Source organism: Stenotrophomonas sp. YJH_SMC_82 (genome assembly GCF_059368875.1).
The window spans coordinates 1-40,757 of record NZ_JCAFSE010000007.1; the positions used below are offsets into that span (position 1 = coordinate 1).

Here is a 40,757-nt window from a genome sequence, read left to right on the forward strand (position 1 = left end):
CGCAGCCGCATCAAGGACACCGACTTCGCCAAGGAAACCGCCGAACTGACCCGCACCCAGATCCTGCAGCAGGCCGGTACGGCCATGCTGGCCCAGGCCAACCAGGTGCCGCAGGGCGTGCTCAGCCTGCTGCGCTGATCCACGGCAAGAAGGCGCCGCTACCGTCGGATCGAACCGACGGTAGCGGCAACCGGGAAGCCACGATGCACGAAGGCGCGGGCCATGCCCGGCCCGGGATCACTCCCGAACCGGCTTGGCATCGCCCGCTCCTGCGGACCTCTCTTTCAGCGCTGTACCTTTGACTGTACGTACCGGGCGGCTTCGTCTCCCCCCGATTGTCAGTAGCCTGATCCCTCCCCTGCATTGGGGGAGGGCTTTTTGCAGACTCCCGGCAGCCCGCGGTGAACCTACCCGCACCCTGCCCCAGCCCTCCTGCAACCCGCGTGCCAGAACCCGCGCCAGGCGATTGGCACGGCACGTGCATCGACGAAGTCCTCAAGACCCAGCGGCGCAGGCCGCTATTTTCGTTGACGACGGGCCACCGCACGACGGCCGGGCCCGGATACCAGGAGAAACGACGTGGCAGACTTTGGATACGGTGGCATTGGCTCGGGACTGGATATTTCCAGCATCGTCAACCAGCTGGTCGCAGCTGACCGCAAGCCCGCCGACAATGCGCTGAACCTGCAGCAGTCCAAGGCCAAGATGCAGTTGTCGTCGATCGGCACCATCACCTCTGCCTTCGACAAGCTGAAGACGGCGCTGACCGCACTGAAGGCCACCACGGCGTTCGACACGCGCACGGTGACCGCCAGCAAGGGCGGCGACAAGGGCACCGACGAGATCCTGACGGCGTCGGTCGCGCTGTATGACGTTGGCACCACCAAGGCTGCGGCCTCCAACGGCACGCACGTGGTCAATGTCACCTCGCTGGCGACAGCGCACAAACTGATCGCCGATACCTCGGTACCCAAGACCGACACGTTTGCTGCCGGAACCTTGACGCTGACCGTTGGCGTGGGCGACAAGGCCAAGACCATGAACGTGGAGGTGGAGGACGGCGACACGCTGACCACCATCCGCAACAAGATCGATGCGGCCGGCCGCAAGGAAGGCGTGCAGGCCACCCTGATCAGCTCCGGCGACAACCAGTACCTGTCGATCGCCCAGGAGAAGACCGGTGCCGCCAACGCGATCAAGCTCGAATACGCCGGCAGCGACGCCAAACTGGGCGGCCTGGTCAACAGCCTCAAGCAGAACACCGCCGCCGCCGACGCCGAGCTGACCATCGATGGTGTGAAGGTCGTCAGCGCCAGCAACACCGTGGCCGATGCGGTTCCGGGCCTGACCCTGAACCTGAAGATGCCGGGCACCAGCACGGTGACCATCAGCACGGACACTGCGGCAGCCACCAAGGTGATGCAGGAGTTCGTCACCGCCTACAACGCTGCACTGGCGGCGATCAACACCGAAACCAAGTACGACGCCAAGACCAAGGAAGCCTCCACGCTGACCGGCGATGCGCAGATGCGCGGCGCCACCAGCCAGCTGCGCTCGGTGATGTCGAGCGTGCTCAAGGACCTGGCCGGTGACAAGCTCGATGCCAAGGCGATCGGCCTGGATACCCGTGGCTATCCCAATGCCGACGGCACGCTGATCCTGGACACCACCAAGTTCGCCGCCGCACTGGCCAGCCAGCCGGAGAAGATGCGCCAGGCGATCACCGGTGATACCGGCGGTGCCGGCAAGCTGTACACGCTGGTCGACGGCTATGTCAGCACCACGGTCGGCAAGGAAGGCGCCTTCGTTGCCCGCACCAAGGGCCTGAACACCACGCTGGACAACATCGACAAGCGCCGCAAGGACCTCGACACGCGCATGAAGAGCGTGGAAGAGCGCTACAAGAAGCAGTTCCTGGCGCTGGACAGCCTGATGGGCAAGCTGCAGCAGAGCAACACCGCGCTGCAGCAGCAGCTGGCCCAGTTGAACCGCTGACGGACATGCACGGCACTCAAGTTTGCCGCGCAATGCACCGATAACGGACGCAACAGCAATCATCGCCGCGCCGTCGGCACCGGTCCCCGCGATCACCCGACGGCACCCCGCGCAAGGAGAATCACGAATGTACGGTTCCAGCCGTCAATATGCCGAGCAGTACCGCCAGGTGGGGGTGACCAGTGCGGTCGCCGATGCCGATCCACACAAGCTGGTGGCGATGCTGCTGGCCGGCGCGCTGGAGCGCGTGCGCCGCGCCCTGGCCAGCCTTGAACGCGGTGACCAGGCCGGCAAGGGCAAGGCGATCGGCGAAGTCTGCGCGATCGTCGGCCACCTCAACGGCTCGCTGGACCATGAGGCCGGTGGCGAGATCGCCGGAAATCTGTCTGCGCTGTACGACTACGTGCTGCAGCGCCTGACCGAGGCCAACCTGCACAACGACCGTGCCGCGCTGGATGAATCGCTGCAGCTGCTGGGCGAGATCGACAGCGCCTGGAACGCGATCCCGCACGAACAGCGCCGCCCGGCCGCGGTGGCGCCATGAGCCTGCAGGAACTGCATGCGCAGCTGGATGCCTTCGAGAGAGCCTTGGGCGAAGACTCCCTCGACCAGGCCGACAGCCTGCTCGACGGCCACGACAGCACCCTGCACGCCCTGCTCAGCCAGCCGCTGACCGCTGCGGACCACGCGCCGCTGAGCGCCCTGTTCGAGCGCCATCAGAGTCTGCTCGGCCTGCTGCGCCAGCGCCGTGATGCCGTGGCCGCACTGATGAACGACGGCCAGCGCTCCCTTCGCGCGGCGCATGCCTATCTGCAGGCAGAATCGCTGGCATGACCTCGCTGCCGACCACCTCGCTGCATCACCCGGCCGAAAGCGAGCTGTTCGACGAGACGCTCAGCTGCGAACTGGCCCTGCCGGCCGAGTTCCAGGCGGGCAGCGCGGCCGGCCGCACCAGCAGCGCCGAAGGCCTGCTGCGCAGCCTGGCACTGGTCGAGGACAGCCGCGGCGACGAGCACGACGAACGCAACGAAGCCAGCCTGCAGCTGCAGCGCCTGGAAGCCAAGCTGGACCTGGCGATGGTGCTGCTCGGCCGGCTGGTGCGCCAGCAGGGCCAGGAGCTGACCCTGCGACCGGTGCGCTGGTCGCGCCGTGGCATCCGCCTGCAGCTGGGCCCGCGCAGTGGCGCAAGCCCCGGCCAGGCCGGCGTGGTGCGCCTGCAGCCCAGCGACTGGCTGCCCGACCACATCGACCTGCCGGTGGAGGTCGTCGCAGAAGCCGCCGACGGTAGCGGCGGGCACTTCCTGTGGCTGCGCTTCCAGCGTTTGGGTGATGGCCTGGAGATGGCGATGGAGCGGCACCTGTTCCGCCTGCACCGCCGCCAGGTGGCCGAGGCACGCCGCGCACGCTGAAACCCGCCCCCTTGGCGCTGTACGGCCGACCCTTGGCGCGCCCGTTCAGCTAAGTTAAGGTGGATGCCCCTACACGGATCTGCTGCGTGCCTGTGCGAGTTCTCATCGTCGACGATCACACCCTTGTCCGCGCCGGCCTGGCGCGGCTGCTGCAGGGGTTTGCCGACGTGCAGCTCGTGGCCGAGGCCAGCAACGCCGAACAGGCACTGCAACTGTCCCTGCAGCACGCACCGGATGTGGTGCTGATGGACCTCTCGCTGCCGGGCCGCACCGGCCTGGAAGCGCTCAGCGACATCCGCCTGCGTGCCCCCGGTACCCGGGTGGTGATGATGACCATGCACGACGATGCCGCCCACGTGCGCGATGCACTGGATCGTGGCGCGGTCGGGTTCGTGGTGAAGGACGCCGCACCGCAGGAGCTGGAACTGGCACTGCGGGCCGCGCACGCCGGCCAGGTGTTCCTGAGCCCGCAGATCTCGGCCAAGATGCTGGCGCCGATGCTGGGCCGCGAGAAACCCACCGGCATCGCCGCACTCTCACCACGGCAGCGTGAGATCCTGCGCCGCATCGGCAAGGGCGAGAGCAACAAGGAAATCGCCGCCGATCTCGGCATCAGCGTCAAGACGGTGGAGACCCACCGCGCGCGGATGATGGAATCGCTGGGCTGCCGCCGCGCCAATGACCTGCTGCTGCTGGCCGCACGCCATCAGCACGAGCTCGAGTAGGCGCCGGTATCGGGGTCAGATCCCTTTCCCGCGGAAACGGATCTGACCCCGCGACACCCTGCGTTGGCGACGACATCCCGTCACCCCGACATTCCCTGACAGGAATCCGTGCCCCGACCGCCGCGCGCCCAGCGGCTTCGCCACCACAAATCAATGACTTGGCGACGCATTTCGTCAATTTCCCGCGTCGGTGTAGGGAATTCCCCTACACCCTGTCGGGAGTTCCACGAAATGCATCAGGAACCCCCCGATTCCGCCCCCGCCGGATCAAAAGCAAGATGCGTTCCACAAGGCGCCGGGGAGCGGTGCCGGGGAACCACGATGAAGGCTGCACTCTCGACCCAGCTGGGCCAGCAACTCCACCTCACCCCGCAACTGCTGCAGTCGATCCGGCTGCTGCAGCTCGATGGCCTGCACCTGGAGCAGGAAATCCAGCGCCTGCTGGACTCCAACCCGCTGCTGGAGATCGAGGAGGCCGAAGCGCCCGCTGCTGAAGCCACCGAAGCGAGTGCCACCACCCTCGACACCGCCGCCTTCGACGAGCTGCCCGAGCCGTCGATGTGGGATGTGGCCGGTGCCAATTGGCAGGACGGTGATGACGACCGCATGGCACGCATCGCCGCCGGCGAGTCGACCGACCCGCAGCTGCGCGTGCTGCAGCGCCTGTCGCTGGACATGGACGACCATCAGCTGGCGGTGGCCGCGTTCTGGCTGGACCACTGCGATGAGGCAGGCTACCTGCAGGCGCCGCTGGCACAGCTGCAGCTGCTGGCCAGTGCCCAGTTCGACATCGCTGCCGACGGGGTGGAAGCCATCCGCCAGCAGCTGCTGCACGGCGAGCCCGCAGGCATGGCCGCCCAGGACCTGCGCGAAGGCCTGCAGGCGCAACTGCGCAGCCTGCACGGCGTCGTGCCGGCCCGCCACCTGGCCGCCCGTATTCTCGATGGCGCGCTCGAAGCGCTGGCCGCGCACGACTACCCCGCCCTCGCCCGCCTGCACGATGCCGAGATCGACGACGTCCGCGAGGCCGTGCGCCTGATCCTCTCGCTGCAGCCGCGCCCGGGCGACAGCCTGCTGCCCGAACGCAACGCGGTGGTGGTGCCGGACGTCGTCGCCTGGCACGCCGACGGGCAGTGGAAGGTCGCCCTGAACCCGGCCACCAGCCGTCGCGTGTCGATCAACAGCCAGTACGAACAGGTGCTGGCCGAAACCAGCGACGCCGCCCCGGCGCTGCGCGAGATGCTGCAGGAGGCGCGCTGGTTCAGCCGTGGCCTGTCGATGCGCTACGACACCCTGCTGCGCACCGCGCGGGTGATCGTCGAGCGCCAGGCCGCCTTCCTGGTCCGTGGCGAAGAGGCCATGGCGCCGTTGACCCTGAAGGAAGTGGCCGAGGAGATCGGCATGCACGAGTCCACCGTCTCGCGCATCACCACCGGCAAGTTCCTGCAGACCCCGCGCGGCACCTTCGAACTGAAGCACTTCTTCGCCGTGCGCCTGGAAGGCGCCAGCGTCTCCGGCCAGGCGGTGAAGGCCATGGTCCGCCGCCTGATCGACGCCGAACCGGCCGGCCGCCCGCTGGCCGATGAGGCCATTGCCGGCCTGCTGTCACGCCAGGGGGTGAACATTGCCCGCCGAACCGTCGCAAAATACCGAGAACAACTGGATATCGCCCCGGCCCGCGAACGGCGCCGGCTCAGCGCCAGGCAACCCCAGCTGGCCCGGGTGGGCTGAAAAGGATGTTGGACATGAACAAGCTCACGGTCCTGCTGGTCGATGACCACGAGGGCTTCATCAACGCGGCGATGCGCCATTTCCGCAAGATCGACTGGCTGCAGATCGTCGGCAGTGCCGGCAACGGCCTGGAAGCGATCGAGCGCTCGGAAACGCTGCGCCCGCAGGTGGTGCTGATGGACCTGGCGATGCCGGAAATGGGCGGCCTGCAGGCCACCCGCCTGATCAAGTCGCAGGACGATGCACCGTACATCGTGATCGCCAGCCACTTCGACGACGCCGAGCACCGCGAACACGCGCTGCGCGCCGGCGCCGACAACTTTGTCAGCAAGCTGTCCTACATCCAGGAAGTCATGCCGATCCTGGAAGGCCTCAGGGAGGAACAGTCGTGAGCGAATCGCGCATCCTGGTGCTGGACAACGACGCCGTGCGCGCAGAGCGCACCGTTGCCCTGCTGGAATTCATGGACTTCAACCCGCGCTGGGTGTCCGACGCAGCCGACTTCGACCTGGGCCGCCAGCGCCAGAACGACTGGATGGCGGTGATCGTCGGCAGCCTGGACGACAGCGCTGCCAGTACCGCGCTGTACCACTGGCTGGGCGGCAGCAGCCTGCCGCCGCCGGTGCTGCTGGCCGACGGTGATGCCGCTGCGTTTGCCCAGCAGCACGGCCTGCACGAAGCCAACATCTGGCCGCTGGAAACGCCGCTGCGCCATGCGCAGATGGAGGCCCTGCTGCGCCGTGCCAGCCTCAAGCGCCTGGACGCCGAGCACCAGGCCGGTGCCGCGCAGGACCAGGGCCCGACCGGCAACGGCCCGGCGGTGACCGCGCTGCGCACCATGATCGAACAGGTGGCCGCGTTCGATACCACCGTGCTGGTGCTGGGTGAATCCGGTACCGGCAAGGAAGTGGTGTCACGCGCGATCCACCAGCGCTCGCCGCGCCGCGATGGCCCGTTCGTGGCAATCAACTGCGGCGCCATTCCGGCCGACCTGCTGGAAAGCGAACTGTTCGGCCACGAGAAGGGCGCCTTCACCGGCGCACTGACCGCGCGCAAGGGCCGGTTTGAAATGGCCGAGGGCGGCACCCTGCTGCTCGACGAAATCGGCGACATGAGCCTGCCGATGCAGGTGAAGCTGCTGCGCGTGCTGCAGGAACGCAGTTTCGAGCGCGTTGGCGGCAACCAGACCATCCGCTGCAACGTGCGCGTGGTGGCCGCGACCCACCGCGACCTGGAGACCCGCATCGCCGAGGGCAAGTTCCGCGAGGACCTGTTCTACCGCCTCAACGTGTTCCCGATCGACGTGCCCGCGCTGCGCGAACGGCGCGAAGACCTGCCGGCGCTGGTGGAAACCATCGCCGCGCAGCTGGCCCGCACCGGCCGTGGCGAAGTGCGCTTCACCCCGGAAGCCCTGCAGGCCCTGGCCGGCTACGAGTGGCCGGGCAACGTGCGCGAGCTGACCAACCTGGTCGAGCGCCTGGCGGTGCTGCATCCGGGCGGCTCGGTGCGCGTGCAGGACCTGCCGGCCCGCTATCGTGGCGATGCCGCGCTGGCAGCGGTGGCCGCAGCGGTACCTGCAGCGCCGGTTGCCAGCGAAGAACGCCTGGACCTGCGCAGCTTCTCGTTCCACACGCCCGGCAGCGGCAACCAGCCGGCGCTGGAGCACGGCATCGCCGTCAATCGCGCAGCCGCCCCGGCGGCACTGCCCGACGACGGTCTGGACCTGCGCAACCACATGGCCAACATCGAACTGGGGCTGATCAACGAAGCACTGGAACGCACCCAGGGCGTGGTCGCCCACGCCGCCCAGCTGCTTGGCCTGCGCCGCACCACCCTGGTGGAAAAGCTGCGCAAGTACGGCATCGAGCGCGAGCAGGCCGAACTGGCCGGCTGAAGCGCGCGACCCGCATGAAGGGGGCACGAACGCCTGGGCTTGCCCGGGCGTTGGTGTTTCTGGCGCCCGGGGTCAGATCCCTTTCCTGCGGAAAGGGATCTGACCCCATTGCATTTGCACGTTTTCCTAGAGACAACGGAATCGCAGTGCGGAGCATGGCAGGGACATCCCAAGGAGGTCCCACCATGCATCACCTGATCCTGCTCGCCGTCCTGCTCTCCCCGGCCCTGGCCACCGCGGCCAACTGCACCCTGCCCGCCGCGCTCGACCAACGCCGGTTCACCAACCTCAGCGACCCGTTGTACGCGCCGGACAACCCCAACGCCGGACGCATGGTGCAGCTCAGCTTTGCTGGCAGCCAGTACGTGCTGGACATCCTCGGCACCGACCGCCGCATCGGCGGCAGCTACCGCTACCAGCGCCTGGCCCCGCATATCGCCGAAATCCAGATGACCGAGGCCCACCCGGCCGGCCCCGCCCACCACACCCTGCTGCTGACCTGCCAGAGCGACCGCCAGGGCCGTTTCATCTACACCCAGCATGACGGCCCCATCGCCCCGCGCCAGCGCCAGAATTCCGGCCGATGGACCCTGCAGCCATAGGCCAGAAAACCGACGCCGGTTAAATGGCGCCGCCAATGGGGTCAGAGCCCGTGCCGACCAACGGTCGGCACCCACCATCAGCAGCAAGTTCCAACAGATCGCGGCCACCTGTCGAAGGCGGGGTGGGTCCGGTTGCGGGGGCGTGAGCGCCATGGATGGCGCGACCGAGCCTCCATGGACGGATTTACGGCGTCCCCCGTAACCGGACCCACCCCGCCATCCCTCAGTAGACCCGCTTCTGCTGTTGCTCCGGCTCCGGCTCCGGCTTCGGCCGTTGCCGTTGAGGTTGCCGGCCAGCGGCCGGCACTACCGCGGGGCGCGGGGTGCAACCCCGCACGCACACCCAACCTCCTCACTTCACTGAATCGAAAACCGGTTTCGGCACGGCACTTGCACTGGCTCCAGCAGACAACCCCATCCCTGTTTCTGGAACCGTTGCAGATGTCCCACTCCGTCACTTCGATCCTTTCGCAGATCCGCTCCTATCAGACCCAGATGGGACAGCCGGCGCTCAACCCGCTGGGCGAAACGCCGCGCAGCAATGCCCTGCCGGGCACGGTGCTGGATGCGCCGCAGGTGCAGCCGGCCAGCTTCACCGAAACCCTGCGTGGTGCGATTGCCGGCGTCAACGATGCGCAACAGAAATCCGGCGCCCTCGCCAAGGCCTTCGAGATGGGCGACCCCAGCGCCGACCTGGCCAAGGTGATGGTCGCCTCGCAGCAGTCCCAGATCGCCTTCCGCGCCACCGTGGAAGTCCGCAACCGTCTCGTCCAGGCCTACCAGGACGTGATGAACATGCCGCTGTAAGGAACGTTGACGCATGGCACTGACGCTCTCCAAGGACAGCCTGAACGCCGAGAAGGCCGGGCAATGGTTCGACCGCCTGCAGAGTCTGCAGATCACCCGTCGGCTGGGCCTGATGGCGATGATCGCGGTGGCGGTGGCGGCAGGCCTGTCCGTGTTCTTCTGGTCACAGAAGCCGGGCATGGTCCCGCTGTACACCGGCCTGGACCAGAAGGCGACCGCTGAAGCGACCGACCTGCTGCGCGCCGCGCAGATTCCGTTCGCGCTCGACCCGGCCACCGGTGGCATCACCGTGCCGGAAAAGAACCTGCACGATGCCCGCCTGAAGCTGGCCGGCTCCGGCCTGACCGACAGCGGCAAGCTGGGCTTCGAGCTGATGGAACGCGACCCCGGCTTTGGTGTCAGCCAGTTCGTGGAAAGCGCGCGCTACCAGCACGCGCTGGAAACCGAGCTGTCGCGCACCATCAACACGCTGCGCCCGGTGCGCGATTCGCGCGTGCACCTGGCCATTCCCAAGCCCAGCGCGTTCACCCGCCAGCGTGACGTGGCCAGCGCCTCGGTCACCCTGGAACTGCGTGGCGGCCAGCAGCTGGAACGCAGCCAGGTCGATGCCATCGTGCACATGGTCGCCGCCAGCATTCCGGACCTCGCACCGGAACGGGTGACCGTGGTCGACCAGAGCGGGCGCATGCTCAGCATTACCGACCCGAACAGCGAGGCGGCGGTCAACGCGGCCCAGTTCGAGCAGGTGCGCCGCCAGGAAACTTCGTTCAACCAGCGCATCCGCGAACTGCTGGAACCGATGACTGGCCCCGGCCGCGTCAACCCGGAAGTGAGCGTGGACATGGATTTCTCGGTGACCGAGGAAGCCCGCGAGCTCTACAACGGCGAGCCGCAGAAGCTGCGCAGCGAGCAGATGAGCGAGAACACCACCAGCACGCCGGGCCCGCAGGGCGTGCCGGGTGCGACCAGCAACAGCCCGCCGGGCCAGCAGGCCGCACCGGCCACCGCGCAGGCCCCGACCGAAAGCAGCAAGAACGCGACCCGCAACTACGAGCTGGACCGCACCCTGCAGCACACCCGCCAGCCGGCCGGCCGCATCAAGCGCGTCTCGGTGGCGGTGCTGGTGGACAACGTGCCGCGCGCCGGCGCCAACGGCAAGATGAGCCCGCAGCCGCTGTCGGCTGCCGAACTGACCCGCGTCGAAGCGCTGGTCAAGCAGGCCGTCGGCTTCAACGCCGAGCGTGGCGACACCGTGTCGGTGATGAATGCCCCGTTCGTGCGTGACACCACGCCGGTCGAAGGCCCGTCGTGGTGGGAGCTGCCGTGGGTGCACGATGCCGGCCGCATGCTGCTTGGCGCGGTGGTGGTGCTGGCGCTGCTGTTCGGCGTGCTGCGTCCGGCGCTGCGCGCGATCACCGGCCAGAGCAGGAAGAACGACGAACAGGCACTCGAGCCGCATACCGCGGACGTGCAGCTGGTCGATGACGATGGCATGCCGCTGCCGGCGCTGGGCGCTGACCGGGCCAGCCTGGGCGGGCCGGAAGCACTGGCCCTGCCGGTGGATTCATATGAGGAACGATTGCGGATGGCGCGTGAAGCCGTGAAGACCGACTCCAAGCGCGTGGCCCAGGTGGTCAAGGGTTGGGTGGCAAATGACTGAGGCCGCACTGACTGGCGTGCAGCGCGCCGCCGTACTGCTGCTTTCGCTGGGTGAGCTGGACGCGGCCGAAGTGCTGCGCCACATGGAACCCAAGGAGGTGCAGAAAATCGGCATCGCCATGGCCACCATGACCGACATCACCCGCGAGCAGGTTGAGCGGGTGATGGACCAGTTCGGCCAGGAGCTGGGCTCGAAGACCTCACTCGGCGTTGGCTCGGACGACTACATCCGCAACATGCTGGTGCAGGCGCTGGGCAGCGAGAAGGCCGGCAACCTGATCGACCGCATCCTGCTCGGCCGCAACACCACCGGCCTGGACGCGCTGAAGTGGATGGACCCGCGTGCGGTGGCCGACCTGGTGCGCAACGAGCACCCGCAGATCATCGCCATCGTGATGGCGCACCTGGAAACCGACCAGGCCGCCGACGCGCTGAAACTGCTGCCGGACCGTACCCGCGTGGACGTGCTGCTGCGCATCGCTACCCTCGACGGCATTCCGCCGAACGCGCTCAATGAACTCAACGAGATCATGGAGCGCCAGTTCGCCGGCAACCAGAACCTGAAGTCGTCCAACATCGGCGGAGTGCAGTGCGCGGCCAACATCCTGAACTTCATGGACAGCGGCCAGGACCAGGCGATCCTGGGCGAGATCGCCCGCATCGATGCGCCGTTGAGCAACCGCATCCAGGACCTGATGTTCGTGTTCGACGATCTGGTCGACCTGGACGACCGCGAGATGCAGCTGGTGCTGCGCGAGGTGAGCGGCGAGCGCCTGGGCCTGGCCCTGCGCGGTGCCGACATCAAGGTGCGCGACAAGATCACCCGCAACATGTCGCAGCGCGCGGCCGAGATCCTGCTGGAAGACATGGAAGCCCGCGGGCCGGTGCGCCTGTCCGACGTGGAAGGCGCGCAGCGCGAGATCCTGGCCATCGTCAAGCGCATGGCCGATGAAGGCACCGTCACCATCGGCGGCAGCGCGGAGGCCATGCTGTGAGCAACGTCGTGCGCTGGCTTGCCCCGGACCTGCTGGCCCAGCCCGAACCGGCGCTGGAGCAGGAGGACGCGTTCGAACTCACCGAGCCGGACCCGGAACACGAACCGGAGCCGCCGCTGCAGCTGCCGACCCTGGAGGAAATCCAGGCGATCCAGGACAGCGCGGAGAAGGAAGGATTCGATCAGGGCCATGCCGAAGGGTACGGCCAGGGCCAGGCGGAGGTGCGTCGCCTCGCCGCGCAGATCGAAGGCATCCTCGACAACTTCAGCCGGCCGCTGATGCGGCTGGAGAACGAAGTGGTCGGCGCCCTTGGTGAACTGGCGGTGCGCATCGCCGGCGCGCTGGTCGGCCGCGCCTACGAGGCCGAGCCGGCACTGCTGGCGCAGCTGGTCGGCGAAGCGATTGACGCCGTGGGCGGCAGCACCCGCGAGGTGGAAGTGCGGCTGCACCCGGATGATATCGCCGCGCTTGCCCCGCTGCTGAACCTGTCGCCGGCGCAGCGCCTGGTACCGGATACCAGCCTCAGCCGTGGCGACCTGCGCGTGCACGCCGAAGCCGTACGCATCGACGGCACCCTGGAGGCCCGCCTGCGCGGTGCGCTGGATGCGGTGATCCGCCAGACCGGGGCGACGGCATGAGCGCCGCACCGCAAACGACGCCGCCGCCGGCCGACTGGGCCGTGGCCCGCAACCTGCGCCTGGCCCGCCGCCTGGACGGCCTGCGCGTGGATACCGCGCATGGCCGTGGGCTGATCCGCGAGGGCGTGCTGCGCCGCGCGGTCGGGCTCACCCTGGAAGCGGTCGGCTGCGAGGCGCCGCTGGGCGCCAGCTGCAAGGTGGAAGTGGTCGATGGTGGCTGGGTCGATGCCGAAGTGGTCGGCTTTGCCGGTGAGCGCACCTACCTGATGCCCAGCGCCGAACTGCACGGCCTGCTGCCCAACGCCCGCGTGGTACCGTCGGCGCGGCGTGGCGGCGTGGAAGTGGGTGAAGGCCTGCTCGGCCGCGTCATCGACAGCGACGGCGTGCCGCTGGATGGCAAGGGCCCGATCCGCGCAGAAGGGCATGTCGGCATGGCCGGCGTGTCGATCAATCCGTTGGCGCGTGAACCGATCACCCAGCCGCTGGACGTGGGCGTGCGCGCGATCAACGCGCTGTTGCCGATCGGCCGCGGCCAGCGTGTCGGCCTGTTCGCCGGTTCCGGCGTCGGCAAGTCGACGCTGCTGGGCATGATGACCCGCTACACCGCTGCCGACGTGATCGTGGTCGGCCTGATTGGTGAACGAGGCCGCGAAGTACGCGATTTCGTCGAGACCACGCTGGGCGAGGAAGGCCTGCGCCGCGCCGTGGTGGTGGCCAGCCCCGCCGACCGGCCACCCTTGGCGCGCCTGCACGGTGCCTACCGTGCCACCGCCATCGCCGAGTGGTTCCGCGACCAGGGCCTGAACGTGCTGCTGCTGATGGACTCGCTGACCCGCTTCGCCCAGGCGCAGCGCGAGATCGGCTTGTCGGTCGGTGAACCACCGACCACCCGCGGTTACCCGCCCTCGGTGTTCGCCAAGCTGCCGGCGCTGGTCGAACGCGCTGGCAACGGCGCAAAGGGCCGCGGCTCGATCACCGCGTTCTACACCGTACTGACCGAAGGCGATGATCCGCAGGATCCGATCGCCGACGCCGCACGCGCGATCCTCGACGGCCACATCCTGCTCTCGCGCCGGGTGGCCGACAGCGGCCTGTACCCGGCCATCGACGTCGAATCGTCGGTCAGCCGCGTGGTCACGGAAATCGCCGACGAGCCGTGGCGCCTGCGCATCCGCAAGTTGAAGCGACTGGTCTCGGCGTACTCGGCCAACCGTGACCTGATCGCGATCGGTGCCTACCAGCGTGGTAACGACGCGGCCACCGACGAAGCCCTGGAACGCTGGCCGGAAATCATGGAGTTCCTCGGCCAGGACGTTGCCAAGGCCGCAGATCTCCCGCACAGCCAGGCGGCGCTGCAGCGCCTGGTGGAACAAGAGAGTTAAGCCATGAACCAGTCCAAGCGCATCGATCCCCTGCTCAAGCGGGCCCAGGAACACGAGGACGCGGTCGCCCGCGACCTGGCCGAACGCCAGCGCGTGCTCGACACCCATCTGTCGCGCCTGGACGAACTGCGCCGCTATGCCGAGGAGTACGCCAACGCCCAGATGGCAGCGACCAGCCCGGCACAGCTGCTGAACCGCCGCGCCTTCCTTGATCGCCTGGACAGTGCGGTCGAGCAGCAGCAGGCCACGGTCAACGGCAACCGCGAAAAAGTGGAGGCCGAGCGCGCGCGGCTGATCCTGGCCAGCCGTGACAAGGCGGTGCTGGAGCAGCTGGCCGCCAGCTACCGCGCGCAGGAAAAGGTGGTGACCGACCGCCGCGACCAGCGCGAGATGGACGACATTGGCGCGCGGCGCGCGCGCCTGGTGCAGGCCGAAGACCAGGACGGCGCCGAGCAGGGAGGCCGCCCGTGATGCCCGCCCCGCTCGCCAGCAGCGCCAACCCGGCCACGCCCGCCACCAGCAACAGTGCCGCACGCGCCGCGCGCAGCGAAGGCGCAAAGGACTTCAGCCAGCTGCTGCAGGGCGGTGCGCCCTCCGCGCCCGCGCCTGCCGGCAGCGCTACCGCACCGACGCCGTCCCCGCCCAGCCAGCCATCGACCGCCGACAGCAATGGCCAGGCACCGGGCGAACGCAGCGCGGACGCGGAAGCGGCAACTGCCGAAACGCCGCCGCTACCGCCCGTTGCCCTGCCCCCGGCTGGACCCGGCACCGACAAGGACAAGCCCGCCGCGACCGAGGACGCCCCGTGGCCACCGATCGGCCTGGCCGGCCTGGTGCTGGCGATGCCGACGCCTGCCGATCCGGCCGTCGCTCTGGCGGGCAGCGCTGCACCGTCACTGGCCAGCGACGGTACGGCGCTATCCACCACTGCCCCCGCCGCGACCCCGACACTGCCTGCAGCCGCGCCGGCAGCGGCAACCGCAGCCCCCGTGGCGGCCGACGGCAAACCGGCGGCGACCAGCGCGGAGGATGCCACCGCGCTGCCATTGCCGGCGATGATCCTGCCCGGCAAGCGCAGCGAGCGCGGCGAAGGCAGTGACGTGGCCGCCGTTGGCGACCGCGCAAATACACCGTTGCTGCACGCACCGGCAGCCGCCGCCGTGCAGGACCTGAAGGCGGCGCTCGCCACCGGCAACGCGATCTTCAATGGCGAACCCACGCCCAAGCCCGTGCTGGGTGACGATGGCTTCGACCAGGCCATCGGCGCACGCCTGGGCTGGCTGGCCGACCAGAAGATCGGCCATGCCCACATCCGCCTGAGCCCGGACGACATGGGGCCGGTCGACGTGCGCCTGCAGTTGAACGGCGACAAGGTGCATGCCAGCTTCAGCAGCCCGCACGTGGACGTGCGCCAGGCACTGGAAAGCAGCCTGCCGCGCCTGCGCGAGCTGCTGGGCGAACAGGGCTTCCAGCTGGCTCACGCCGATGTCGGCCACCACGCGTCTGGTGGTGACGGCAATGCGTCGGGACAACCCGGTGGCGGGGGCATGACCGGCGACGGAGAACCGACGCCGGGCGATGCCAGCGTATCGTCCGCGCAGTTGATCCGCCAGCGCGGCTTGCTGGACGCCTACGCCTGACAGGTGTGCCAACCAAGGTTGGCACCCACCAGGGCAGGCGGTCGGCACCTCCCCGTATTGCGTTGGTGGGTGCTGAGCTTGCTCCGCACGGCCCTACCTGCACCCCGACGGAATTCCGTCGCACCCTGCGGGCCCAGCCTTCGGCACACCCCTTGCATATCCCGGTGAAGCAACCCTCAGGAGCTTCACCCCGTGGCCGCAGCCGCTGACAAAACCAAGAAGACCGCCGAGAAGGACAAGGCCGCCAAGCCGCGTAGTCCGATCCTGATCACCGCACTGGTGGCCGTACTGGCCGCCGCTGCCGCTGGTGGCGGCGTGTGGTTCTTCACCCAGTCCAAGCACGAAGAGAAGACCGCGCAGGCGCCCAAGAAGAGCGCGACCCCGGCCCCGGCACAGTACTTCGCGCTGGACCCGGCGTTCGTGGTCAACCTCAATGGCCCGGTCGACGGCCCGCGCTACCTGCAGCTGGAGGTCCAGCTGATGACCCGCGACCCGGCCGCGCTGGAAGCGATCAAGACCCATGCCCCGGCCATCCGCGCGCGCCTGCTGATGCTGTTCTCGCAGGTCAGCCCGGACCAGATCGCCGATGTCGCCGGCAAGCAGAAGCTGCAGGCCAGTTCGCTGGCCGAGGTGCAGAAGGTGCTCAAGGCCGAGACCGGCAGCAACGGCGCCGACGATCTGCTGTTCACCAGCTTCGTGACCCAGTAAGGCCCCCCCGATGAATGATCTGCTGTCCCAGGACGAGATCGATGCCCTGCTCCACGGCGTGGACAGCGGCGCGGTCGAGACCGATGCGGAACCCCCGTCAGGCGAAGCGCGCTCGTACGACTTCGCCAGCCAGGACCGCATCATCCGTGGTCGCATGCCGACCCTGGAAATGGTCCACGAGCGCTTCGCGCGCCTGTGGCGGATCGGCCTGTTCAATCTGATCCGGCGCTCGGCCGAGCTGTCGGTGCGCGGCATCGAACTGATCAAGTTCAACGACTACATGCACTCGCTGTATGTGCCGACCAACCTGAACCTGATCCGCTTCAAGCCGCTGCGCGGTACCGGCCTGATCGTGTTCGAGCCGACCCTGGTGTTCGCCATCGTCGACAACTTCTTCGGCGGCGACGGGCGCTACCCGACCCGCATCGAGGGCCGCGAATTCACGGCCACCGAAATGCGGGTGATCCACCTGCTGCTGAAGCAGACCTTCGCCGACCTGCGCGAAGCGTGGGCACCGGTGATGGACGTCGACTTCGAGTACATCAACTCGGAGATCAACCCGCATTTCGCCAACATCGTGACCCCGCGCGAGTACGTGGTGGTGTGCCGCCTGCACGTCGAGCTCGACGGCGGCGGCGGTGACATCCACGTCACCCTGCCCTACTCGATGCTGGAACCGATCCGCGAACTGCTCGACGCCGGCATCCAGAGCGACCGCAACGACCGCGACGAGAGCTGGGGCAAGACCCTGCGCGAGCAGCTCAACATCGCCGAAGTCACCCTGTCCAGCGTACTGGCCAGCAAGCGCATGACCCTGCGCGACCTGACCCAGCTGAAGGTCGGCGACATCCTGCCGATCGAGCTGAGCCCGCAGGTGCCGCTGTGCGTGGAGAACATCCCTGTGTTCACCGGCGAATTCGGCATCGCCAACGGCATGAACGCCGTGAAGATCACCGCTACCCATCCGCCGGGCACCCGCCCGCGCGTACCCGTCATCCAGGAAGACCCGCAATGAACGATATCGACGCCCTCGAACCGACCCCGGCCCAGTTCAGCAGCCTGCAGGCCGACGAGGCCAACGGTCCGGACCTGAACCTGGACGTGATCCTCGATGTGCCGGTGACCCTGTCGCTGGAAGTCGGTCGTGCCCGCCTGCCGATCCGCAACCTGCTGCAGCTCAACCAGGGTTCAGTGGTGGAACTGGAGCGCGGTGCCGGCGAATCGCTGGACGTGTTCGTCAACGGCACCCTGATCGCCCACGGCGAAGTGGTGGTGATCAATGACCGCTTCGGCGTGCGCCTGACCGACGTGGTCAGCCCGAGCGAGCGGATCCGGAGACTGCGTTGAGCCTGCTGGCCTCCACCCTGCTGGCGGTCGGCAAGACCGCAGCGCCGATCGGCCCGCAGGTCGGCCAGCACGCGGCCGCCGCACCCAGCCTGTTCGGTGCGGTGCTGGCGCTGTTGGCGGTGCTGGCGCTGGTGATCGGCCTGGGCTGGCTGCTCAAGCGCATGCCCGGCAGTGGCTTCCGCCCGGCCGAAGGCATGAAGCTGGTGGCCAGCCTCAGCGTCGGCGCCAAGGAGCGCGTGGTGGTGGTGGAGGTCAACGGCCAGCAATTGCTGCTGGGCGTCACTGCCGGCGGCATCAACACCCTGCATACCCTGCCCGAACCGTTGCCGGCACCGGCGCCGGTGCGCGTGCCGGATTTCAAGAACCTGCCGAATTTCGCCCAGCTGCTGCAGCAGCGGCTGCGCAAGGACCCCTGACATGCGTGTCACCCGTACCCGTGTTGCCACCCTGATGCCGTGGCTGCTGTTGCTTGCCCTGTGCCTGTTGCCGGTGCTGGCGTTCGCCGCGCCCGGCGCCCCGGCCACCCCGCTGCCGGACGTCAACGTCGGCAAGATCGGCGGCCAGCCGGTCAGCCTGCCGCTGCAGACCCTGCTGCTGATGACCGCGATCACCCTGATCCCGTCGATGCTGCTGGTGCTGACCTCGTTCACCCGCATCATCATCGTGCTGGGCCTGCTGCGCCAGGCACTGGGTACCGGCCAGACGCCGTCCAACCAGGTACTGCTGGGCCTGGCCCTGTTCCTCACCGCGATGGTGATGATGCCGACCTGGGACAAGGCGTGGAGCACGGGCATGGCGCCCTATCTCAACGGCGACATCGACTTCCAGACCGCCTGGACATTGACCACGCAGCCGCTGCGCGGGTTCATGCTGGCGCAGATCCGCGAGACCGACCTGATGACCTTCGCCGGCATCGCCGGGCACGGCACCTACGCCAGCCCCGATGCGATCCCGTTCCCGGTGCTGGTCGCTTCGTTCGTCACCAGCGAACTGAAGACCGCTTTCGAGATCGGCTTCCTGATCTTCATTCCGTTCGTGATCATCGATCTGGTCGTCGCCAGCGTGCTGATGTCCATGGGCATGATGATGCTGTCGCCGATGCTGGTGTCGGCACCGTTCAAGATCCTGCTGTTCGTGCTGGTGGATGGCTGGGTGCTGACCGTGGGCACGCTGGCGGCCAGCTTCAATCCCGCGTGACGCGATCCGGCGCGATTGAAAGACAGTCGAGCATGGCTCGACTCTATATATGAAGGTGGAACCCGAATGTCTCCCGAACTTGCCTTGACCGAACTGCGTGGCGGCCTGATCACCGTGCTGTGGGTGGCCGGCCCGCTGCTGCTCACCGTACTGGTGGTGGGCGTGGTGGTCGGTGTCGTGCAGGCTGCAACCCAGCTCAATGAACCGACCATCGCCTTCGTCGCCAAGGCGGCAGCGCTGACCGCGGTGCTGTTCGCGCTGGGCAGCCTGCTGATCGGCCACTTGGTTGAATTCACCACGCTGCTGTTCCAGCGCATTCCGCACCTGATCGGCTAGGACACGCGCTTCGATGGACGCCGCGACACAGATGGCGGCCGACGGCCTGCAGGCCTTCGGCATGATCGGCACCGTGCTGTGGACCATGCTGCGCATCGGCGCGGTGGCCATGGCCATGCCCATGGTCGGCACGCGTGCGGTGCCGTCGCGGGTGCGCGTGGTACTGGCCGGCACCCTGGCCATTGCACTGGCGCCGCTGCTGCCACCGGTACCGGACTGGACCGGCTTCGACGCGGCTACGGTGCTGACCATCGCGCGCGAACTGGCCATCGGCGTTTCCATCGGTTTCATGCTGCGGCTGGTATTCGAAGCCGGTGCGATGGCCGGCGAACTGATCGCGCAGGGCACCGGCCTGGCCTTCGCGCAGATGAGCGACCCGCTGCGCGGTGGCACTTCGGGTGTGATCGGCCAGTGGTTCTACCTGCTGTTCGGCCTGCTGTTCTTCACCGCCAACGGCCACCTGGCGTTGATTTCGCTGCTGGTCGACAGCTACCGCGCACTGCCGATCGGCGCCCCGCTGCCGGACCCGCACGCCTTCTTCAGCATCGCCCCGACCTTCCTGCTGACCGTGCTGCGCGGCGCGCTGACGCTGGCCATTCCGCTCACCGTGGCGATGCTGGCGGTGAACCTGGCCTTCGGCGTACTGGCGCGTGCCGCCCCTGCGCTGAATCCGATCCAGCTGGGCCTGCCGGTCTCGCTGCTGCTGGGCCTGTTCCTGCTGGCCCTGCTGGCAGGGGAAATGGGGCCGCCGGTACAGCGCCTGTTCGACGCCGCCTTCCAGGCTGCGGACGCGGTCACACACTGACCCGATCATCACGTTCTACTGCTTGCCATGCATTTGTTTCTGTAAAGCCGAGCCCATGCTCGGCTGCCGCTCCTGCCGAAGGCAGCCGAGCATGGGCTCGGCTCTACAGGGGCGCAATTTCACGTATTGCCGCTTGAAGTCCCCCCCGGTCTGCGCGTTAGAGTGAATGCGCGGCAACCGGGGGGATGCCGCACATGGCCGGCGTCGTGCGTCGGCCTGCCTCATGCATGCCCCACCGTGGTTTCCGTCGACAGGCAGGTCCGGGAGACTGACGAATGCTGGTAGGCACGTACAACCCGTGGCTGGTGGCGATCTCGCTGCTGGTCGCCGTGATGGCTTCATACACCGCGCTGGCGATGGCCGGGCGCACGGTGACCGCACCGGGCAGGGGCGCGGCCTGGTGGTGGCGGCTGGGCGGCGGCTTCGCCATGGGCCTGGGCATCTGGTCGATGCATTTCATCGGCATGCTGGCTTTCGACCTGCCCATTCCATTGGGCTACGACCTTCCCATCACCCTGCTCTCGCTTGCGCTTGCCATCGCCTCATCGGTGTTCGCGCTGTGGCTGGTCTCGCTGCGCACCCTGCCCCACCCGCGATTGGCGGTCGGCGCCCTGCTGATGGGCACCGGCATCGCCGGCATGCATTACGTTGGCATGGCTGCAATGCGCATGCAGCCGGGAATCGACTACGACCCGGGCTGGCTGCTGTTCTCGCTGATGGTGGCGGTGGCTGCCTCCTGGACCGCGCTGTACGTGGCGTTCCGGCTGCGCGCCCAGCGCACCCGCATCGGTGATCGACTGGCGGCGGCGGGCCTGCTCGGCCTGGCCATCGTCGGCATGCATTACACCGGCATGGCCGCTGCGCGCTTCCCGGAAGGCAGCGTCTGCGGCGCGGCGGTCGGCGATGGCCTGCAGAACGAGTGGCTGGCGATGCTGGTGGTAGTGCTGACCGTGGCGATCCTGGCCGTGGTGCTGGTGGTCTCATGGCTGGACCAGCGCGTGGAAGCGCAACTGCTGCGGCTGCGCAATTCGATGCTGAGCACCTCGTTGACCGACGCGCAGCAGGAACTGACCCAGGCCGCGCTGCACGATCCTCTCACCCGCCTGCCCAACCGCCTGCTGCTGCAGCGGCGCATCGTGCAGGCACTGGCCGAGGCCGAACAGGGCGGCAACCGCTTCGCGGTTATGTTCATGGACCTGGACGGCTTCAAGCAGGTCAATGATGCCTATGGCCATCAGGCCGGTGATGCGCTGCTGGTGGCGGTGGCCGAACGCACCCGCCAGCTGCTGCGCCCGCACGATATGCTGGCACGGCTGGGCGGCGACGAGTTCGTGCTGGTGGTGCGCATCGAGCACGACGAGGACCTGCCGACCCTGGCCCGGCGCATCCTGCAGGCGGTGGGCAGCGGCCCGTTGCTGCCGGACAACGAACTGCAGGTGACCGCCAGCATCGGCGTGGCGATCTGCCCGGACCACGCCGCCAGCGAGCGCCAGTTGATGGCCTTCGCCGACGCGGCGATGTACCAGGCCAAGGAGTCCGGTCGCAACGCCTTCGTGCTGTTCGCCGACTGGATGAACGACAGTGCCGAGCAGCAGTTCCGGCTGCTGGCCGACCTGCGCCGCGCCATCGGCAGCGAGCAGCTGTTCCTGCACTATCAGCCGAAGATCCGCGTGGCCACGCAGAAGGTGGCCGGCGCCGAAGCGCTGATCCGCTGGCGCCATCCGGAACACGGCCTGATTCCCCCCGACCGCTTCATCCGCCTGGCCGAGCGCAGCGGTGCGATCAACGAGATCGGGCGCTGGGCGCTGGACCAGGCCTGCCAGCAGCTGCGGCGCTGGCACGACACCGGGCATGAAAGCTGGTCGATGTCGGTGAACCTGTCGCCGGTGCAGTTCAGTTCGCCGCACCTGCTGCAGGATGTGCGCGAGGTGATCGAGCGCCATGGCATTGCCCCGCGCCACCTGGTGCTGGAGATCACTGAAAGCACCGTCATGCGCGATACCGATACCAGTCTTCGCCTGCTGCAGGCGCTGTCGGCGCTGGGCGTGGGCATCTCCATCGATGATTTCGGAACCGGCTACTCCAGCCTGCTGTACCTGAAGCGGCTGCCGGCCACCGAGATCAAGATCGACCATGCGTTCGTGCGCGACCTGGAACACAGTGCCGAAGACGTGGTGATCGTCTCGGCGATCGTGGCGCTGGGCCATGCGCTGGACATGGACATCGTCGCCGAGGGCGTGGAGACCGCCGCGCAGCGCGCCTACCTGGAACGCCTGGGCTGCGACTTCCTGCAGGGATACCTGCTGGGCCGCCCGGTGGATGCGGCGCGCTTCATGCAGCTGCACGACCTGCCCCGGCCGCGGGTGGAACTGGCACAGAGCCCGCCGCCGCAATACCCGCCCGGCTGACACCGGGCCACGCGCGCCCGCCATCACGGAACGATTCCTGCGGCACTCTCCTGTAGAGCCGAGCTCATGCCCGGCTGTGCTTCGCGCCTGGCCCCAACCGTAGCCGAGCGTGGGCTCGGCTCTACAGAACGGGCCGTCGGTAGATCCACGCCAGGCGTGGAACGGTTCTTGCACGCACCCCGGCACCCCCTGCCGCAGTGCCCGTGATGTCCGAGAACGAATCCGCCGGCGAAAAGACCGAACAACCAACCGAAAAACGCCTGCGCGACGCCCGTGAACAGGGCAACCTGCCGCGCTCGCGCGAACTTGGCACCGCCGCCGTGTTCGGCGCCGGCGTGCTGGCGGTGATGGCCCTGAGCGGCTCGATCGGCCGTGGCGCCACGGCCTGGATGAAGCACGCGCTCAGCCCCGAACAGAGCCTGCGGCAGAACCCGAAGGAACTGTTCGGCCACTTCGGCGACCTGCTGCTGCAGTTCATGCTGGTGATCGCACCGCTGGTGCTGGTCTGCCTGCTGGCCAGCTTCGTCGCCCCGCTGGTGATGGGCGGCCTGCGCTGGTCGCAGAAGGCGTTGCTGCCCGACATCAACCGCATGAACCCGATGAGCGGGCTCAAGCGCCTGTATGGCCCGGAGGCGATTGCCGAATTCACCAAATCGCTGCTGCGCGTGGCCTTCGTCGGCGTCGCCGCCGGGCTGGTGGTCTGGACCGGCTTCGACACCCTGCGCGGGCTGATCCACCACCCGCTGGAAACCGCCATCACCGATGGCCTGGGCTTCACCCTGCGCCTGCTGCTGGCCACCGCCGGCGCGATGCTGGTGCTGGCCGCCATCGATGCGCCGTACCAGCGCTGGAACTGGATGCGCAAGCTGAAGATGACCCGCGAGGAACTGCGCCGGGAAATGAAGGAAAGCGAGGGCAGCCCCGAGGTGAAGGGCCGCATCCGCCAGCTGCAGCAGCAGATGGCCAACCGCCGGATGATGGAGGCGGTGCCCACTGCCGACGTGGTGGTGGTCAACCCCACCCACTACGCGGTGGCCCTGAAGTACGAGGGCGGCGCCATGAACGCCCCCACCGTGGTCGCGCTGGGCGTGGACGAAACCGCCCTGCGCATCCGTGAAGTGGCCGACGGCAACAAGGTGGCGATCGTCTCCGCCCCGCCTTTGGCACGCGCCTTGTATCGGGAAGGCCAACTCGGAAAGGAAATCCCCGTGAGACTGTATTCGGCCGTCGCCCAGGTCCTGTCCTACGTCTACCAGCTGCGCGCCTGGCGCACTGGCCCGATGCCGGACGCCCCGCACATCCAGGTGGATGAATTCGGCAAGGGAGGCCGCCCGTGAGCGCCCAGCCCTCCGCCGGTTTCAACACCCGCCGCGCCCTGGAAATGATCCGCCAGGGCCTTGGCGCGCCGCTGATCGTGCTGGCCCTGCTGGCCATGGTCGTGGTGCCGCTGGCCGCGCCGGTGCTCGATGCGCTGTTCACCTTCAACATCGCCATCTCGCTGATGGTGCTGCTGGCGGTGGTCTACGTGAAGCGCCCGCTGGACTTCACCATCTTCCCGATCGTGCTGCTGATCACCACCATGCTGCGGCTGGCGCTGAACGTGGCCTCCACCCGTGTGATCCTGCTGAACGGCCAGAACGGCCATGATGCCGCGGGCAAGGTCATCGCCGCCTTCGGTGAATTCGTGATCGGCGGCAACTATGCGGTCGGCATCGTGGTGTTCGCGATCCTGACCATCATCAATTTCGTGGTCATTACCAAGGGTGCCGGCCGCGTTTCGGAAGTGACCGCGCGCTTCATCCTGGACGCGATGCCCGGCAAGCAGATGGCGATCGACGCCGACCTCAACGCCGGTTTGCTGACGCGTGAAGAAGCCAAGCTGCGCCGCGAGGAAGTGCGTGAGGAAGCCGACTTCTACGGTGCGATGGACGGCGCCAGCAAGTTCATCCGCGGCGATGCCATTGCCGGCATCCTGATCCTGTTCATCAACATGCTCGGCGGCCTGGCCGTGGGCGTGCTGCAGCATGGCATGCCGTTCGGCGAAGCCGCCGCCACCTACACCCTGCTGTCGATCGGTGACGGCCTGGTAGCGCAGCTGCCGGCCCTGCTGGTCTCCAGCGCCGTGGCCATGCTGGTTACCCGCGCCTCGCGCTCGCAGGACATGGCCCAGGCCATGACCGGCCAGGTGTTCGGCCAGTACCGTGCGCTGGCGATCACCGCCGGCATCATCGGCGTGGTCGGCCTGGTGCCGGGCATGCCCAACGTCGCTTTCCTGACGCTGGCCGCGATCCTCGGCTTCATCGCCTGGAAGCTGTACCGCAAGGGCAAGGCGCCGGCTGCCGATGCGGCAGGCGGTGGCACCGATGCCGCCGCACTCAACGCACTCGGCCGCCCGGCCGCACCGGCACCGACTGCCGAACTGAGCTGGGACGAACTGCGCCCGGTCGATCCGCTGGGTCTGGAGGTCGGCTACCGGCTGATCCCGCTGGTGGACAGCAACCAGGGCGGCGAACTGATGGCGCGCATCAAGGGCGTGCGCCGCAAGCTCACCCAGGATGTCGGCTTCCTGATCCCGTCGGTGCACATCCGCGACAACCTGGAACTGCCGGCCAACGGCTACCGCGTGCTGGTGCACGGCGTGCCGGTGGCCACCGCCGAGATCCACCCCGACCGCGAGCTGGCGCTGGACCCGGGCAGCGCGCTCGGCGCGCTGGAAGGCATCGCCGGCAAGGACCCCGCATTCGGCCTGGACGCCACCTGGATCCAGCCGCACCAGCGCGCCCAGGCCGAAACGCTGGGCTACACCGTGGTCGATCCGGCCACCGTGGTCGCCACCCATCTGTCGCACCTGATCCGTGAGCACGCGCCGGAACTGCTCGGCCACGAAGAAGTGCAGCACCTGCTGGCCAACCTGGCCAAGAGCGCGCCCAAGCTCGTCGAAGATCTGACGCCGAAGGCGTTGCCGCTGTCGGCGGTGGTGCGCGTGCTGCAGAACCTGCTGGTCGAGCGCATTCCGATCCGCCAGCTGCGCAAGATCGCCGAGGCACTGGTCGAACATGCGCCCAGCAGCCAGGACCCGGCCGTGCTGACCGCCGCTGTTCGCACCGCACTGGGCCGCTTCATCGTGCAGGAGATCGCCGGAATGTCGGCGGAGCTGCCGGTATTCACCCTCAACCCGCAATTGGAACGTGTCTTGCAGGAGTCCACGCAGGGCAACGGCGCCGCGCTGGAACCCGGACTCGCTGAGCGACTGCACCAGAGCCTGGCCGAATGTGTCAGCAAGCAGGAAGCCCGCAACGAGCCCGCGGTCGTGCTGGTACCTGGCCCGGTGCGCGCCGCGCTGGCCCGCCTGGTCCGCCACAGCGTTCCGTCGCTGTCGGTCCTGGCCTACAGCGAGGTGCCGGAGGACAAGCGCCTGAAGCTGGTCGGAACGATCAGCTGACGCCGCCCTGCGATGCGCCAGAAAACAGACACCACTTTCGAACCAACGCAACAGACAGATACCAAGGGGAACCCGCACCGTGCAGACCACCGACCACCCGAGTTCTCCGACCGCCACCCCGCCGTCTTCGCCCCGTGACCACAGCATGAAAATCAAACGATTCGTCGCCGCCGACATGCGCTCGGCCATGAACCTGGTGCGCAAGGAACATGGTCCTGACGCCGTGATCCTGTCCAACCGCCGGATCGAGGAAGGCATCGAGATCGTCGCCGCCGCCAACTACGACGAGAGCGCCGTGCAGCGTGCACTGGAAGCCTCGCGCCGTGACGTTGCACCGCCGCCGGCACCCAAGCCGCGCACCGCCGCCGACGCGGTGATCGCCGCCGTCACCCGCCGCCGCAGCAGCACCCCGGCGCCGGAACCGGTCGCGGCCACCACCTCGGCAGTGGCCGCCCTCGCCCGCGCCGCCGTCGGTGCCACCGGCCGCACCCTGGACAGCGCCGACGAGATCGTGCCGACCCGGGGCAGCACCGGCTTCGCCGCCACCCTGGCCCGCGCCGCCGTCAACGAACCGGCACCGCCGGACCAGATCTTCGCCCCGTTCGCCGAGGCCATCGTTGCACCGGCCGCAACCGTGCCGGCCAACCGCGCGCGCTTCCAGATCGACCCGCCGCACGAGGCGCATCACGAAAGCGTGGCCCCGGCCGTGCTGCCGCCGCCGCTGCCGACCGCTGCCGTGATCGACGCGCAGCCCGGGATCGCCGCCAGCGAACCGGCAGCGGTCGAAGCCGCTATCGAGGCCAGCCCGGCCCCCATGCTGGCCCCGGCACCGACGCTGACCGTGGTTGCTCAGGACGACGCAGAGATCCGCCAGCTGCGCCAGGAAGTGGCCGGCATGCGCCAGGTGATCGAGCGCGAGATGAACCGCTTCACCGATGAGCGCCTGCGTGGCAGCCCGGTGCGCGCCACCGCGCTGGACCTGATGGACGAGTACGGTTTCGACGCCGGGCTGGCCCGCGACGTGGCCATGCAGATCCCGCTGGAAACCGAAGCCCATCGTGGCCGCGGCCTGATGCTGGGGCTGATCTCGCGCAAGCTGCCGATCGCCCCGGTCGACCCGCTGGAAGAAGGCGGCGTGATCGCGCTGGTCGGCCCGACCGGCGCCGGCAAGACCACCACCATCGCCAAGCTGGCCTCGCGCTTCGCCGAGAAGCACGCCCCGCGTGACGTCGCCCTGGTCACCACCGACACCACCCGCATCGGCGCCCGTGAACAGCTGTATGGCTACGGCCGCCAGCTCGGCATCGCCGTGCACGAGGCCAACAGCGGCACCGACCTGGACCAGCTGCTGGAACGCTTGAAGGACTACAAGCTGGTGCTGATCGATACCGCCGGCCTGGGCCCGCGCGACCGTGCCCTGGCCGCCCAGCTGCAGTGGCTGCGCGCCGCGCGCCAGGTGCGCACCCTGCTGGTGCTGCCGGCCAACACCAGCTTCGGCGACATGGACGAGGTGGTGCGCCGCTTCGGTGCGGCCAACCTGCAGGGCCTGGTGCTGAGCAAGCTGGACGAGACCGGCCGCTTCGGCAACGCCCTGTCGGTGGCCGTGGACCACGCCCTGCCGATCACCTGGGTGACCGATGGCCAGGACGTCCCGGAGGACCTGCACCGGGCCAGTGCAGCCAATCTTGTACTTCGCCTTGAAGATTTGCGCCGAGCGGCCGATATGCCCTGCAACCCGGAGTTGAACCATGCCGTCGCGTGAGTACGCCAAGCTGACCAAGACCTTCCCGCTGTCGGCCACCCGCAGCGAGCCGCTCGGCCCTGTGCGCACCATCGCGGTGACCGGCGGCAAGGGCGGCGTGGGCAAGACGAATGTGTCCGCCAACCTGGCGGTGGCGCTGGCGGGCATGGGCAAGCGCACGCTGCTGCTGGACGCCGACCTGGGCCTGGCCAACATCGACGTGATCCTGGGCTTGAACCCCACCTTTACGCTGGCCGACCTGGTGGCCGGCCGCTGCTCGCTGGACGACGTCATCGTCGAAGGCCCGAACGGCGTGCTGGTGGTCCCGGCCGCTTCCGGCCGCCGGCACATGGCCGAGCTGGCCCCGGCCGAGCATGTCGGCCTGGTCAACGTGTTCTCCGAACTGGAACGCGAGCTGGACATCATGGTGGTCGATACCGCCGCCGGCATCACCGACGGCGTGCTGACCTTCTGCCAGGCCGCGCAGGACACCGTGGTGGTGGTCTGTGACGAACCGGCCTCGATCACCGACGCCTACGCACTGATCAAGGTGCTATCGCGCGAGCGCGGCGTGGACCGCATCCAGGTGGTGGCCAACATGGTGCGCGACCCGAACGAGGGCCGCGTGCTGTACGAGAAGCTGACCCGCGTCTGCGAGAAGTTCCTCGCCGATGTCTCGCTGAACTACCTGGGCTGCGTGCCGCAGGATGACTGGCTGCGCCTGTCGGTGCAGCGCCAGCAGCCGGTGGTGAAGGCCTATCCATCCAGCCCGTCGGCGCTGGCGATCACCGAGATCGCACGCCGCACCGCGCGCTGGCAGGCACCGACCGAACCGCGCGGTGGCGTCGAGTTCTTCCTCGAACGCATCCTCAAGCAGCGTGGGGTGGCCGCATGAAAGGCGCAGCCCACCAGTACAGGGAAGTCCAGCGCTCGGCGGCCAACGAGGTCATCGCCCAGCATTCGGACCTGGTGCGACGCATCGCCCACCACCTGGCCGCGCGCCTGCCGGCCAGCGTCGAAGTCGATGATCTGATCCAGGCCGGCATGATGGGCCTGATCGAAGCCTCGCGCAGCTACGACGCCGACCAGGGCGCCTCGTTCGAGACCTATGCCTCGATCCGCATCCGCGGCTCGATGATCGACGAGATCCGCCGTGGCGACTGGGTGCCGCGCTCGGTGCACCGCCGTGCCCGTGATGCCGCCGCCACCATCCGCCGCCTGGAACAGAGCACGGGCCGTGCCGCCAGCGCCACCGAAGTGGCCGCCGCGATGGAGATGCCGCTGCCCGAGTACCTGAGGCTGATGGAAGACGCCGCACGTGGCCAGGTGCTGAGCCTGGAGTCGCGCATCGAAGACCAGGGCGAACTGGATACCGTCGCCCAGGGCGGCCCGACCCCGCAGCAGGTGCTGGAGCGCGGCGAGTTCGGCCGTGAGCTGGGCAAGGCCATCGGCCACCTGCCCGAGCGCGAACAGCTGGTGCTCTCGCTGTACTACGAGCAGGAGCTGAACCTGAAGGAGATCGGCGCGGTGCTCGGCGTGAGCGAGTCGCGGGTCTGCCAGATCCATGGCCAGGCCGTGCTGCGCCTGCGCGGCCGCCTGAAGATTTTCGAGGCCGTCGACGCCGGCCTGGAAGAATGAACATCCCCGAGGCGACTGCCCCCGGCCGCCCGGAATGAACAACAAAGGAACTCTGCTTTGAACAAGAACATGCGCATCCTCATCGTCGACGACTTCTCGACCATGCGTCGAATCGTCAAGAACCTGCTGGGCGATCTGGGCTTCACCAACACCGCCGAAGCCGAGGACGGGCATGCCGCGCTGTCGCTGCTGCAGAGCCAGCCCTTCGATTTCGTCGTCACCGACTGGAACATGCCGGTGATGACCGGCATCGAACTGCTCAAGGCGATCCGTGCCGACGCCAAGCTGAAGACCCTGCCGGTGCTGATGGTCACCGCCGAAGCCAAGCGCGAGCAGATCATCGAAGCGGCCCAGAACGGCGTGAACGGCTACATCATCAAGCCGTTCACCGCGCAGACGCTGGAAGAGAAGCTGGGCAAGATCTTCGAACGCCTGGCGGCCAGCGCCTGATGGATACCACGGTCGACAAGAGCGCCCTCGCCCTGCGCCTGCAGGAAGCCCTGGATGCCCTGGAGTCCGGTGACGAAGCCGCCTGGCGGCAACGCATCGACGGACTGGTCGCGCTGCGCACGCAGCCGATGATGAGCGGCCTCTCGCGGCTGGCCCGCGAGCTGGGGCAGGCTCTGGGCGAACTGCCGACCGTGCCCAGCGAGGCCGGCGAACTGGACGATGCGTGCGCACGCCTGGACCACGTGGTGGCGATGACCGAACAGGCCACCCACCGCACCCTGGACCTGGCCGAGGAATGCCGCAGCCTGACCGAGCAGCTGCGCGCCGAAGGCCTGCAGCCAGGCCAGGACGCGCAGCTGGAGCGCATCCGCCACAACCTGACCGAGATCGCCCTGACCCAGAGCTACCAGGACCTGACCGGGCAGATCATCCGTCGCGTGGTCGGCATCGTCCGCCGCGTGCATGAAGGCTTCGGCGCGCTCGGCCTGCCGCCGGAACAGCATCGCACCGCCCCGGAACTGGCCGGGCCGGCACTGAAGGGACTGGACCGCCACGCGGTCTCGCAGAACGACGCCGACGACCTGTTGTCGGATCTGGGGCTGTAAGCATGAGCGCGGTATCCGACGACATCACTGCCGATTTCATCATCGAGGCACAGGAAATCCTGGATCGCCTCGGCGAACAGCTGGTGTCGCTGGAGCAGGCACCGCAGGACACCGAACAGCTCAACGCGGTGTTCCGGGGCTACCACACGCTCAAGGGCGGCGCGGGTTTCCTCGGTGTCACCGCCATGGTCGAGCTGTGCCACGCCGCTGAAGAAGCGCTGGGCGCTGCACGTGCCGGCCAGGCCGTGCTGCAGGCCCATCACTTCGACGCCGCCCAGCAATCGCTGGACTACCTGCAGTCGATGCTCGATGCCGTGTCTTCCGGCACCGAGCCGGGCTATGCACCGCCGGACCTGATCGCCCAGTTCGACGTGCATGGCGGTGCAGCAGCGCCTGCCGCCGCTGCCGCCGCACCGGCGGCCGGTGCCGGCGACCTGATCACCGACGACGAGTTCGAGGCGCTGCTCGACCAGCTGCACGGTGGCAGCGCACCGACTGCGGTGGCGCCGGCAAAGAAGGCCGACGACGGCCTGATCAGCGAAGATGAGTTCGAAGCCCTGCTCGACCAGCTGCACGGTGGCGCCGCACCCGGCGCCAGGCCCGCGGCTGCGGTGGCGCCGGCACCGATCGCCGCCCCGCGCCCGGCCACCGCACCGGCACCGGTGGCCAAGCCGGCCGCCAAGCCGCTGGCCGAAGCCGAACACACCGTGCGCGTGGACACCAAGCGCCTGGATGCGATCGTCAACCTGATCGGCGAACTGGTGCTGTCGCGCAACCGGCTCAAGACCCTGCGTGCGCGCCTGCGCGACGAGGAGCTGGACCGCGCCGTGTCCACCCTGGACATCGCCACCGCGCGCCTGCAGTCGGCGGTGATGCGCACCCGCATGCAGCCGGTGGGCAAGGTATTCTCGCGCTTCCCCAAGGTCGCCCGCGACGTCGCCCGCTCGCTGAAGAAGGAAGTGGACCTGGAGCTGATCGGCGCCGAGACCGAGCTCGACCGCAACCTGGTCGAAGCGCTGGCCGACCCGCTGGTGCACCTGGTCCGCAACGCCATCGACCATGGTGTGGAAATGCCCGACCTGCGCGAAGCGCAGGGCAAGCCGCGGATGGGCCATGTTCGGTTGTCGGCGCAGCAGGAAGGTGACTACGTCAGCATCGAGGTGCAGGACGATGGCGCCGGCATCGATCCGGAAAAGCTGCGCGCGAAGGCACGCGAGAAGGGCCTGATCGATCCGGAAGCCGCCGCCCGCCTGAGCAGCGAGGAGTGCCTGCACCTGGTGTTCCTGCCCGGCTTCTCGACCAAGCAGCAGGTCACGGATATTTCCGGACGCGGCGTCGGCATGGACGTGGTGCAGTCGCGCATCCGCGAACTCAGCGGGCAGATCCAGATCCAGTCGGAGCTGGGCCGCGGCAGCCGCTTCCTGATCCGCGTGCCGCTGACCCTGGCGATCCTGCCGACCCTGCTGGTGCAGGCCGGCGAGGACGTCTATGCGCTGCCGCTGGCGCGCGTGATGGAGGTACTGCACGCGCCGCCCACCTCGCTGGGCTGGTTCGATGGCCGTGCCGTGCTCGACCGCCGTTCGCACACGCTGCCACTGGTCGATCTGCGGCAGTGGCTGGATGTGACGCCGGCCGCATCGACCCTGCTGACCATCGTGGTGCTGCAGGCCGGCGAAGCGCGCTTCGGCCTGGTCGTGGACCAGGTCCGTGGGCGCGAGGAAGTGGTCATCAAACCACTGCCGAAGGCCCTGCGCGGCCTGCGCGGTTACGCCGGTGCAACCTTGATCGGCGATGGTCGCATGGCGCTGATCCTGGATGTGGATGGCCTGCGCAGCCCGCACGACTGACCCGCTTGCTGAACCCGTAAAACCGTGAAGTCGCACCAGTAGCCCGTACCGGTGTCTCAAGTCCCATTCATACAAGCCGATACCGGATCCATGGATAGACTCAGCCTCATTGGACTCTTTCTCGCCCTGGCCTCGCTGGTCGGTGGCAGCATCCTCAAGGGCGCCGGCCTGGCGTCGTTGTGGTCGCCTGCGGCGTTCGTGATCGTCATCGTCGGCACCGTTGCCGCGATCCTGCTGCACACCTCGCCGGCGGTGTTCAAGCATGCGTTCAAGATCGTGCGCTGGGTCGTGCGCCCGCCGCACAGCGATCGCCGCGAACTGATCCAGCAGATCGTCGAGTGGAGCAACATCGCCCGCCGCCAGGGCCTGCTCGGCCTGGAATCGCAGGTGGAAGCGCAGCAGGACCCGTTCCTGCGCAAGGGCCTGCAGCTGCTGGTGGACGGTGTCGAGCCCGAATCGATGCGGCACATGCTGGAAATCGAACTGGGCAGCCAGGAACACCAGGACCAGGCCGGCGCCAAGGTGTTCGAAGCGATGGGCATCTACGCACCGACGCTCGGCATCATCGGCGCCGTGCTGGGCCTGATCGCGGTGATGAAGAACCTGGCCGACCCGAGCAAGCTCGGCCACGGCATCGCTGCGGCGTTCACCGCCACGATCTACGGCATCGCCTCGGCCAACCTGCTGTTCCTGCCGATCGCCGCCAAGCTCAAGAGCGTGATCTCGCACAGCACGCGCGACCGCGAAATGGTCATCGAAGGCCTGATCTCGATCGCCCAGGGCGAGAACCCGCGCAACATCGAAACCAACCTCTCCGGCTTCCTGCACTGACATGGCCCGCCGCAAGCACCACGAAGAGCACGCCAACCACGAAGCATGGGCGATCCCCTATGCCGACCTGATGACGCTGCTGCTCGCCTTCTTCGTGGTCATGTACGCGATCTCGTCGGTGAACGAGGGCAAGTACCGGATCATGGCCGACGCGCTCACCGATGCCTTCGGTGGCGCGCCGCGCACGATCAATCCGGTGCAGGTGGGCAACAAGCAGGTGCAGGGTGGCGGCTGGGACAGCCCGTCGGTGATCAAGTCCGGCACCAAGATCGGACCGTCCGCGCCGGCGCCCTCGCACGACCCGACGCTGCTGCCGTCGATGGCCTCGCAGATGCGCATGCCGGTGTCGGTGCACAACCAGGAGCAGATCGCCCGTGCCGAGCGCCAGCTCAACACGATTGCCGACCGCCTCACCGCCGCACTGGCGCCGCTGATCGACCGCGGCATGATCAGCGTGCGCCGCACGGAACTGTGGATCGAGGTCGAGATCAACAGCGACATCCTGTTCCCCACCGGCTCGGCCGCACTGGACGTACATGCGCGGCAGACCCTGGCCAGCCTGGCCGAGGTGCTGCGCGACGTGCCCAACAGCGTGCGCGTGGAAGGCCACACCGACAACGTGCCGATCGCTACCGCCACCTTCCCGTCGAACTGGGAGCTGTCGGCCGGACGCGCCGCCAGCGTGGTGCATCTGTTCGCCGACCAGGGCGTGCAGCCGTCGCGGCTGGCGATGGTCGGCTATGGCCAGTTCCGCCCGCGCGAAGAGAACGACAGCGCACAGGGCCGCAACCGCAACCGCCGGGTGATGGTCATCATCCTGGCCGACACCTCGCATTCGGTGGACCCGCTCGGCCAGCGCCTGAACGCAGCCACCGGCGCCACCGGCAGCACCGTCACCGAACAGGCCGCCGCAACGCCGGCCAGCGCCCCCACCTCCCCCATCGCACCGGTGACGTTGCCACCGGTGCCGGCTGGCAGCCGCGTCGGCGCCGCCGTTCCCCCGGCAATGAAGGAGTAATCCGATGCGCATCTGGGCAGTCGCCAACCAGAAGGGCGGAGTCGGCAAGACCACCACCACCCTCGCCCTCGGCCGCGGCCTGGCCGCGCTCGGCCATCGCGTGCTGCTGATCGACCTCGATCCGCATGCTTCGCTCAGCCGCGCCTTCGGCGTGCCGGTGGACCCGCCGCCGGCCGGCGTGCTGGAGCTGTTCGGCGCACCGCCGGCGGACCTGTCCGGCCTGTGCCATGCCAGCAACATCCAGGGCCTGGACTACGTCTGCGCGCAGTCCGCGCTGGCCACGCTGGAACGCCGTAGCGCCAACCAACCCGGCCTCGGCCTGGCCCTGCAGAACGCGCTGGCGCGCCACCAGGGCCAGCACGATTACATCCTGCTGGACTGCGCACCGACGCTCGGCCTGCTGATGATCAACGCACTGGCTGCCGCCGATCGCCTGATCATTCCGACCCAGGCCGAGCCGCTGGCGCTGCACGGCCTGGATGGCATGGTCCGCACCGGCGAGATGGTCGAGCGTTCGCGCCGGCGGCCGCTGCCGATCTCGATCCTGCCAACCCTGTTCGACCGCCGCACCCGCGCCGGCAACGAGTCGCTGCGCACCATGCAGGACCGCCATGGCAGCCGCGTCTGGGAAGATGCGATTCCGATCGACACCCGCATCAGCAACGCCGCCGGGCTGACCCTGCCGAGCGTCGGCGAAGACTACCCGGGGCGCGGCCTGGCCGCCTACCGGCGCGCCTTGAACTGGATTCTCGGCGAGGATGCCCGTGCCCTGGAGCAGGCCGCATGAACAGCACTGGCATCCTCGACGACTACCTGGACGAACTGCTGGGCGAGGCGATCGCCCCGGCCGCCGCTCCCCACCCCGCGCCGATCAGCACCGCCCCGGCCACGGCCATCGAAGCCGCCGCCGAACGCGAACCCACCTGGGATGACCTGCCGGCCGAGGTGATCTACGAAACCGAAACCGAGAGCGCTGCCGCTGCCCCTGCCGTGGACAACGCCGCACTGGAAGCCGCTTTCGATGCCGCGTCCGCGCCCGTCAGCGTGATCGATGCCGAACGCGAACCCACGTGGGACGACCTGCCCGCTGAAGTGGTCAACGAAACGGATGCCGTCGTCGCGGCCCCGGCCGAGGATGAGGCTGCACTGGAGGCCGCCTTCGAGGCCGCCGCCGCGCCGGCCAGCGCCGGGTCCACCGAACGCGAGCCGACCTGGGATGACCTGCCCGACGAGGTCATCCACGAAACCGCGCCGGCACCCGCTGCGGCCGCTGCGAACACCGGCCCGGAACCCACCTGGGACGATCTGCCGGACGAAGTGATCTACGAGACCGACCCGGCGGACAGCCATCGTCTCGCCCACACCGACAGCCCCGGCCTGCAGGCCGCCTTCGAGGCGGCCGCTGGTGGCGAAGACGTGCCTGCGCCGCCGCCCGCCGTGGTCGCAGCGCCGGTGCCCCCCCCGGCGGCACGCCCTGCACCGGCCCCGGCCGCACGCGCCGCCACGCCGCCGCCGCGCGTCGCCGTCGATGCACCCGCAGGCAACCGCCCCGGCACCTGGCAGGAGCTGCAGGCGCAGGCCCACCAACCGGCCCGCAGCCCGCATCCGCAGAACCGTCGTGCCGGTGAACGCACCTCGCGCTGGCTGCGCCTGCGCTGTGGCACCCAGGCCTATGCGCTGGAACTGCTGAAGGTCCAGGAGGTCGTGCTGCCGGTGCCGCTGCTGCCGTTGCGCGGCACCGCTGCCGCCATGCTGGGCATCATGAACCTGCGCGGCCAGGTGGTCCCGGTGATGGACCTGGGCCTGCACCTGGGCGCGGCTGCCGCCGAGGACGACGCCCAGACCCGCATCGTGGTGCTGGAAGAAGACGGCGAGACCATCGGCCTGCGCGTGTCGGCAGTGGAAGATGTCGCCAACCTCACCGATTCGCAGATCGAACCTCCCGATACCGCACGCATCTGCCAGATTTCCAACGACCTGTTCCGCGGCGTGGCCCGGGTCAGCCAGCGCCCGATGATCCTGCTCGACGCCACACGGCTGTTGAGCTGAACCCCAAAAAGGGGACGGAGGGGATTAAGTCGCAAGTGGCTCAGCGCTTGGCGCCGAAGCGGTGCCTGTCGGGGACGCAAGGAGTCGATCCGTTGGATCAACACCTTACATCCCCACTGCGCGGTCGACGTTGCCGAGGGGCTGCGGCAGAGCCAGGTCGCTTGCGACTTAATCCCCTCCGTCCCCTTTTCAACAGCGACCGCATCGACGCACCGCGTCGATTCTTCTAAAGAACCCCACCGGGGTGCCGTTATGGATCACGGAACCGTTTGTCCGGAGCAACGATGAGCACTGTCGAACTGGGTGGGGATCTCGGCATCGAGAGCACTACCGAGCTCAAGAACCGCCTTGCCCCCCTGGTGGAGCAGGCAGGCGAGCTGACCCTGGATGCCAGCCAGGTCGCCCGCATCCACACGGCCGCCGTGCAGGTGCTGTGTGCGTTCGTGCAGGCCCGCCGCGAGGCAGGCCTGGGCACCGGCTTCCACGGTTGCACTGCAATCTTCCGTGACGCCGCGCGCCTGCTGGGCGTCACCCAGGCCCTCGGCCTGGACGTAACCCATGACAACCTGAAATCTGTGGAGAACGCTGCATGAGCGCACGTATCTTGGTGGTGGACGATTCGGCGTCGATGCGCCAGATGGTGTCCTTCGCCCTCACCTCGGCCGGTTTTGCCGTCGAAGAAGCTGAAGACGGCGCGGTCGCGCTCGGTCGCGCCAAGGGCCAGCGCTTCAATGCGGTGGTTACCGACGTCAACATGCCGAACATGGATGGCATCGCGCTGATCCGCGAACTGCGCCAGCTGCCGGACTACAAGTTCACCCCGCTGCTGATGCTGACCACCGAATCTGCCGCCGACAAGAAGTCCGAAGGCAAGGCCGCTGGCGCTACGGGTTGGCTGGTCAAGCCGTTCAATCCCGAACAGCTGGTCGCCACCGTGCAGAAAGTGCTGGGCTGATCGCCCGGCACCGCTCCCCCTCTTCGCTTCCGGACCACCACTGCCATGAGCATGGACCTGCAACGCTTCCACGCCACCTTCTTCGAGGAGAGCCGCGAAGGCCTCGACGCGATGGAGGCTGGCCTGCTGGCCCTGGAATCGGGGCAGCAGGACGCGGAGATCATCAATTCGGTGTTCCGCGCTGCCCATTCGATCAAGGGCGGCGCCGGCACCTTCGGCTTCGACGCGATCGCCGGCCTGACCCACGTGCTGGAAACGCTGCTCGATGAGCTGCGCGCCGGCAAGCGGGCACTGGAAGGCCACGCCGTCGACGCCATGCTGTCTTCGGTGGACGTGCTGCGCGCCCTGCTGCGCGAAGCCGAACATGGCCAGGCTGCCGATCCGGCTGCCGTCGCTGCGGTGAAGGCACGCCTGGAGGCGGTTCTGTCCGGCCAGGCCGCAGCGAGCGCCCCGGCGGCCGCCGCAGCCAAGGTGGACGATACGCCGGAAGCCTGGCAGATCGGCTTCACCCCGGCGCCGTCGCTGTTCATGAGCGGCAACGACCCGCTGCGCATCATCCGCGAACTGGAACACCTCGGTTCGCTGCAGGTCGCCGCGCGCATGGACCGCCTGCCGGGCTTCGCGCAGCTCGATCCGCTCGAAGCCCACCTGGCGTGGGACCTGGGTCTGGTCGGCAAGGTGCCGCGCAGCAAGATCGAAGACACCTTCGCGTGGGTACTGGACGACTGCGAGCTGGACATCCGTCCGGCCGCACCGCCGAGCCTGGCCACCCAGGCGCCGGCCGCGGCTGCTCCCGCTCCGGCGGCAGCGTCGCCGTCGGCACCCGCCGCGCCTGCCGCCAGCGGTGGCGCCAGCCAGGAAGCGGAAACCTCCATCCGCGTCAGCGTCGACAAGGTCGACGCGCTGATCAACCTGGTCGGCGAACTGGTCATCACCCAGGCCATGCTCAAGCAGGTCTCGCATGCGCTGGACCCGGTCCACGCCGAGAGCCTGTTCGCTGGCCTGGACCAGCTTGAACGCAACACCCGCGACCTGCAGGAAGCGGTGATCGGCGTGCGCATGCTGCCGGTCGATGCGGTGTTCCGTCGCTTCCCGCGCCTGGTCCGCGACCTGTCCAGCCGCCTCGGCAAGCAGGTGCGGCTGCGCACCGTCGGCGAAGGTACCGAGCTGGACAAGGGCCTGATCGAGAAGATCGCCGATCCGCTGGTGCACCTGGTGCGCAACTCGATCGACCACGGCCTGGAAATGCCCGACGTGCGCCGCGGTGCAGGCAAGGACGAAACCGGCACGATCACCCTGGCGGCCTCGCACCAGGGCGGCCACATTGTCATCGAAGTCAGCGACGACGGTCGCGGCCTGGACCGCGCCAAGATCCTGGCCAAGGCCACCGAGCGCGGCCTGGCGGTGCCGGACAACCCGACCGATTCGCAGGTCTGGGACCTGATCTTCCAGCCCGGCTTCTCCACGGCCGATGCAGTCACTGACCTGTCCGGTCGTGGCGTCGGCATGGACGTGGTCCGCCGCAACATCCAGGCGTTGGGGGGCGAGGTGCAGATTGAAAGCAGCCTCGGCGCTGGCACCCGCACGCTGATCCGCCTGCCGCTCACCCTGGCCATCCTCGATGGCATGACCGTGGCGGTAGCCGGTGAGACCCTGATCCTGCCGTTGGCCTATGTGCTTGAGGCGTTGCAGCCGCAAGCCGAGGACATCCGCAGCATGGCCGGCGAAGGCCGCGTGCTGCGCGTGCGCGGTGAATACCTGCCGATCCTGTCGCTGAGCGAGTACTACGGCTACGGCAACCGTGCACCCGGCAGCGAATCGCTGGTGGTGGTGGTCGAAGGCGATGGCCAGAAGATCGCCCTGGAAGTGGACGAACTGGTCGGCCAGCAGCAGGTGGTGGTGAAGAACATCGAGAACAACTACCGCCGCATCGGCGGGGTGTCCGGTGCGACCATTCTCGGCGACGGCCGCGTCGCATTGATCGTCGACATCGGCGGGCTGGTGCGTTCACTGCGGATGCCGCAGGCCGCCTGATCCACACTGCATGCGTGTACTGGACCGCCGCCCTTCGGGGCGGCGGTTTTTGTTTGCGCGCTCCATTCCGGCCGGGGCCGGATGCCCTTTCGGGGAAAAGGGATCTGACCCCATCCGTTCTGTGAACTCCGTCGACGCGATGGTTTCGCGCGCAACTACGCCATGCAAGCGAAAGCCCCGCCGCTGCGCCACTTCCGCGCCGTCATCCCTACGCCACCGAATGTGACATGCGTCCATAAAGTCCATCCGGACTGCGCCGCTATTTCGCTTTGACGGCCGTCACCGAACCCCACCGGGCACCACCGTTCGCTCTGCAACCACCCCCAAACCGGCGCACAGACGCCGGCACTCTGCCCACCTGGAGCACCCTGCATGAAGTGGTTCCAAGATCTGCCCATCGCCCGCAAGCTGGCCGTGGGGTTCACCCTTACCACCCTGATGACCCTGGTCCTCGGCGCGTTCGCCCTGCTGCGACTGAGCGAAGCCAACGCGCAGCTGCGCGAGATGGCCGGCAACGACATCCCCTCGGTCCAGCACCTGGGCGAGGCGCGCTCGCAGCTCGGTGAGTTCCGCACCTACGAACTGGCCCAGCTGAGCATGCTCGACCAGCCGGAGAAGGTCGCCGACTACAACAAGCGCATGGACGACACCGCCAAGGCCGTACATGACGAACTGGCGGCGTACGCGGCGCTGCCGGCGCTGGACAAGGAGCGCGAACTGTATCGCGCCGCCAGCACCCAGCTGGATCGCTACTTCGCCGCCAACAAGGCGATGCGCGACGCCGTGGCCGCCGGTGATGGCGCGCAGGCCCAGCAGATCTCCGATGAGCAGTCACGCCCGGCGCGCCGCGACCTGTTCGCTGCGATGAAGGCACTGGGCACCCACATCGCCGGGCAGATGGACGGCAAGATCGCCGACGCCAACGCCACCCATCGCACCAGCATGATCGCCATCATCGGCTGCATCGTGCTGCTGTCGCTGGTGGCCGCCGCGCTGGCCATCGTCATCTCGCGTGCAGTGACCGGCCCGCTGGGCAAGGCCGTGCATGCCATCCAGGCGGTTGCCCGCGGCGACCTCAGCGTCAGCACCCAGGCCACCAGCAAGGACGAAGCCGGCAGGATGCTGGCCGCCACGACCGAGATGACCGCAATGCTCCGCCGCTTCAGCGAGCAGACCCAGCTGATGGCACAGATGCACGCGGGACCGGACATCAGCCATCGCATTCCGGAAGATTTCCCGGGTGTCTATGGCCAGCTGGCCGGCGGCATCAATACGGTGATCTTCGAGCACCTGGATGCGATCCGCGATGCCATCGACGTGCTCAACCAGTACGCCATCGGCAATCTCACCCCGGATGCACGCCGCCTGCCCGGCAGCCGCGCGATCCTGCACGAATCGATGGACGCGGCCAAGGCCAGCCTGCTGGCGATCAATTCGCAGATCCAGCAGCTGGCCGCGGCGGCCGCTGCCGGTGACTTCAGCCAGCGCGGCGACGCACAGCGTTTCCAGCATGACTTCAAGCTGATGATCGAGCATCTCAACACCATGATGCAGGTGGCCGACGGCAACCTCGGCCAGCTCTCGCAGCTGCTGCAGTCGATCGCCGCCGGCGACCTGACCGCGCGCATGGAAGGCCAGTTCAATGGCGTGTTCGCGCGCATGCGGGATGATGCCAACACCACCGTTGCACAGCTGACCCAGATCGTCGGCCAGATCCAGGCCAGCGCCTCCAGCATCACCCTGGCCGCCGGCGAGATCGCCTCCGGCAACAGCGACCTGTCGCGCCGCACCGAGCAGCAGGCCGCCAACCTGGAAGAAACCGCCGCCTCGATGGAGGAACTGACCTCCACCGTGCGCCAGAACGCCGAG

At 68.3% G+C, this 40,757-nt stretch carries 41 protein-coding genes; all 41 read left to right on the forward strand.

Annotated elements, in window-relative coordinates; all coding sequences use genetic code 11:
- The coding region (locus AC5P53_RS19845; protein ID WP_279923195.1) for a flagellin at window positions 1-138 on the forward strand (138 nt) is incomplete at its 5' end.
- Between the two features lie 441 nt (window positions 139-579).
- Entirely contained in the window at window positions 580-1,995 is a 1,416-nt protein-coding gene (gene fliD, locus AC5P53_RS19850; RefSeq protein WP_014647054.1) for a flagellar filament capping protein FliD, read from the forward strand.
- Window positions 1,996-2,122: 127 nt separating this feature from the next.
- Window positions 2,123-2,539, forward strand: coding sequence for a flagellar export chaperone FliS (gene fliS / locus AC5P53_RS19855; RefSeq protein ID WP_005416447.1), 417 nt, complete (start codon window positions 2,123-2,125; stop codon window positions 2,537-2,539).
- Window positions 2,536-2,829, forward strand: a complete 294-nt coding sequence (locus AC5P53_RS19860; RefSeq protein ID WP_046430460.1) for a hypothetical protein — start codon at window positions 2,536-2,538, stop codon at window positions 2,827-2,829. The genes fliS and AC5P53_RS19860 overlap by 4 nt, the downstream gene beginning before the upstream one ends.
- Window positions 2,826-3,404 carry a PilZ domain-containing protein gene (locus AC5P53_RS19865; RefSeq protein ID WP_014647052.1) on the forward strand — a complete coding sequence of 193 codons (579 nt, stop codon included), beginning with the start codon at window positions 2,826-2,828 and terminating at the stop codon, window positions 3,402-3,404. The genes AC5P53_RS19860 and AC5P53_RS19865 overlap by 4 nt, the downstream gene beginning before the upstream one ends.
- Before the next feature lie 92 nt (window positions 3,405-3,496).
- Window positions 3,497-4,129 carry a response regulator gene (locus AC5P53_RS19870; RefSeq protein ID WP_032959406.1) on the forward strand — a complete coding sequence of 211 codons (633 nt, stop codon included), beginning with the start codon at window positions 3,497-3,499 and terminating at the stop codon, window positions 4,127-4,129.
- 321 nt (window positions 4,130-4,450) lie between these two features.
- The gene (gene rpoN / locus AC5P53_RS19875) at window positions 4,451-5,860 is read left to right on the forward strand and encodes an RNA polymerase factor sigma-54 (RefSeq protein WP_241886787.1); all 1,410 of its coding nucleotides are present in this window, start codon (window positions 4,451-4,453) and stop codon (window positions 5,858-5,860) included.
- Between the two features lie 14 nt (window positions 5,861-5,874).
- Window positions 5,875-6,252 carry a response regulator gene (locus AC5P53_RS19880; protein ID WP_005409556.1) on the forward strand — a complete coding sequence of 126 codons (378 nt, stop codon included), beginning with the start codon at window positions 5,875-5,877 and terminating at the stop codon, window positions 6,250-6,252.
- Complete coding sequence (locus AC5P53_RS19885) at window positions 6,249-7,754, forward strand: sigma-54 dependent transcriptional regulator (protein WP_046430458.1); 1,506 nt, start codon at window positions 6,249-6,251, stop codon at window positions 7,752-7,754. The genes AC5P53_RS19880 and AC5P53_RS19885 overlap by 4 nt, the downstream gene beginning before the upstream one ends.
- A gap of 185 nt (window positions 7,755-7,939) precedes the next feature.
- Entirely contained in the window at window positions 7,940-8,356 is a 417-nt protein-coding gene (locus AC5P53_RS19890) for a hypothetical protein (protein WP_241886786.1), read from the forward strand.
- A gap of 441 nt (window positions 8,357-8,797) precedes the next feature.
- A complete protein-coding gene (gene fliE / locus AC5P53_RS19895) occupies window positions 8,798-9,163 on the forward strand; it encodes a flagellar hook-basal body complex protein FliE (RefSeq protein WP_014037113.1) in 366 nt (121 codons plus the stop codon).
- A gap of 13 nt (window positions 9,164-9,176) precedes the next feature.
- Complete coding sequence (gene fliF / locus AC5P53_RS19900) at window positions 9,177-10,823, forward strand: flagellar basal-body MS-ring/collar protein FliF (RefSeq protein WP_014647047.1); 1,647 nt, start codon at window positions 9,177-9,179, stop codon at window positions 10,821-10,823.
- Between the two features lie 7 nt (window positions 10,824-10,830).
- Window positions 10,831-11,817, forward strand: coding sequence for a flagellar motor switch protein FliG (gene fliG / locus AC5P53_RS19905; protein ID WP_024958226.1), 987 nt, complete (start codon window positions 10,831-10,833; stop codon window positions 11,815-11,817).
- A complete protein-coding gene (locus tag AC5P53_RS19910; protein ID WP_241886785.1) occupies window positions 11,814-12,455 on the forward strand; it encodes a FliH/SctL family protein in 642 nt (213 codons plus the stop codon). The genes fliG and AC5P53_RS19910 overlap by 4 nt, the downstream gene beginning before the upstream one ends.
- A complete protein-coding gene (locus AC5P53_RS19915) occupies window positions 12,452-13,837 on the forward strand; it encodes a FliI/YscN family ATPase (RefSeq protein WP_014647044.1) in 1,386 nt (461 codons plus the stop codon). The genes AC5P53_RS19910 and AC5P53_RS19915 overlap by 4 nt, the downstream gene beginning before the upstream one ends.
- Before the next feature lie 3 nt (window positions 13,838-13,840).
- Complete coding sequence (gene fliJ, locus AC5P53_RS19920; protein ID WP_014647043.1) at window positions 13,841-14,308, forward strand: flagellar export protein FliJ; 468 nt, start codon at window positions 13,841-13,843, stop codon at window positions 14,306-14,308.
- The gene (locus AC5P53_RS19925) at window positions 14,308-15,477 is read left to right on the forward strand and encodes a flagellar hook-length control protein FliK (protein ID WP_241886784.1); all 1,170 of its coding nucleotides are present in this window, start codon (window positions 14,308-14,310) and stop codon (window positions 15,475-15,477) included. Before fliJ ends, AC5P53_RS19925 begins: the two co-directional genes overlap by 1 nt.
- Window positions 15,478-15,669: 192 nt before the next feature.
- Window positions 15,670-16,185, forward strand: coding sequence for a flagellar basal body-associated FliL family protein (locus AC5P53_RS19930; RefSeq protein WP_049441913.1), 516 nt, complete (start codon window positions 15,670-15,672; stop codon window positions 16,183-16,185).
- A 10-nt stretch (window positions 16,186-16,195) separates the two neighbouring features.
- Entirely contained in the window at window positions 16,196-17,200 is a 1,005-nt protein-coding gene (gene fliM / locus AC5P53_RS19935) for a flagellar motor switch protein FliM (protein WP_014647040.1), read from the forward strand.
- A complete protein-coding gene (gene fliN, locus AC5P53_RS19940; RefSeq protein WP_005409543.1) occupies window positions 17,197-17,532 on the forward strand; it encodes a flagellar motor switch protein FliN in 336 nt (111 codons plus the stop codon). The genes fliM and fliN overlap by 4 nt, the downstream gene beginning before the upstream one ends.
- Window positions 17,529-17,948 carry a flagellar biosynthetic protein FliO gene (gene fliO / locus AC5P53_RS19945; protein WP_080354537.1) on the forward strand — a complete coding sequence of 140 codons (420 nt, stop codon included), beginning with the start codon at window positions 17,529-17,531 and terminating at the stop codon, window positions 17,946-17,948. Before fliN ends, fliO begins: the two co-directional genes overlap by 4 nt.
- 1 nt (window position 17,949) lies before the next feature.
- A complete protein-coding gene (fliP, locus tag AC5P53_RS19950; RefSeq protein ID WP_014647039.1) occupies window positions 17,950-18,729 on the forward strand; it encodes a flagellar type III secretion system pore protein FliP in 780 nt (259 codons plus the stop codon).
- Window positions 18,730-18,795: 66 nt separating this feature from the next.
- Entirely contained in the window at window positions 18,796-19,065 is a 270-nt protein-coding gene (locus AC5P53_RS19955; RefSeq protein ID WP_005413254.1) for a flagellar biosynthetic protein FliQ, read from the forward strand.
- A 13-nt stretch (window positions 19,066-19,078) separates the two neighbouring features.
- Window positions 19,079-19,870: a flagellar biosynthetic protein FliR gene (fliR, locus tag AC5P53_RS19960; protein WP_014037103.1), complete on the forward strand. Its 792-nt coding sequence runs from the start codon at window positions 19,079-19,081 to the stop codon at window positions 19,868-19,870.
- 275 nt (window positions 19,871-20,145) lie between these two features.
- Window positions 20,146-22,278 (forward strand): putative bifunctional diguanylate cyclase/phosphodiesterase, encoded by a 2,133-nt coding sequence (locus tag AC5P53_RS19965; RefSeq protein ID WP_075076495.1) that lies wholly within the window; start codon window positions 20,146-20,148, stop codon window positions 22,276-22,278.
- 206 nt (window positions 22,279-22,484) lie between these two features.
- On the forward strand, window positions 22,485-23,615 hold the full coding sequence (flhB, locus tag AC5P53_RS19970; RefSeq protein ID WP_241886783.1) for a flagellar biosynthesis protein FlhB: 1,131 nt from the start codon (window positions 22,485-22,487) through the stop codon (window positions 23,613-23,615).
- Between the two features lie 44 nt (window positions 23,616-23,659).
- Window positions 23,660-25,720 carry a flagellar biosynthesis protein FlhA gene (gene flhA, locus AC5P53_RS19975; RefSeq protein WP_153643679.1) on the forward strand — a complete coding sequence of 687 codons (2,061 nt, stop codon included), beginning with the start codon at window positions 23,660-23,662 and terminating at the stop codon, window positions 25,718-25,720.
- Between the two features lie 145 nt (window positions 25,721-25,865).
- Entirely contained in the window at window positions 25,866-27,482 is a 1,617-nt protein-coding gene (gene flhF / locus AC5P53_RS19980) for a flagellar biosynthesis GTPase FlhF (protein WP_046430441.1), read from the forward strand.
- Window positions 27,469-28,356: a MinD/ParA family ATP-binding protein gene (locus AC5P53_RS19985; RefSeq protein ID WP_005416424.1), complete on the forward strand. Its 888-nt coding sequence runs from the start codon at window positions 27,469-27,471 to the stop codon at window positions 28,354-28,356. The genes flhF and AC5P53_RS19985 overlap by 14 nt, the downstream gene beginning before the upstream one ends.
- Window positions 28,353-29,099, forward strand: a complete 747-nt coding sequence (locus tag AC5P53_RS19990) for an RNA polymerase sigma factor FliA (RefSeq protein ID WP_014647032.1) — start codon at window positions 28,353-28,355, stop codon at window positions 29,097-29,099. The genes AC5P53_RS19985 and AC5P53_RS19990 overlap by 4 nt, the downstream gene beginning before the upstream one ends.
- Before the next feature lie 57 nt (window positions 29,100-29,156).
- On the forward strand, window positions 29,157-29,549 hold the full coding sequence (gene cheY / locus AC5P53_RS19995) for a chemotaxis response regulator CheY (RefSeq protein WP_005413247.1): 393 nt from the start codon (window positions 29,157-29,159) through the stop codon (window positions 29,547-29,549).
- On the forward strand, window positions 29,549-30,154 hold the full coding sequence (locus tag AC5P53_RS20000; protein ID WP_241886782.1) for a protein phosphatase CheZ: 606 nt from the start codon (window positions 29,549-29,551) through the stop codon (window positions 30,152-30,154). The genes cheY and AC5P53_RS20000 overlap by 1 nt, the downstream gene beginning before the upstream one ends.
- Window positions 30,155-30,156: 2 nt before the next feature.
- Complete coding sequence (locus tag AC5P53_RS20005) at window positions 30,157-32,001, forward strand: chemotaxis protein CheA (protein ID WP_495227500.1); 1,845 nt, start codon at window positions 30,157-30,159, stop codon at window positions 31,999-32,001.
- 90 nt (window positions 32,002-32,091) lie between these two features.
- Window positions 32,092-32,832: a flagellar motor protein gene (locus AC5P53_RS20010; RefSeq protein ID WP_053495130.1), complete on the forward strand. Its 741-nt coding sequence runs from the start codon at window positions 32,092-32,094 to the stop codon at window positions 32,830-32,832.
- 1 nt (window position 32,833) lies between these two features.
- The gene (gene motD / locus AC5P53_RS20015; protein ID WP_014647029.1) at window positions 32,834-33,850 is read left to right on the forward strand and encodes a flagellar motor protein MotD; all 1,017 of its coding nucleotides are present in this window, start codon (window positions 32,834-32,836) and stop codon (window positions 33,848-33,850) included.
- Between the two features lie 4 nt (window positions 33,851-33,854).
- Window positions 33,855-34,637 carry a ParA family protein gene (locus AC5P53_RS20020; protein WP_014647028.1) on the forward strand — a complete coding sequence of 261 codons (783 nt, stop codon included), beginning with the start codon at window positions 33,855-33,857 and terminating at the stop codon, window positions 34,635-34,637.
- Window positions 34,634-35,899, forward strand: coding sequence for a chemotaxis protein CheW (locus AC5P53_RS20025; protein ID WP_495227501.1), 1,266 nt, complete (start codon window positions 34,634-34,636; stop codon window positions 35,897-35,899). The genes AC5P53_RS20020 and AC5P53_RS20025 overlap by 4 nt, the downstream gene beginning before the upstream one ends.
- A gap of 284 nt (window positions 35,900-36,183) precedes the next feature.
- Window positions 36,184-36,492 carry an STAS domain-containing protein gene (locus tag AC5P53_RS20030; RefSeq protein ID WP_241886780.1) on the forward strand — a complete coding sequence of 103 codons (309 nt, stop codon included), beginning with the start codon at window positions 36,184-36,186 and terminating at the stop codon, window positions 36,490-36,492.
- Window positions 36,489-36,854, forward strand: coding sequence for a response regulator (locus tag AC5P53_RS20035; RefSeq protein WP_005409521.1), 366 nt, complete (start codon window positions 36,489-36,491; stop codon window positions 36,852-36,854). Before AC5P53_RS20030 ends, AC5P53_RS20035 begins: the two co-directional genes overlap by 4 nt.
- A gap of 45 nt (window positions 36,855-36,899) precedes the next feature.
- A complete protein-coding gene (locus AC5P53_RS20040; RefSeq protein ID WP_014647024.1) occupies window positions 36,900-38,888 on the forward strand; it encodes a chemotaxis protein CheA in 1,989 nt (662 codons plus the stop codon).
- A 372-nt stretch (window positions 38,889-39,260) separates the two neighbouring features.
- Window positions 39,261-40,757 (forward strand): HAMP domain-containing methyl-accepting chemotaxis protein (locus AC5P53_RS20045; protein WP_495220570.1); only part of this gene is annotated, 1,497 nt, incomplete at its 3' end.

Coding starts and splice junctions, on each gene's coding strand:
- flhB (WP_241886783.1), top strand. CDS start 22,485: ATGTCCGAGAACGAATCCGCCGGCGAAAAGACCGAACAACCAACCGAA.
- AC5P53_RS20020 (WP_014647028.1), top strand. CDS start 33,855: ATGCGCATCTGGGCAGTCGCCAACCAGAAGGGCGGAGTCGGCAAGACC.
- fliS (WP_005416447.1), top strand. CDS start 2,123: ATGTACGGTTCCAGCCGTCAATATGCCGAGCAGTACCGCCAGGTGGGG.
- AC5P53_RS19955 (WP_005413254.1), top strand. CDS start 18,796: ATGTCTCCCGAACTTGCCTTGACCGAACTGCGTGGCGGCCTGATCACC.
- AC5P53_RS20025 (WP_495227501.1), top strand. CDS start 34,634: ATGAACAGCACTGGCATCCTCGACGACTACCTGGACGAACTGCTGGGC.
- AC5P53_RS19860 (WP_046430460.1), top strand. CDS start 2,536: ATGAGCCTGCAGGAACTGCATGCGCAGCTGGATGCCTTCGAGAGAGCC.
- fliE (WP_014037113.1), top strand. CDS start 8,798: ATGTCCCACTCCGTCACTTCGATCCTTTCGCAGATCCGCTCCTATCAG.
- AC5P53_RS19925 (WP_241886784.1), top strand. CDS start 14,308: ATGCCCGCCCCGCTCGCCAGCAGCGCCAACCCGGCCACGCCCGCCACC.
- AC5P53_RS20000 (WP_241886782.1), top strand. CDS start 29,549: ATGGATACCACGGTCGACAAGAGCGCCCTCGCCCTGCGCCTGCAGGAA.
- fliP (WP_014647039.1), top strand. CDS start 17,950: ATGCGTGTCACCCGTACCCGTGTTGCCACCCTGATGCCGTGGCTGCTG.
- AC5P53_RS20010 (WP_053495130.1), top strand. CDS start 32,092: ATGGATAGACTCAGCCTCATTGGACTCTTTCTCGCCCTGGCCTCGCTG.
- AC5P53_RS20005 (WP_495227500.1), top strand. CDS start 30,157: ATGAGCGCGGTATCCGACGACATCACTGCCGATTTCATCATCGAGGCA.
- fliJ (WP_014647043.1), top strand. CDS start 13,841: ATGAACCAGTCCAAGCGCATCGATCCCCTGCTCAAGCGGGCCCAGGAA.
- AC5P53_RS19880 (WP_005409556.1), top strand. CDS start 5,875: ATGAACAAGCTCACGGTCCTGCTGGTCGATGACCACGAGGGCTTCATC.
- flhF (WP_046430441.1), top strand. CDS start 25,866: ATGAAAATCAAACGATTCGTCGCCGCCGACATGCGCTCGGCCATGAAC.
- AC5P53_RS19915 (WP_014647044.1), top strand. CDS start 12,452: ATGAGCGCCGCACCGCAAACGACGCCGCCGCCGGCCGACTGGGCCGTG.
- fliR (WP_014037103.1), top strand. CDS start 19,079: ATGGACGCCGCGACACAGATGGCGGCCGACGGCCTGCAGGCCTTCGGC.
- fliM (WP_014647040.1), top strand. CDS start 16,196: ATGAATGATCTGCTGTCCCAGGACGAGATCGATGCCCTGCTCCACGGC.
- AC5P53_RS19985 (WP_005416424.1), top strand. CDS start 27,469: ATGCCGTCGCGTGAGTACGCCAAGCTGACCAAGACCTTCCCGCTGTCG.
- AC5P53_RS20035 (WP_005409521.1), top strand. CDS start 36,489: ATGAGCGCACGTATCTTGGTGGTGGACGATTCGGCGTCGATGCGCCAG.
- fliN (WP_005409543.1), top strand. CDS start 17,197: ATGAACGATATCGACGCCCTCGAACCGACCCCGGCCCAGTTCAGCAGC.
- fliF (WP_014647047.1), top strand. CDS start 9,177: ATGGCACTGACGCTCTCCAAGGACAGCCTGAACGCCGAGAAGGCCGGG.
- AC5P53_RS20040 (WP_014647024.1), top strand. CDS start 36,900: ATGAGCATGGACCTGCAACGCTTCCACGCCACCTTCTTCGAGGAGAGC.
- AC5P53_RS19890 (WP_241886786.1), top strand. CDS start 7,940: ATGCATCACCTGATCCTGCTCGCCGTCCTGCTCTCCCCGGCCCTGGCC.
- rpoN (WP_241886787.1), top strand. CDS start 4,451: ATGAAGGCTGCACTCTCGACCCAGCTGGGCCAGCAACTCCACCTCACC.
- AC5P53_RS19865 (WP_014647052.1), top strand. CDS start 2,826: ATGACCTCGCTGCCGACCACCTCGCTGCATCACCCGGCCGAAAGCGAG.
- AC5P53_RS19990 (WP_014647032.1), top strand. CDS start 28,353: ATGAAAGGCGCAGCCCACCAGTACAGGGAAGTCCAGCGCTCGGCGGCC.
- motD (WP_014647029.1), top strand. CDS start 32,834: ATGGCCCGCCGCAAGCACCACGAAGAGCACGCCAACCACGAAGCATGG.
- AC5P53_RS20030 (WP_241886780.1), top strand. CDS start 36,184: ATGAGCACTGTCGAACTGGGTGGGGATCTCGGCATCGAGAGCACTACC.
- AC5P53_RS19965 (WP_075076495.1), top strand. CDS start 20,146: ATGCTGGTAGGCACGTACAACCCGTGGCTGGTGGCGATCTCGCTGCTG.
- flhA (WP_153643679.1), top strand. CDS start 23,660: ATGATCCGCCAGGGCCTTGGCGCGCCGCTGATCGTGCTGGCCCTGCTG.